The organism is Micromonospora chalcea (assembly GCF_002926165.1).
In the GTDB taxonomy this organism is placed as follows: domain Bacteria; phylum Actinomycetota; class Actinomycetes; order Mycobacteriales; family Micromonosporaceae; genus Micromonospora; species Micromonospora chalcea.
Genome location: NZ_MAGP01000116.1, coordinates 1 through 52883 on the forward strand (window position 1 = coordinate 1; position 52883 = coordinate 52883).

A 52883-nucleotide genomic window follows, 5' to 3' on the forward strand; every position below is an offset into this window, starting at 1 on the left:
GGCGTGACCGACGTACTCGCGGACGTAACCGAGGTGGGCGGGACAGGGGCGGCCGGGCTAGCGTCGAGGTATGCAGAGCAGGCGCAGTCTTACCGCCGCGGCCGCGCGAGCTTCCCGCTCGCCGGTTGCCGCCGCCTGACCTGCCCCACACCCACGCCGGCGACCGGAAACGGTCCGCCGGCGTCGTCGTGTCGACGCCAACGCGCGCGGCGGGCCGTCCGGTCACCCGTACCCGGAAGGCACCCGCCATGACACCCGACGACATCACCCGGACGTTCCTCGACCACTACCACCGGCACGGCCATCAGGATGCGCCGGAGAGTTCACTCATTCCGCCACCCGGCGACCCGGTGCTGTTCACCACGTCCGGCATGCACCCGCTCACGCCGTACCTGCTGGGACGCCCGCACCCGGGCGGGCGGCGACTGGCGAACGTGCAGCGGTGCCTGCGCACCACGGACCTGGACGAGGTGGGCGACGACACGCACCTGACCGTGTTCCAGATGCTCGGCTCGTGGTCGCTCGGCGACTACGACATCGTGACCAGCCTGCGCTGGGGCTTCGACCTGCTCACCGACGGGTTCGGCATCCCGGTGGAGAGGCTGCACGCCACGGTCTTCGGCGGCGGCAACGGTGAAGGGCCGGACGACACCGCGCGGGACACCTGGACCGGGCTCGGCGTGCCGGTGGAGGCGCTGGGCGAGGACAACTGGTGGTCCAACGGTCCGACCGGCCCCTGCGGACCGGACTCGGAGATCTTCGTGTGGACCGGGGACGGCCCGCCCATCGGCACACCCAGCACCGACGAGCGCTGGGTGGAGGTGTGGAACCACGTGCAGATGCGCTACCACAGGCACCCCGACGGCCGGCTCACGCCGCTGCCGCACTCCAGCATCGACACCGGCATGGGCCTGGAACGGCTGGAGATGGTGTTGCGCGGCGACCGGTCCGTGTTCACCGGCGACGGGCTGCGCCGGTGGGTGGACGAGGTAGGCAACTGGGGCCTGCGCGGCACGGACCTGCGCGTGGTCTCCGACCACCTGCGGTCCGCGGTGGTCATGCTCGGTGACGGGGTACGCCCCGGCAACACCGGCCGCGGGTACGTGCTGCGGCGGCTGCTGCGCCGCGCGCTCACCGTGCTGTGGCGCGACGACCCGGCGCGCACCCTCGACGACCTGCCGCCCGAGCTGTACGCGGACACGCTGCGCCGCTTCCGTCAGCTGCCCGATCCGGGCACGCCGCCCGGCGAGCGACCGGTCGACGTCGGCTCGCTGCACGCCACGCTGGTGGACGAGGAGCGCCGCTTCCGCGGGCTGCTGCGACGCGGACGGCCGCTCGTGGACCGGGTACGGGAGCGCGGCCCGCTGACCGAGCGCGACTACCACTGGCTGCACGACACCCACGGGCTGCCCCGCGACCTGGTCGACGGCCTGCTCGCCGAGACGAGCTGAGCAGCGGCCGGGGGAGCGGGCCGGGCGGGCACCAGCCGGGGAGCAGCAGCCGGCTCAGCGGTGGCCGCCCGGCCGGGCCGGTGCCAGACTCGGAGGCGGACGCCACGCGAGGGAAGCGGACGCCGCCGTGAGGAGAGGGCAGCCGATGACCGAGGTACTGCCGGACGAGGAGACGGTGCCGCTGCTCGGCGCCGAGGTGCGCATCGCCGACGCGGCGGGGCTGCTCGCCGCCGCCGTCGACGGGCCGGTGGAGCTGATGGTCGACGGCGACTTCCCGGCCCCGGTGCGGGAGGCGCTCTGCACCGTGCGCGCCGACACCGCGGACGGGCAGCCGGCGCACCGCTTCGAGGCGTACCTGCGGGTGGAGAGCACCCCGGCGGGCCTGCTCGCCCTCGGTCTGGCCGGGCCGGTCGGCGTGCTGCTCGCCGAGCGGCTGGCCGCCCGCGGCGGCGACGGCCCGGCCGCCGCGGTGGGCCGGATGGCCGCGGAGGCCGGACGGCGGATCTGGCCGCGACCGGTCGCCACGCTCGCCGCGCCGCCCGGCGACGAGGCCGGCCGGGAGGTGCTGCGCGCGGCCCGGGAAGCCGGGCTGCGGCCCCGCGTCGACCAGGACAACGGCACGGTACGCATCCACGCCGACGTACCAAGCGCCGACGTGGGTCCGGCGCACCTGACGGCGATGCTCGGCCTGCTGCTCCAGGCCGTACGCGAGCTGTCTGGCGACAGCGACGAGCCGACCGTGCTGCGCGGACGGACGTACGTCGTGGGGCGGCGACCGGTGACGACGGCGGCCGGGCCGCGCAGCGCGACGGTGACCCTCGACCAGGTCGGCGGCCTGTCCGACGTGGTCGCGCAGTTCCGCGAGGTGGCGGTGTCGTTCCGGCACCCGGCGGCGATGGCCCGCTGGGGGGCGCGCCGGCCGCAGGGCATCCTGATGTACGGGCCGCCCGGCACCGGCAAGACCATGCTGGCCCGGGCCCTGGCCAACGAGGTCGGAGCGGACTTCGTGGAGATCCGCACCCCGGAGATCCTGGACAAGTACCTCGGCGGCTCGGAACGCAACATCAAGCGGATCTTCCGGGAGGCACGCCGCTACCGGCGGCCCACCGTGATGCTGTTCGACGAGTTCGACTCGATCATCAGCTACGCCGGCGCCGGCGGCGACGCGGCCAGCCAGGCCGTCAACGCGGTAGCGGGCATCTTCAAGCAGGAGATGAACACGCTGTTCGAGGAGAACCCCGACGTCATCGTGGTGGCGACCACCAACTTCCCGCACCGCGTCGACGCCTCGCTGATCCGCTCCGGCCGATTCGACCTGAAGATCGCCATTCCGGCGCCGGACGAGAACGGACGCGCGGAGATCCTCACCAAGATGGTCCGCGAGCTGATCGACCGGCACGAACGGCCCGGCTTCACAATGTTCGCCGACGACCTCGACCCGGCCGCCCTCGCGGCCGACACGGCCGGGCTGACCGGCGCGGACCTTCGCGAGGCGCTACGCCGGGTGCAACTCGCCAAGGCACTCCGGGAAGCGGCGGAGGGTGCGCCGCCGGCTCCGATCGGCCAGGATGACGTGCGGGAGGCCGTCGCCGGGTTGCGCCGCGGCTGACCGGAAGGAGTCCACGTTGTCCTCGTCCGATCTGCTGCTGTCCCGCCGCGACCTCACGTTCCTGCTGCACGACTGGCTGGACGTGACCCGGCTGACCGAGCGCCCCCGCTACGCCGAGCACACCAGGGAGACCGTCGACGCGGTGCTGGACCTCGCCGCCCAGGTGGTGGCCGAGCGGTTCGCCCCGCACAACCGGGCCGCAGACACCGGCGAGCCCACGTTCGACGGGCAGCGCGTACGGACCATCCCGCAGGTGAAGGCCGCCCTGGAGGCGTTCGCCGAGACCGGGCTGCTCGCCGCCACCATGGACGAGTCGGTCGGCGGGCTGCAACTGCCGCACGTGGTGGCCGCCGCCGCGTTCGCCTGGTTCCAGGCCGCCAACGTGGGCACGTCGGCGTACCCGATGCTCACCCTCGGCAACGCCAACCTGCTGCTCGCCCACGGCAGCGCCGAGCAGATCGCCACCTGGGTACGCCCCATGGTCGAGGGCCGGTTCTTCGGCACCATGTGCCTGTCCGAGCCGCAGGCCGGCAGCTCCCTGACCGACCTCACCACGCGGGCCGAGCCGCAGGACGACGGCACCTACCGGATCGTCGGCACCAAGATGTGGATCTCCGGCGGCGACCACGAACTCGCCGCAAACATCGTCCACCTGGTGCTGGCGCGTATCCCCGGCGCGCCGGCCGGCGTGAAGGGCCTGTCGCTGTTCATCGTGCCGAAGACGCTGCTCGACGACGACGGCAACCTCGGCCCGCGCAACGACGTGGTGCTGGTCGGCCTCAACCACAAGCTCGGCTACCGGGGCACCACCAACACGCTGCTCAACTTCGGCGAGGGCGTGCACCGGCCGTACGGGCGGGCCGGGGCGGTCGGCTACCTGGTGGGGCAGCCGCACCAGGGGCTCGCGGTGATGTTCCACATGATGAACGAGGCGCGCATCGGCATCGGCGCCGGCGCCACCGCGCTCGGCTACACCGCGTACCTGAAGTCCGTCGCGTACGCCCGGCAGCGCCCGCAGGGCCGCCCGGTCGCCGACAAGGACCCCACCACGCCGCAGGTGCCGATCGTGGCCCACAGCGACGTACGCCGGATGCTGCTGGCCCAGAAGAGCTACGTCGAGGGCGCGCTCGCGCTGGTGCTCTACTGCGGACGGCTGCTGGACGAGCAGAAGACCGCGCCGGCCGAGGCCGACCGTGAAAGGGCGCAACTGCTGCTGGACCTGCTCACCCCGATCACCAAGAGCTGGCCGGCGCAGTGGTGCCTGGCCGCCAACGACCTGGCCATCCAGGTGCACGGCGGGTACGGCTACACCCGCGACTACGACGTCGAGCAGCACTGGCGCGACAACCGGCTCAACGCCATCCACGAGGGCACCCACGGCATCCAGGCCCTCGATCTGCTCGGCCGCAAGGTCACCATGCGCGACGGCGCCGCGCTGGAACTCCTGCTGGAGACGATCCGCGGCACGATCAGCCGGGCGTGGAAGGCCGACGGGTTCGCCTCCGAGCTGGCCGGGCAGCTCGCCGCCGCGGTCGACCGGATCGCCGTGGTGACGCGGCGGTTGTGGGCACCGGGCGACCCGGAGCTGGCGCTGGCGAACGCCTCGGTGTACCTGGAGGCGGTCGGGCACGTGGTGATTGCGTGGATGTGGCTGGAGCAGGTGCTGGTGGTGGAGGCGCTGGGTTCGCCGGACGGGGCCGAGGGGGAGTTCCTGGCAGGGAAGAGGCAGGCGGCGCGGTACTTCTACAGGTGGGAGTTGCCGAAGGTGGCGGCGCAGTTCGAGCTGTTGGAAGGGCTGGACCGGACCACGCTGGACATGCGCGAGAGCTGGTTCTGAGCGGGAGACACGCCCTTCGTGGTCACCCACATCACCGGCTCACGTCACTCCGCAGGGTGCTCGCTGGCAGCCGCGAAGCGTTCGAGTTGGAAGCCGACCAGGTCCGCGCCCTGGCCGAGGAATGCCCCGCCCATCGCGCTCGCATCCCAGGCGCGCACTGTTGCGCCGAGATCGGCATGGTCAGAACTTGCCGCCACCCCGACTGACGCGGGACGTACGTCGAACTTGATGCCGAATACTCACGGTAGTGCCGCGGTCCGGCGGCGGCAGGCCACGGCAAGCAACTTGCGGCAGATTAGTAAGCTGCTGGAGCCTACTGCAGTTCCCGAGTCGCAAATCTCCCTATGCTCGAGTTTTCATTCTGTGTACTTACTGGTCACTGCGTCTTTTTCTGCACGCAATGGAGGGCGGGCGGGCAGATTGGATGCCTGCCACATGCAGTGCTGCAATTATCTTATTCACCAAGAATGAACCAGTCGCTTGGGTCGACGCTGGAACGACCATCCAAGTACGTTTCGGCATCAAACGAGGTTAAGAATGCTTCGTCGAAATCAAGCTGCCCTATGGGGTATTGTGGACACCAGGAAAGAGTGAAATGGAAGCTGCCGCTGACGTCTGCTTCGCCTTGGAGATCCTCTAACTCGTCGCCAAGGTCAGACGTGCGAGTGACCGTGCCCGTGACCCGCGCATCGAACTTGCCATCGAACTCAAGCTCTACGGTCGCGGGAGGTGACGCGAAAAATTTGACAGATTCGATCACTATGATTGGCCAGTCAACCTCAAGAGAGCCGACGTCCGGTGCCCCAGCGCCCTCATCGTGGCCCCGAAGTGCATGCCCGGAAGAGTCTTCGACGCGGAGCAAAAGATCACCAAGAGGTGCTGAGAGGGCTTTTTCCAAATCGGCGCCAACCATGCCTTCAATAATTTTTACCGCAGCCCTTCCTTCCTCATTCAACTTAAGTTCAATTGCATGACTTCGCCCTCTCGACTCGACTTCCACACCGCGGATCACATAGAAGTCAGCCTTGTCGGCGCCGAGTTCTGACAGTCTTTGCACTACAGCAGGGGCCGCCTCCTCGAAGGTTGTTCGGTTTCGAGGGTCGCTCAAGTCGGCCTCAGCGGCAAGTAGGAGTGCAGTGCCAATGTCCGACGATTTCCCGAAGGAGCGCACGCGGCTAGAGACTTTTCCTTCGAGCCTTCTTGCCTTCTTGATATGACTTACTATGACGGGGATTTGTGTCAGATCTTGATCGCCCTTGTCCTTGTTGCATTCTCCGCAGATTGGCGCGAGGTTATATAGTGCATCGACATCATATTCTTCGGTGAGTGCAAACGCCTCATTAAGGCGCTTGCGCTCATAAGTTGTAGAGGTCCTTGGGAGGATGTGGTCGATCTCTAGGGCGGAGTAATCCTTGAACCTGCGACACCAGTAGCATCTTGACTCCCACACTTGGCGAAGGACGTGCCTGAGGAGTCGATTATTTCCACCTTGTACGTACCGTACGTCCGTTTTGGCCACATGACCCGCCTTATACTCGCCCGGTTTTGGGCGACCCGGTAGCCACTTGCTGCAGTAAGTAGCAAAGGTCGGCCTTGCCGTGAAGCAGCAGCAACGCCGGCCTAGTCGCCCGGGGTACCCTCGTGGGGTTCGTAGATGTTTGCGGCGCCACTATCGGCAGCGGCAGGGGTCGAGTCCGTGGCGGGGAGATCCTGCTCACGGCTCAAGAGTCGCTGCGGAACAAGCTTCCGCGGATCGAGTCTTCTGAGATCGACACCGGCCGACACGGCGGCTGCGCCTGCGGCCATGCCAATCGCGATGCCGATCGCCAGGCCTCTCTGCAGGCCCTTTTTTTCACCGAGAGCTCGGCCGATTTGTTCGCCGAGAGCGAGGCCCTCTCCCACGCCTGTGTGGTGGCCTGCACCCCATGCCGCGTTGCCCATGCCTGTGCCCTTCTGTGGTGCCTGCGAGTATGAAGAAAGCCTAGCCGCGGGCCGCCAGCGGCTCCTCAGTCGTTGCGGGCTGGCTTGTCGCGAGTTCCGCGCCAGGGCCGGGCAAGCGGGGTCCTTAAACGCACTCTCATCGGCAGCTGCGGAAGCCGGAGAGGGCCGGGCGGTAGCCGACGTCTATGTGAGGCTGGGTGGAGTTAGCCACGCCACCGGGGCGCCGTCGAGGGCGGCGTCGGCGAGGCGGTGGGCGGATGCTGTCTTTAGCGCCGCCCGGGAGCTGTCGATCCAGCGCTGAACGTCCGCGACTCCCTGGTGCCGGTATTCGACCGCTTGGACGAGGCACTCCAACTTGTCCGCGTCGCGGGCCACGATGGCTTCCAGAGTTTCGCCGGCCTCGTACTCTGCAACGGCAGCGTTGATCACGTCGGCAACTGCGGGTGGGCAGCCGGCGACCTGGTCGGCGGTGACGGCGGTGTTGGGCGCGGCGGTGAGGTAGCGCTTGGCGATGTGCGGGATGTCGGTGATCCGGGTTTCCTGCGTGTCGTGCAGGACGCACAACATCGAGACGCGAGCCGGGTCGGCGCCCTCCATGGCCGCGAGCATCATGCCGATGAGCGCCGTGCGGAACGAGTGCTCGGCGATCGACTCGGGGTGCTTCACGCCGGCGAACCACCAGCCGGTACGGGCGGCGCGTTTGAGCACGCCGGCCTCAAAGATGAAGCTCATGGCTCCTGCGGCGTCCTGGTCCTCGCTCATCTGCCCGTCCCTGTACCGGTGACTCCGTCAGCACGGAGGCTGTAGAGGATAGACGTTAGTTCTTGTCGTGACTGCGTGGATACCTGGTCGCTGTCGAGCAGCGCGGCGCACCGGTCGGCCAGTGCCTGCCCGGTGGCGAGGTCATCGTGGGTGAGACCGCGCCTCGCCATGAGTAGAGCCCAGAGGTTGTGCACGTTGAGGTCGACGAACGGGTGGCCGATGGTGAGGCGGTCAACCAGGTGCCGGAACAGTACGACTCCTCGCCAGTCGCCGAGAGCAGTGGGCATGAACGAGTCGTCGCGATGCCGGTACGGAATCTCACCGACCCAGTAGGCGGAGTAGTTGAGGGCGGCCCGCTCGCAGGCATCGTCCGGGTGGGCGCGGGTGATGAAGTCTCTCAGCGGCTCGGGGTCTCCCTGGTTCGCGAGGGAAGTCACCATCGACCGGATGTCGGGCCACAGCGGTGACCAGGTGTGGAAGCGGGTGATCTGGCGAGTTGTCCGGGTGGTGCCTTCGGCGATCCATGACGCGGACGCGCCTGTGGGATCCATGCCGGCAAGGAAGCAGGCTTGCCGGTGCAGCAGGACATCCGGGTCGCGTTCGAAGGCGGAGCGTTCAGCGAGCACGCGCAGGCGTACGAAGAAGGCCCGTCTCTCGTCGGCGGACAGGAGCGGGGCGGTCGCCACGGGGCCGCGTCGGCGGGTTGTGGGGAGGCTTCTGATGAAGGTCGGCGTCTGTCCGAGAACGCTCCAGAGGATCAGGTCGGTCAGACGGTGCGTCAGCACCGACCAGCCGAGAGGTTGTTCGGCGATGGGGGATCGGCCGGCGTCGTCCCGGAGGAGCGCCGCAAGGATGAGGTCTGCCTCGGCGGCATCGTCGAGAGCGGCCAGCAGCTTCGTGTTCGCTCCGAGCCGTCCGAGCCGCTGGCGAATCGCAACGGCCTGACCGAATGGCACGGCGGTGAACGGTCTGCGCCCCGACTCCCAGCTCTGAACGGTCACCCGGTCCACGTCCAGATGCGCGGCGAGTTGTTCTTGGGTGAGCGGCACGGATTCCCGAACGAGCTTCAGGAGATAGCCCGTCACCTCGCCTCGATGCGGCGTGGAACTGCGGTGACCTGCCAACTGACATCCCTACGTTGACCGGTGGTCGACGTTTCGCCGGACGCGGACCGCGAGGTGGCGTTCCTGGTCGGCTCACTCGTACCGCTGGTGAGTCCAGTGATCGACGCCGTGATCGTAGCGTCGCAGTTACCGAACGTTCCAGATCCGGTCCGCGATTCGTGGCCGGTCGAATTCCGCTGCCCTGCGGAGGAAACGGCGATGCGGGAGAGGACACCACCGTGGAGACGAGTCACCTACGACCAGTACGTGATCGCTGCTGCTTTGACGCTCGCACGTCGGCATCGCCCCAAATGGTCGTGGCGGAAGTGGCGGTGGGTGTGCCGCTGTGGTGCGGAGCTGCCGTGCCGGAACCGTCACCGCGTACCGATCAATCGCGGTCACTGGCCGCCGCAGGAGGACCAGTGAGGACTGCGGAACAGGCGATCTTGGCGGTGCATGTACGGGGTCTGGACGGGATGTGCGTGGGTTGCCGGCTGTGGTGGGCGCGGCTGACTCCGTACCCCTGTTGGCAGGTCGCGTGGGCGACGAGCCGGCAGGCGCGCGCGAGCGTCGCCCGCTTCCTGGGGGTGCGCGGGTGAGCACCCACGGGCCGGTGCTGCCGGTCTGGACGTGCGGCGGGTGCGGTGCGCCGTGGCCGTGCGCGACGCGGCGGCGGGAGCTGCTTGCGGAGTACGAGGGCGCGCCGGTGTCGCTGGCGGTGTACCTGGGGGCGCAGCTGGTGCGGGCCACGGCGGATCTGAGCTGGGCGCCGGCCGGGACGTTGCACCGGCGGTTCCTGGGGTGGCTGCGGTGAGCGTGCTGCGGGCCGGCGACGAGAAGTTCCACTACAGCGACGGGTCGCACCGGTGGACGGCGCCGGATCCGGAGTACGACCAGGAGGCGTGGGAGGAGCAGGTCCGCCAGCACAAGCTGGGGCACCTGCGCAACGAGCGTCCAAGGGTACGCATCCGCCGGATCGGGTGACGGGTGCGAGACTGGGCCGGTGACTCACCCGCTCGCGCGCCGCGTCTACGACACCTGCCACCTCACCGGCCGGTTCCATCTCCGATCTGGGCAGGTCAGCGACGAGTACTTCGACAAGTACCTGTTCGAGGGGAAGCCGGAGCTGCTGCGCGAGGTCGCCGAGGCGATGGTGGCTCTGCTGCCGGAGTGCGACGTGTTGGCGGGGATGGAGATGGGCGGCATTCCGCTCGCCACGGTGATGTCACAGCTGACCGGGCTGCCGACGGTCTTCGTGCGCAAGCAGGCCAAGGAGTACGGGACCGCGAAACTGGCCGAGGGCGGTCGCGTGAGCGGTCTGCGGGTCGTGGTGGTCGAGGACGTCGTGACCACCGGAGGCGCGCTCCTGACCTCGTGCGGACAACTACGGTCCGTCGGTGCCCAGGTCGAGACGGTGGTCTGCGCCATCGACCGCGAGCAGGGTGGCCGGGAGAACCTGGCGGCCGAGGGGCTGCACCTCCGCGCCGCCCTCACCCGTCGTGATCTGGAGGCATCGCTGACGGCGTGAAGCTAGGGCTGCTCCGGGCCGCTGCTGGCGTTGTACGAGTTCTTGGCGGCGACCACTGCGGCCTGGATGTGCTCGGGGTCGACGCCGTGGACGTTGAGCGGTGGGTGCAGGCGCCGGACGAGTTCGGCTTCGATGACCGTCGGCTCGGGGTCTTCCGCCCAGGTCAGGCGCAGGTGCGTGTGCATCCACGCGGTCAGCCGGGTCTCGTCTGCGGGGACCAGGACGACGCGGTCGGTCCAGGTCGTGCGGTAGCCCTCGGACACGAGAAGCCCGGCCAGCGTGCGGCGCAGCGTCGAGCTGCCCGACCGTCGTAGATGGTTGCGCAGGATCCGGCCCCGCAGGCTGGTGGCCCGGCCCAGATAGAGCATCCGCCATGACGGATCGGTGTCGTTCGGCGGTCCGGGGAGGTCGGGGAGGACCGAAGGAGCAGCCCACCAGGCGTAGACGCCGCCGCCACGGGCGAGCCGCTTGACGGCGACGTCGAGCGCGACCGGCGGGCCGGTCAGCAACCGCAGGGCCTCGTCGGTCGGGACGTCGGCGGATCGCCGTTCGGGGAAGGTCACCGGGACCATCCTAGGCGCTCGACCGGTCGAGATCGGGTGGGGATGCGCTCCGCACCTGGACACCGGCAGGGTGATCAGCAGGCGACTTTCACGACCTGCTCAGCCGGCGGTGCCGAGGGACCGAGCGCCCGCCCGATCTGCGGCACAGGAGTGCGCTGCCGGCCTGTGCGTGCGAGCGCGACGGTGCGCTGCGTCACGCAGCCGATGCTAGGTTCGCCCGCATGACGGTGCAGATCACGGCCGGGGAGTTCCACGCGGCCGACGGTGTCGAGGACTGGCGCTGCCTCTACCACGTGGTCTCGGCGTATTTCCGCACCGGCTCGCTAACCAAGGGCATAGCGTTCGTCGATGAGATCGGCCGGCTCGCCGGTGGCGCGGAGCAGCAGTACGTCAACGTCGATCTGCGTCATGTCGGCGTCACGGTGTCCCTGTCGTCGCGCGACGTCGCGCTGGCCCGGCGGATCTCGGCTGCCGCCAGGGATCTGGACATCCCCGCCGACCCGACCGCCGTGCAGCTCGTCAACGTCACCCTCGACGCGCTGGTCGGCGCGGACGTGCTGCCGTTCTGGCGGGCGCTGCTGGGTTACCGCCAGATCGACGACGACTATCTGGCCGACCCGGCGCGTCGGGGTCCGGGCTTCGGGCTGCAGCCGATGGACGCCGGGCGCCCACAACGCAACCGCATGCACCTCGATGTCGCCGTCCCACATGATCAGGCCGAGGCCCGAATCGCCGCCGCGTTGGCTGCGGGTGGCCGGCTGGTCTCCGATGCGCACGCACCGAAGTGGTGGGTATTGGCGGACATCGAGGGCAATGAAGCGTGCGTCGCCACCTGGGTCGGCCGATAGTGGTGGCCCTCTCGAAGGCTGGACCATCGGCCACACTGACGGCATGACGACGGTCGTGCCGATGAGCCCCGCCCATCCGGCGTTCGATCAGGTAGCTGCTCTGTTCGACGACTACCGGGTGCACTACGGCCAACCGTCGGCCCCGGAGACAACCCGCTCCTGGCTGCAGGACCAGATCGCACAACACCGGATCTCCGCCGCTGCCGCCATCCGAGCTGATCACGTCCGCGGCTTCATCACGGTCACGGTCACGCCGGCATCGCTCAGGCTGGGCACCTCGTGGTCGATCCGCGACCTCTACGTGGCCCCGCACCATCGCCGTAGCGGCATCGCGAAGGCCCTGCTCCAGCACGTCATCCGCAACGCCCGTGCCGCCGGCGCGCATCGCGTGTCGCTCCAAACCGAGACCGACAACATCCCCGCCCTGGCGCTCTACACCGAGATCGGCTTCAAGCCCGTCACCGGCCTGGAACTACTCAACCTCACCTTCGACCCCACCCTCCAAGATCCGGGAGACAGGGCCTAGACGTCGCGCCGTGGCCTTGCGCGACGCGGCGGCGGGAGCTGCTTGCGGAGTACGAGGGTGCGCCGGCCCTTTCCGCCTGGTAGAGGGTCGGTGGTGCGTGGGAAGCTCCCGTCATGCGTATCGCCGAGCACATTGCCGCGCTGGATGAGGAAGGCGCCCGACTGGCAGAGGCGGCGGACCGGGCGGGCCTGGACGCACCCGTGCCGACCTGCCCTGGCTGGCAGGTCCGTGATCTGCTGCGCCATGTCAGTGGTGTCCATCGCTGGGCCACGGGCCACGTCATCACGGGGCGCCGTCAGCCTTACTCCACTCGCGAAGAGGCGGAGTTCTTCGCCGCAGTCGAGGACGACGAGCTGCTGGACTGGTTTCGGGAGGGCCACCGCGCACTCGTGGACACGCTGGCAGCGGCCGACGAGAGCGTTGAATGCTGGACGTTTCTGCCCGCGCCCTCGCCGTTGGCGTTCTGGGCACGTCGCCAGGCTCACGAAACCGCGGTACACCGTGCCGATGCCGAGTCGGCTGTCTCAACGGTTCCCTCCTGGGCCCCCTCCTTCGCCGCTGACGGCATCGACGAACTGCTCAATGGCTTCTTCGGGCGGCCCGGTGGGCTTCTGGTGGCCGATCCACCCGTCAGCATGGCTCTTGTGCCGACTGATATCGACGCGGGATGGACGCTCTCCATCGAGCCGGCCGGGCGCCGCCTGGTAGCCGGTGAGATGCCGGCCCAGTTGACCGTCGTGGGACCTGCGTCCGAGCTCTACCTTCTGCTGTGGAACCGGAGTGGGCCTGAGCGCCTCGAACTACGCGGGGACGCGGCCGTCTTGGATCTCTGGCGGGCAAAGGCCACGATCACCTGGAAGTGACGCCGTCATCCCGGCGAGGTCAGCCCGGTGCCGCCCACCGTGGTCCCATCCGCTCGTCGACAGACCCGGACGGGTGAGACAGGCGGGGAAGCGGCAGGCGGCGCGGTACAGCCCCCACATCACCGGCTCACGTCATTCCGCAGGCACGATACGGAGGTTCAGCAACATGTCCTCGAAGGCCTCGGGTCCGAATCGTGCCGCCACGATGTGCACCGGTGAACACGCCATGTCCAGCGTCACGTCGCCCACGGGACGCCTCTCGACGCCGGTCACCACCAGAGTCGTCTCTCGCACTGTCACGTCCTCGATCGTGACGTCATAGCCGAGCACAGGACGGTCCCCGACCGAGAGAATGACGACCGTCTCCTTCGCGAGGTCTACCGGCGGCGGCGGTGGGACAGGCTGCCGTCCGGCATTGATCGATGCCCAGTGCTGCGCCCACGATCCCGATCGACGAATCAGGAACAGGCCGTAACCTCGTGAGGTGTCGGCCTTGGCCTGCCCGTGGTACAGCGTGCGAAAGGTCCCGGCACGTCCGGACGATCTGCTCACCCGCTGACCCTACTGGCGCTGACCCTCGGAACAGCTTCCGTCTACGTCCGGCGGCTCGGGCGCGAAAGTATTCGGACGGTTGGTGCGGCACGTCGGCGGCATGAGTACACCCTCGGTCTTGAGCCGGGCTCCCGGCCGTCAGGTAACTCTGTCGCCGTGTCGTGTCGGGCCTGGGGACAATGCTCACCGGACAGCGATACGACGAGGGTCGAAGCATGTTGCTGGAGTGGGTCGACGGTTGGGCGGACACGAATGGCCGGTGATGGTCAGCACCGTTCACCTCGGGCGCCATCGGTACCGGGTCATGCGGCCGGCACGACCGCCGGGGTTCGCCGGTCTGTACGAGGGCCCTCTTGGAGCCCAGTTCTGCCTCGACAAGGAAACAGCGACGCTGTTCGCTCTGGCGTGGGGACTGGCTGCCCGGTCGCCGCACACGATGGTCTATCTTCCCCTTCGTCGCGCGACACGTCCCCACCATCACAGTTGGGGGCGCCCGCTCGACCTGGTGTTGCTGCATCACCGCCTCGCGTTCCCGCCGTCGCGGTGGAAGCAGGTCCGTTCCCGGTTGGGGACCGGCCGGCCACACACCGTGGTGCTACCCGCTCAGGCGTGGCCGGCGCGGTTGACCGCCGATCACCGGCGAGTCCGGTATCGAGAGTTCCGCGATCATCTGCGGTGGGACATCGCTGCCGACACGTTGCTCACCGGCAGCCGTGAAGCGTTCGAGTTGGAAGCCGACCAGGTCCGCGCCTTGGCCGAGGAGTGCCCCGCCCATCGCGCTCGCATGCCAGGCACGCCGGTGATGCCGGGGGTCCGGCAGTGGCCGGCCACGGCACGCAACTCGCGGCAGATCCGTATGGCGGCCCGCTTGGCAGCCCGGGGAAGGGGGGCTCGTGCTGGGAACGCCAATGCGTGTGCCGGTGGATCTACTCCTGCAGGTACCGCTGCTACGCACCGTCTGACGTCTTTACGAGCGCTGTGTCGGCTCGGCGTGGTGATCGAGCTGCCGTGAGTACTCCGGGACGATGGTGTTCGTACCGAACGACGGACGTGTGCCGGACATGCTCACCGAGCAGCCAGCATCCGTGCGTGAGCGACTGTTTCGAAGCGAGCTGAAGGTCGTCCGGGGCATCGCGGATGCCATCGACCTGTCCGAAGTGATCAGGCCGCCTTCCGGGTCGAACGGGTCGGATCTCTTGACTCTCGACCCGGTCGAGGGCCGACCCTTCCCGAGTGACGTATGAGGAGCACGACCAAAGATCAGTCCCGCTCGCGATCGACCTGGAGATGCTGCGGCCGGTGCTGCGCGCCGGCTGGGGAGCGGACACCTGCGACCCGCACGACCTGGAGGATTGGCACGCCGGCAACCCAGCCCGTGGGCAGTGCGGGGTGACCGCGCTGATCATTCAGGACCTGCTCGGCGGAGAGCTGATCCTCGGCGAGGTCCACGCCGGAGATACCAAGGTCGGCCACCACTACTGGAACCGGCTGGCCGACGGCCGCGAGGTGGACCTGACTGCCGACCAGTTCCAGCCGTCGGAAGTCGTTGTCGGCGGTCAGGTTCAGCAACGCCCGCCGGGCCCACCCGTCCGGTGCCGCAGGCAGTACGAGATCCTGCGGGACCGGGTCTTCGTCGCCCTCTACGGTGCCGCACCCCGTTTGCTCGTTCCGGACGGGATGCGAGGCTGACCGCGTGGCTTACCGAACGCCCGCCCTCCGGTGACGCCCGCATGAGCCTGGTGTCGGCGTTCGTACCGATCTGGATCCTCACCGCTGTCGGTTACGCGGCCTGTCGCTGGGGCCTGCTGGGCGAGTCGGCGGCGTCGGTGCTCGGCCGGTTCGTGTTCCAGCTCGCGATGCCGGCCGCCCTGTTCCTGGCACTGGCCCGGATGCCGCTGTCCGGGTTCGCGGGCCGCTCGCTGCTCGCCTTCGGGGTGAGCACCGTCGCCGTGGTCGGGTTCGGGTGGGCCGGCGCGAGCCGGCTGTTCGGTCGCGAGCCCGGCGAGCGGCCGATCTGGGGCATGGCCGCCGGGTACGTGAACTCGGCGAACCTCGGCATCCCGATCGCGACGCAGGTTCTCGGCGACGTGTCGTTCCTGGCGGTGGTGGTGCTGCTGCAGGTGCTGGTGGTGGCACCCGTGATCGTGGTCGTGCTGGACCGGCGCAGCGACCCGGCCGGGCGGGTCCGGGTGCGCCGGGTCGCCTCGCTGCCCGTACGCAATCCGGTGATCCTGGCGTCGCTGCTCGGTGTCGCGTGCTCCGCGGCCGGTCTGCGTCTGCCGGCGCCGGCCGCCGCGTCGCTGACGCTGCTTGCGGGCGCCGCGGCGCCCGCCGCCCTGGTCGCGCTCGGCGCGTCGCTGCACCCCGCGGCGCCGTCGCGGGCGGAACCGACCGGGCCCGGAGAGCTGGCCGCGATCAGCGCGCTCAAGCTTGTCGCACAACCTGTCATCGCGTACGCGGCCGGCCTGGCCCTGCACCTGTCCGCGCCGCAGTTGCTCGCCGTGGTGGTGGTCGCGGGCCTGCCGACGGCGCAGAACACGTTCATCTTCGCCCAGGAGTACGGCGTCGGCGAGGCGGTCGCCAACCGGGCGGTGGTGGTGACGACGACGCTGTCGCTGGCCACGCTGGCTGCGGCGGCGGCGCTGCTCGGGTAGCTACCGCTCGGCGGGGAACCGCCTCCACTGCCCCTCGGAGACGACCTCGACCGTGCCGTCGACCACTGTGATCGCCGTCTGGTCGTCGATCGCGTACGCCGGACCGGCGACCTCGGCCGCCCACTTCTCGGCGTTCGCCATGGTGTTGTCCGGTTCGAGGCCCAGGTGCGGGAAGATCGAGAAGTCGACGAGCCCCAGCGTGCGGTCGTCAGGCGCGGACTGCCATTCGACGAAGTCCGTCCCGACACGCGGGGTCAGCACCATGCTCCCCGCGCTCAACCCCACCCAGACGGTGTCAGGCAGCGACGGCAGCAGGTCCGCCAGCCCGGACTGCCGCATCCAGTGGCACAGGTACGTCGCGTCGCCGCCGTGCACCAGGATGACGTCCGTCTCGCGGACCCAAGGGACCCACCGCTCCTGGCCGATGCTCGGTAGCGCGGTCAGCTCCAGGACGCCCAGCGACTTCCAACCGAGGCCGGTCATCGGTAGCGGCGTCTGGCCGGTGATGAAGCGCCAGGCCGAGGCCGGCCCGCCCATCGGGTAGGCGGCCGTGGGGATGCAGAGCGCGTTGGACTCGGCGACCGGCTTGCCCAGCAGGCCGACCAGCGCATCGTGGATGCTCGGGTTCTGGACGCCCGCGGATGTGAGAAGAAGCTTCACGCCTACCTCCGGTGGCAGCGGTTGGGTGCACGGGAGTACAGACCGGGCACCGTATCGAAACTCATCGCCGCACGTCGCGTCACTCGCGGATCTCCATCGCCGCGACCAGGCCGTCGTCGAGGCGGTAGACGTGTGTGACGGTGTGGTCGGCGAGCTTCGTTCCGGCCTTGTCGTGGACGACCTGATGAACGGTGACGGCGATGCGGCCGTCGGCCTCCGTGCGGAACGCCGTCGGCGTGACGACAGGTTCGAGCTGGTCCCACTGCCGGCGCCAGTAGGCACCCACCTGGTCCCGGCCGCGAAGGACGCCTCCCTCCCAGCCGTTGGGCCACGAGACGTCCGGCGTGATGGCGGCCAGCAGCGTGGGGATGTCACGCCTGTTGAAGGCCGCGTAGAGGTTCGTGAGCAGGGCCTGGGAGGTAGGGCGTCTCGGCGAATCCACGGAGCCAGCATGGCCGGTGGGTGAGACCTCGCGCAGACGTCTTAGCGGTCAGCAGAACGCGAGCAGACCCGGACGGTAGGGACGCAGCCCCACGGCGCGCCACGACCGTCCCGTTGTGATCTCCGCCCACCTGCCGGCGCGTGCCCACATCTGCTCCTCGAAGGCGCTGCGGCCGGCCGTCTCGCGCCATGTGCTCACCGTCTGGTGCGGATGCGTCGTACCTCGACGTAGCGGCGGATCTTCTCCGCGGTCCCGCAGTCGTCCATGCTGCACCAACGACGGCTGCGGTTCTTGCTCTCGTCGATGAACAGGAAGCGGCAGCCCGCGCATCGCTTGATCCGATCGAGCGCACCCGTGGTGAGAAGCTGGACCGCAGCATGGACCACCGGCCGTAAGGGCCGGGCAAGCGTGTGGTCGTCCCGCCAGGACCATGCGAATGTCTTCCCGCGCATGAGCTGTGCGTGGGCGAGCGCGTCGGCTTCGTCGTCGCGCAGCCGGGTCAGCGCCGCTGCGCCCGGGTCCTCGCCGGCGGCCAGTGGCCGGAACACCTCGTCCAGGTAGTCACGGGTGCGAAGTGCCTGCGCGAAGACGGTGTGGGCGCTGTCCGGACTGCCGCGGGACAGCCGGCGCAACGCCGCCGCCTGCGTTTCGGTGAGGGTGCCCGCGTACACGCTCCAGGCGATCAGCTCGGCGTAGCCGGTGAGCACGTCGTCGTCCGGAGGCCCGACGGGTGGGCCGGCGCGGGTGTTGAGGAAGTCCAGCGCGAGGTCGCCGCCGACCAGGCGCATCCGCGTAACCCTTGCTGTTTCCATCAAAACCGACTTTACCAGTTGCCCCGTGACGAGGAGCCTTCCTAGAGTGTTTCCGTCATAGCCGGTTTAGGGGGTAACAATGGGCCAGGCGCACGCACACCGGCGGGCAGTGGGCGCGCTGATCGGCCTCGCCGGCGGAACGTTCCTCTACACCGCAGCCGAGGCGCTGCCGATCGGGCTGCTGTTGCCGATGGCCGTGGACCTGGCCGTTCCGCCGTCCCAAGTGGGCATGCTCGTCACCGTGTACGGCGCGGTGGTGATGGTCGCCTCGGTCCCGTTGACGGCGCTGGTGCGCAGAGTTCCTCGCCGACGGCTGCTGTCGGCGCTCCTGGCCGGCTTCGTCGTCAGCAACGCGATCACGGTGTTCGCGAGTACGTTCACCATGCTGATGGCAGCCAGGGTCGCCACCGCGGCCACTCATGCGTTGTTCTGGGCGGTCGTCGTGCCGACCGCGGCTGAGCTGTTCCGGCCCGGACTGCACGGACGGGTGGTCGCGATCGTGTTCGCCGGCGGCAACGTCGCCCTCGTCCTGGGCGTGCCCGCGGGCACCTGGCTGGGTGAACGTGCCGGCTGGCGGGCATCGTTCCTGGCGGTGGCCGGGCTCGGTGTGCTCGTCTTCGCCGTGGTGGCCTGGTTGCTGCCGTCGACGGGGCCGGCACAGGGACACGCCGGCCGGGGCAGAACCCCCGACTCCCGCCGGTTCTGGCTCCTGGTCGTCGTGGCCGTCCTGTCGACCGCCGGCGCCATCGCCGGCTACACCTACATCGCCCTGTTCGTCACCGAGGTCACCGGACTGCCCGCCGCGTCGATGGCGACCATCCTGCTGGCGCGCGGCGTCGCCAGCGTCTTCGGCATCCTCGCTGCCGGACCGATGGTCGACCGCAGCCCGTGGTCCGCCCTGGTCGCGACGGTTGCACTGCAGTGTGTGGCGCTGCTCGGCCTGTACGCGTTCGGCCACCACCCGGCGGTTGCCGTCGTCCTGATCGCAATCGCCGGACTGGGGTTCGCCGCGTTCACCGCGGCGCTCGGCGGCCTCGTCCTTCAGGTGGCGCCCGGCCGCTCCGATCTCGCCGCCGCGACGCTGTCCGCCGCCGTCAACGTCGGCATCACCGGCGGCGCCTTTTTCGGGGCCCTCGTACTGGAAAGCCACGGTGCCGCCGGCACGACGTTGATCGGCGCCCTGCTCGGCGCTGTCGCCCTCGCGCTCGCCCTCGGCGAACGACTCATTCCGCCGCCGCACAGCAAGGGCGGCGCGGCCTTTCGTGAATCGATCCCGGCGGGGCGTCGGCGGTGACGGCGGGGCGTCCGCGATGCTGTGGGCGTGGAGTACGTGTCCAGAGTGCCGCGACCGCCGCTGGACGAGCTGATCGACGACCTCTACTACCTGGCGGGCGCGCCCCCGTACCCCCGGCTGACGCTGCCGCCGATGCCGGCGGCGCTGCTCATCGTCAACCTCGGCGCGCCGTTCCGCGTCCGCGGCGGCACCGACGTCGAGACCACCGGGTACGCCGACGGCTGCGTGATCACCACGCCCACCCGCGCGTTCGAGTTCGGCTACCCGCGCCCGACCCGGTCCGTCGGCGTACACGTCAAGCCGTGGGGCCTGGCGCCGTTCCTGCCGATGCCCGCGGCCGAGCTGTGCGACCGGCCGGTGACGCTGGAGCAGGTCTGGGGCCGGCCCGCCGTGGCCGAGCTGCGCGACCGGCTGGCCGCGGCCGACGGGCCGCACAAGATGCTGGCGCTGCTGGAGGAGGAGCTGAGGCGACGGCTGTCCGAGAGCACCGGACTGGGGCTGGTCCGGCACACGAGCGGCGTCATCGCGGCGACCAGCGGCGCGGTGCCGATCGGCGACCTGAGGACGGCAGCCGGCGTGAGCAGCACCCATCTGACGCAGCGGTTCAAGGAACTCGTCGGCGTCACACCGAAGCGGCTGGCCCGCACCTACCGCTTCGCCGCCGCAGTGTTCGCGATCGACCCCGCCCGGCCGGTCGACTGGGGCGAGCTGGCAAGCGACGCGGGCTACTTCGACCAGGCCCACTTCGGCCACGAGTTCCGGGCGTTCACCGGGCTCACGCCGACCCGGTACGTCGAGGTCCGGCGGCGGTTCCTGCGCGAACACCCCGGCCACGTGATCGACGGCTGGTCGCTGCCGGCCGATTGATTTCCTACAAGAACGGCGGCCCGCGACCCGCTAACTTGGGGGCCACCCAAGGAAGGGGAGAACCGGCGTGGGCACTGTGGTCCTGTACAGCTCGGTGTCGGTGGACGGCTTCGTCGCGGACGACAACGACCAGCCCGGGCCGCTGTTCGACTGGTTGACCAGCGGGGACGTCCCGCTGGACGACAGCGGCGCGTTGCGGGTGTCGCAGACGTCCCACGACTACGTCCGGCCGTACTGGGATCAGATCGGGGTGACCGTCGTCGGCCGGCACGTGTTCGACCTGACCGACGGCTGGGACGGGACGCCGCCGAGCGGGATCGACCACGTGGTCGTCGTGACGCACCGCCCGCCGCCCGAGGGTTGGAACCCCGAGGCACCGTTCCACTTCGTCGACGGCGTCGAGGCGGCCGTGGCCAGGGCGCAGGAACTCGCGGGGGAGCGCATCGTCGAGGTCGCGGCCGGTGACGTCGGAGGCCAGGCGCTCGCCGCGGGCCTGGTCGACGAGGTACGCATGGACGTCGTACCCGTGGTGTTCGGCTCCGGCAAGCGCTTCTTCGGGTCGGTCGACGCGCAGCACCTGCTGGAGGATCCCGACGTGGTGCTTCCGGGCGAGCGGGTGCTTCACCTGCGGTACCGGGTGCGCCGCTGACCGATCCGGCCGGCCGTCCGGATACGAAAAGGGCTGTGGGTACCGCGCGTCGAGCCAGGATGATGTCGCCGTGGACCGTCCGCCCCCGATACCGGATCCATCCGACGGCACCATCCGCCGCTATGTCATCGCCGCATCGGAGCGGGGGAGCCCTCGGTACCTGGACCTCCTTCACGGTGGCTTCGGCCGGCCGGGCGGGCAAGAGGACGCCTCAGTCGTGCGGGCTCTACGCCATGATGCTCGACGTGTCAGCGACGAGGAACTGGTCTTCCTGCTTCAACCTGACTGCCTACCTCGACCGCTACCTGCCCCGACTCGACCTCCGCTACGACCAGGATTGGGCGCTCGGCGCCCTGCGGTGCGTCGACCTGCGACTCGGGACGAGTCACGCCGACCGGGTACCTCGAACCCGGCGGCCAGTGGGAACGCTGGGCCGGCTCCGCACCCCAGCCTCCGGACGCCGACACCTACCGAGCACTGATCGCCGATCTGTGCGGCCTGTGAGGACTTGGGGCTGCGACGGCAGGGGCGGCGCCATCAGAGTCGTGCGAGTCGGCGCCCCGCTCGGTTCAGCGGGGTCCGACGGTAGTGCGCCGACCACAGGCCGTTCCACTCGTCCAGCGCGTCGCCCGCCGCGACGAGGGTTGCCTGATGACGGGCAAGTGCCTGGTGGCGTGTGCCCGGGTCGCTCGCTACGAGGTCGAAAGCCAGGAGTAGTCACCCCTCGGTAGCTCTCGTCACCGGTGGTGGCCGTGGCAGCCGCACCTCGACGCGGAGCCCGCCTCCGGGGCGGGGGAGCAGGGTGAGTGTTCCGTCGTGGGCGTGGGCGATGCTCCTGACGATCGCCAGACCGAGCCCGACACCCGCGTGGCCGGTCCGGGCGCGCTCGCTGCCCCGCTGGAACGGCTCGGCGAGCGTGGCGACCACGTGGGCGGCGAGCGGCGCGCCGGTGTTCTCGACGGTGAGCACCAATGCCTCGGGGTGAGCCGTGGTCGTGACCCGGACGGCACCCCGGTCGGGCAGGTTGTGGACGATCGCGTTGTGCACGAGGTTCGTGGTCATCTGCAGCAGCAGAGCGCGTGAGCCGATGGTCGGGCTGATGTCACCGGAGGCCTCGACGGTGAGGCCGCGTTCCTCGGCGAGCGGGAGGAGCGTCTCGGCGGCTTCTTCCGCGACGAGGGACAGATCGACGCGTTCGCGGGTGAACGATCGCTGGTCGGCGCGGCTGAGCAGGAGCAACGCCTCGGTGAGATGGATCGCCCGGGTATTGACGGCGTGGAGGCGGTCGAGGAGTTCGCCGGTGTCGCGGTCGGGGTCGTTGCGGGCCACGTCGAGAAGCGTCCGCGTGATCGACAGCGGGGTCCGCAGCTCGTGGGAGGCGTTTGCGGCGAACCTCTCCTGTTCGGCGACGTGCACTTCGAGCCGCGCGAGCATCGTGTCGAAGGCGTCGGCGAGTTCCCGGAACTCGTCCCGCCGCCCAGGAAGCCGGATCCGGTGGGAGAGGGAACCGCCGGCGGCCAGGCGGGTGGCGTCGGTGATGCGCGTCAGCGGGGCGAGCATCCGGCCGGCCAGGATCCACCCGCCCAGCAGGGCGATCACCAGTAGGAGAGCCCACACGACGGCGGCCCGCGGCGCGAAGGCGCGCAGGAGGTCGGACCGGTTGGGGATGAACGGACCCGGGGGAGAGCCGCGCCGAGGGACGGTCAGCACGGTGTCGGGCACGTAGCGGAGCAGGAACACCCACACGACCGCGAGGAGCAGGGTCACCGCGAGCATGAGGAACCCGGCGTAGCTGAGTGTGAGTTTGAGGCGGACGCTCAAACCGGGCCGCCTACCGACTGTCCTCCCCCTCGGATGCGGTGCCGATGCGGTAGCCGCTGCCGATCGCGGTGGAGATGATCGACGGTTCGCCCAGCCGCTTGCGCAGCGCCGAGACCGTCAGGCGTACGGCGTTCGTGAACGGGTCGGCGTTCACGTCCCACGCCCGTTCCAGCAGCTCCTCGGCGCTGACGACACCGCCCTCGGCGGCGACGAGGATCTCGAGCACGGCGAACTGCTTGCGGGTCAGCGCGACGTAGCGGCCGTCGCGGTGGACCTCGCGGCGGAACGGATCCAGCCGCAGGCCGGCGATCTCGCGTACGGGCGGCCTGCTGTGCGCGCGCCGGCGGTCGAGCGCTCGCAGCCGGAGCACGAGTTCCCGCAGGTCGAAGGGCTTGGTGAGGTAGTCGTCGGCGCCGAGGCCGAAGCCGGAGGCCTTGTCGTCGAGCCGGGCGGCGGCGGTGAGCATGAGGATCGGCATGCCGCTGCCGGAGGCGACGATGCTCGCGGCGATGTCGTCCCCGGACGGGCCGGGAATGTCGCGGTCGAGGACGGCGATGTCGTAGGCGTTGACGCTCAGCATCTCCAGCGCGGTGTCGCCGGCGCCGGCGATGTCGGCCGCGATCGCCTCCAGGCGCAGGCCGTCGCGGATGGCATCCGCCAGATACGGCTCGTCCTCCACGATCAGCACCCGCACACGCTCGATGCTACGAGCCGGCCCATGTGGTTTGCGTATGCAGAAGGGCATACGCCGCCGCAACACTCCTCCGCCTTCACTGGACCCACCGGACCAGGAAAGGACTGTGATCATGGACGTGGACTCCGTACGTGGTGGTGTCGACCGGCGGCGGCTGCTGGGGTGGGGTGGGCTGGCGACCGCCGGGCTCGCGGCCGGCGCGCCGTTGCTGGGTGCCGGATCGGCCCACGCCGCCCCTGGTTCGGCCGGCCCCGGCGGGCCCCAGGCGCCCGGGCACGGCCGGATTCCGCGGGACACCCGGCCCGGCGGCGCCTACGACCGGTTCGTGGCGGAACTGGCCGCGCAGGACAGGTTCTCCGGCGTGGTGCTGCCGTCCTACCAGGGTCGGACGGTGTTGTCCCGCAGCTACGGCATGGCCGACCGGGCCAGGGGCATCCGCAACCACGAGGACATCGCGTTCAACCTCTCCTCGGCGAGCCAGCCGTTCCTGTCGGTGGCGATCCTCCAGCTGGTGCAGCAGGGCCGGATCGCGCTGTCGGACACGGTGGGCACCCACCTGGAGGGCCTGGCTACCGGCATCGCCGAGCAGGTCACCATCCACCACCTGCTCACCGGCACCTCCGGCGTGGACGCGCCGATGCCCGACTGGCGTCGTGTCTTCCACAGCCGCGACGAGGTGTACGAGTACGGCGAGCAGTGGGCCCGGCAGGCAACCCTGGTGGGAGTGCCCGGCGCGGGATCCAACGGCCATCTACCCGGTGGAGGTGTGAGCCTCGCCATCGCCGCGCAGATCGTGGAGGCCGTCTCCGGCATGACGTTCTGGGACTACGTGCACGAGCACGTCTTCGGCCGCGCCCGCATGACCCGCTCGGCGTTCTACACGAGGGAGCAGTGGCTCACCGACAGGCGCATCGCGCATCCGTACATGCGTCAGGCCGACGGCAGCCGGGTCGACGCTGTCCGCAACCTGGACAAGGGCAGCGTGAGCCCGCCCATCCGGGGCCGGAATCCGGGCCGCGGCTTCATCGGTTACGCCTCGGGCGACGGCTTCGCCACCGCGCCGGACCTGGTCCGGTTCGCGCACGCGCTACGCGACGGCACGCTGCTCGACCGGCCGTACGCCGACCTGTTCGCCGGGGCCAGACTTCCCGGCCCCGAACCGACGTCCTTCGAGGCGTACACGATGCCGGTTTCGATCATCGGCGGGCAGTGGGTGATCGGACGCGGCGGCGGGGCCGGCGGCGTCGGTGCGAACTGGACCATCTACCCGGACACCGGGTGGGTCGGTGTCGTCCTGAGCAACTACGACGACATGCCGCTGCTGGAGATCTGCCTGCGCGAGGTCGAGGCCGTCACGGGCCAGCACATCGATCCGCCCGGCGGCGGCTGAGGCGCGCCCGTCGGCGTCGGAGCGGCTGTTCACGCTGGCCCCGGGGCAGGCCGACCACCGCGTGCACCTGTACGGGTAGGCGTCAGCTGTCGAACCAGACGACGAGTCGTACGTTGTCCTCGCCGTGCCGTTCGGCCAGCTCGCGCATGCCTTCCAGCACCGCGCGCAGCGCCGGGTCACGCTGCAGCGCATCGCTGTTGGACAGGCGCTCCACCCGCCACATCACGTTTCCCGAGCGCCATTCGGTGCCCTCCGGGTAACTGCTGCCCCGGTGATCCGCGTGCTCGCCGGCTACCTCGCGCCAGGCTCGCCCGTGCCGGGTGGCCTTGCTCCGGTAGCGCGGTCCTTCGGCGGTCAGGTCGTACACGTGGATCCGGTCGTCCACCCGGGGCGATGGCGCGCTCCAGTCGATGCGTGCCACCTCCGCCCACGACACCCAGGTGGGGTCGTGATGGCGTTCGGTGAAGTGACGAGCGCGCAGGCTCGCGCTGACGTCGTCCGGCAGGCCACGGCCGGGTGCGACCGGCTCGAACCCGGCGAAGTTGCGCACACCGAACAGCAAGCCGAAGGCGTCGTAGTTGGTGGAGACCTCCCGCAGGCTGATGTCGGCCAGCTCCCACGGCGAACCCGTACCGTGCGGCCGGATCTCCACCCCACCCCAGATGTCGGTACTCACGTCGCTCCACCCCCGCAGCCGAGACGCTTCGGTGTCCGCCACGACCATCGCACCCGGCGGCAAGGCGCCGCAGCCCGGACCTGACTGCTGCGGGGCGGCGCGGTGGCTAGGCTGTGCCGGTGCGGAAGGCGGGGTCCCGGGGTGACCGTCATGGTTGACGCGGACGACGTGCGTCGGGTGGCGTTGTCGCTGCCCGACGTGGTCGAGATCGACAGTGACGGCTTCGACTTCCGGGTCGCCGGCAAGGGGTTCGTCTGGTCCTATCCGGAGCGCACGCCCGGGAAGCCGCGGCGCATCCGCACCGACATCGCTGTGCTGTACGTGGGCGACGAGGCGGAGAAACAGGCCCTGCTCCTCGGCGAGCCCGACCTCTTCTTCACCACCCCCGCGTACGACGGGTTGCCCCTGGTCATGCTGCGGCTGGCGCGCGTCGGCGTCGAGCGTCTGACGGAATTGGTCACCGACGCGTGGCGGATGCGTGCCCCCGGCTCGCTCACCGGTGAACCCGGCGCGTGACCCCGCACGCTATCCGTCGAGGATCTGTTCCCGGAGGATGTCCGCGTGCCCGCAGTGCTGGGCGAGCTCGCGCAGGACGTGGAGATACACCCACCGCAGCGGAAGGGGGCCCCGTCGGTGCCCGGTGAGCATGTCGTCCAGACCTCGCGTGGAGGTCGCCCGGCGTGACGCGTCCCGAGCGTCGCGGTAGGCCTGCCGGACCCCGGCGATCGTGTCGCCGTCGTCGAGGAGGAACGAGTCCTCCGACCGCTCCGGGATGCCGATCTCGGCGCGAGACCGACCCGTGACGGCTTCGTCGAACCAGACCTTCTCGACGAAGGTGGCGTGCTTCACCAGACCCAGCAGCGTGGTGCGGGAGGCCACCAACGATCGGCGCGCCTGTTCCTCGGTCAGTCCGTCCAGGCAGCGGTCGAGCGCGTCGCGGTGTTCGTCGAGAAACGCCTCGAACTGGGCCTGGACCGGCTGCGCGACGACTTCGGCGGAGAAGGTGGGCGGGAAGGACGGCATGGACGCAGCATTCCAGATCGGCGGCCGGATGAGCGCGGGGTGTATCAGGCGGGTCGCTGACGAACCGCGACGATCTCGGCGTGGTGAGCGACCGCCCAGTCGGCCAGCGCGGAAAGCGGCTCCAGAAGGCTGACACCGAGTGGCGTCAGCCGGTACTCGACGCCCGGCGGCACCGTCGGAAACACCTCACGCTCGACCAGGCCGTCGCTTTCCAGCGCACGCAGTGTCCGGCTGAGCATGCGCGGGCTGATGCCCTCCACGGCGCGGTGCAACTCGTTGAACCGGTGCGGATGCCGGCCGAGCAGGGTGACCAGCAACAGCGTCCACTTGTCGCTCACCCGCCGCAGCAGGTCAGTGACCGGACAGCGGTCGTACTCGCCGGCCGGAACCGGCACCGGCAGCCGATGATCGAGCAGCGAGGCACTCACATCGGTGTCACCTGTGGACATGAAAGTGCCTTCTTTCGCCTCCGCCGGCCTGCTGCCCAGGATGGGGCAGGTCGATGAGCACACGATAAGGGGGCGACGTGGGCGTCGTGGTGGTCAGTGGCGGCACGAACGGAATGGGGCGTGCGTTCGCCCTGGGGCGGGCCGAACGTGGCGACCGTGTCCTGGTGCTCGGCCGCAGCCGTGCACGTGGCGAAGCGATGGCCGGCGGCCTGATCGCCTTCCTTCCCGTCGACCTGTCCAGCACGGCCGAGACGCGGCAGGTCATCGAGCACATCCTCGGCGAGCACCAGGTCGTGGACGCGTTGACGCTGTTCGCCAATGCGGTGACGCCGCGTCGCATCGAGACGGTGGAGGGACTGGAGCGTACGTTCGCGCTCTACTACGTCAGCCGCTACCTGCTCAGTTTCGGTCTGCGTCCGGCCCTGGACCGGGCGGTCGCGCCGGTGATCGTGAACGTCGCCGGTGTCGGGGTCACGAGAGGCGAGGTGCGCTGGGCCGATCCGCAGATGAGGGAGGGCTACTCGGCCGTCGCCGCCCAGTTGCAGGCCGGGCGGGCCAACGACCTGCTCGGCGTGGGCTTCGCCCAGCGGTCCGGTAGCCGCGCCCGATACGTGCTCTACCATCCCGGGTTCACCAGGAGCGGTGACCGTAGCGCGCTCCCGCTCGTGGTACGGGGGCTGCTCGCGGTGGCGGCGGCGGTCGCCGCCCGGTCCGTCGCGGACGCGGTGGCGCCGATTCACCGGTTCCTGGACGCGCCGCCGACCGCGCCGGTGACCGCCGTCGACCGGGGGAAGCAACTTCCGCCCGGTTTCCCGACCCTCGACCCTCATGACGCCGAGCGGTTGATGGACCTCACGGAGAGGCTGCTGTGGTGAGGCGCCGCGCCGACGCTACGGCCGGAAGTAGTCGGACATCATGCTGCTGACCCACTCCGGCTGCCGGACGTTCGTGGGGACGAACTCCACCAGCACCGGCTTCAGGTCGATGACCGGCGTGCCGGACACCGCGTCGAGGCCCACCACCGTCAGTTCCCGGCCGTGGACCGACTCGATGCGGCAGCACGTCACGCCGATCCGGTTCGGCCGGCGGGGACCACGGCCGGCGAACACGCCCATCGGCGGCAGGTCGGCCCGGCCCCGGTAGGGGCGGGGTTCGCGGTGGTCGCCGCCGTCCGGGAACCGGTCGAAGACGAACACGACCTCCACGTGCGAGAACTCCTCCAGGCCCTGCAGGCACGCCTCGCCGAAGCGCTCGTCGACGACGATCGTGCTGCGGACGGCGCCCCAGTTGTCGCTGTGCTGGATGTCCGTCCGGTCGTTGCGGACCGTACCGATGGGGGTGATCTCGAAGCTGGGCATGCCCGGAGAGTAGTTCCGCGCGGCTCGTCACGGGGGCCCACGAGCCGGACCACCGGCGCTAGGCTCATGATCATGGACGTTCTCCGATACGCGGCGTTCACCGCCGACCCGGCCGGCGGCAACCCGGCCGGTGTCGTGCTCGACGCCACCGGGGTGGATGACGCGGAGATGCAGCAGGTGGCGGCGCAGGTAGGCTACTCCGAGACGGCGTTCCTCCTGCCCGGCGAGGGCGGGCGGTTCACGGTGCGCTACTTCAGCCCGAAGGCGGAAGTGCCGTTCTGCGGGCACGCGACGATCGCGTCCGCGGTCGCGTACGCGCAGCGGCACGGCCCCGGCGCGCTGCACCTGGACACCCGCGCCGGACTGGTCGAGGTCGCCACGAGCGCGCAGGCCGACGGCACCACCACCGCCACGCTCACCAGCGTCGCGCCGCGCACCGTACCGCTGGGCGCGGACGACCTGGCGGCGCTGCTCGCCGCGTTGCGCTGGTCGCCGGACGATCTCGACGCGACGCTGCCGCCGCGTGTCGCGTACGCCGGGGCCTGGCATCCGATCGTGGCCGCCGCGACCCGGCAGCGCCTGGCGGACCTGGACTACGACATGGCGGCGCTGAGCGCGCTCATGGCCGAGCGGGACTGGACGACGATCGACCTGGTGCATCGCGAGTCCCCGCTGGTGTTCCACGCGCGCAATCCGTTCCCGCCCGGCGGCGTGGTCGAGGATGCCGCGACCGGCGCGGCGGCCGCCGCGTTCGGCGGTTACCTGCGCGAGATGGGCCTGGTGCGGCCGCCCGCCACAGTCACCGTGCGGCAGGGCGAGGACATGGGCCGCCCGAGCCTGCTCACCGTCGGCATCCCCGCCGATCCCGGCGCCGGGATCGCGGTGACCGGCACCGCCGTGCCCATTCCACCCGCTGAGGCGGCCCGGTGAGGCCGGACCACTACGACGGCTTCGCCGAGCGGTACGCCGCGGAGAACGAGTCCAGCCTGTTCAACGCCTACTACGAGCGGCCCGCGATGCTGGAACTCGCCGGGGACGTGCGGGGCCGCCGGATCCTCGACGCGGGCTGTGGCACCGCCCCGCTGTCCGAGGCGCTCGCCGCGCGCGGGGCCGTCGTGACCGGCTTCGACGGCAGCCCGGCGATGGTCGAGCTGGCCCGCGAGCGGCTCGGCGGGGACGCGACGCTGCTGGTGGCCGACCTGGGCGCGCCGCTGCCGCTCGCCGACGGCGCGTTCGACGACGTGATCGTGTCGCTGGTGCTGCACTACTTGGAGGACTGGACCGCGCCGTTGGCCGAGCTGCGCCGTGTGCTGCGTCCCGGCGGCCGGCTCCTGGTGTCGGTGAACCATCCGATCGGGTACGAGGTGGCGTTCCCGGACGCCGACTACTTCGCCGTCGCGAGCTGGTCAGAGGAGTACGACTTCGACGGGCAGCGCGCCACGCTCACCTACTGGCACCGGCCGCTGCACGCGATGACGGCGGCGTTCACCGACGCGGGTTTCCGGCTCTCGGTGATCAGCGAACCGCCGTTCTCGCCCGACACGCCGCGCGAGCTGCTGCCCCCGGAACTCGACGGCCGTACGGCCTTCCTCTGCTTCATCTTCTTCGTTCTCGAAGCGCACTGAATCCGAGCGGCGCATAACGTCGAGCGGCGTATAACGTCGGATCCGGGTCGGCTCGTTCGTAGGACGGGTGAGAGGCGGCCGGACCGCCGCCCGGACAAGGGAGTCATGGCATGCCGCGGTACCTGATCTCGTTCAACGACGGCGCGATGGACCACATCCCCGCGGAGGAGATCCCCCAGGTGGGCAAGGACGCGCACGCGGTCATCCAGGAGGCCGTGAACGCGGGCGTGTTCGTGTACGGCACCGGGCTCGAACGTCAGCAGGCGAGCATCGTCGGCACGGACGGGGTGGTCACCGACGGGCCGTTCCCGGAGACCAAGGAGGTCATCGGCGGGTTCGTGGTCCTCGACGTGGCCTCACGCGACGAGGCGCTGAAGTGGGCCGCCAAGATCGCCGTCTCGTGCCGCTGCGCCCAGGAGGTCCGGGAGGTCATGCCCGACCCCGAGACGGAGGCGATGCTCCGCGCGGCGGGCCGCTGACCGGTCCGATGTCGACGCGACGACGGTGGGCGGGGCACCCGGACGGAGGCCATGCCTACCATGATCGCTAGCCTCGTGCGGTGAAACGTGAACTCGCCGCGCTCTCCCTGCTGTTCGTCGTCTCCGCGTGTGCGCCCGCGGAACCCACGCCGTCGACGTCCGCCACCCCGTCGTCGTCCGCGTCGGCCTCGGCCGCTCCTCAGGCCGGCTCGACCGCGCCCGCGGACAAGGTCGCGGCCGGTGCGTGCAACATGGTGGCCCGGGTGGTCGAGCAGCAGGACGTCCGCTTCACCTCGAACTCGCCGATCGCCATGCGTGCCCGCAAGGCGGCCGACCCGGGCGTCCGGGACGCCGGCGAACGGCTGGCGGTGGCGGCGAAGGAATCCGGGGACATGTTCGTCCGCAACGACCCGAACGAGGACACCGGCCCGGTCGACGCCCGTATGGCCGAGGCGCAGCGCGGGCTCCTGTCCGCGTGCACGGCGCTGTTCGGGCCGCAGCCGTGGCCGTTCGCCCCGTCGCCGACACCGACCACCTGAGCCGCGGCGCTGATGCCGGCTCATGCCGGGCCGGCGGCCCCGGCGATGGCGAGTGTGTGCTGATATTCGCGCCAGTGGGCCAGCTTGCCGTCCCGGGTCCGCAACACCCCGATGAACGGCGCGGACGCGGTCACCCCGGTCACCGTGTGCGTGCCGACGAGCTCGTACTCGACCACGATCACCTCGGGATCGGCGGTCTCGTGTACGACCACGCCGCGGCACTCGTCGAACCGCACCGGGAACGACGCCCGGCCCGCTCGCGTGTACTCGAGAACGGACTGCTTCCCCTCGGTGCGGGTCGGGTGGCCGGGCGCGGCGAAGGGCGTCTCGATCACCACGTCGTCGGCCAGCGAATCGGCCTCGAAGGTGGGCAGGTTCGCCAGCCACTTGGCGCGCATGCTCTCGAAGATCTGCTGTGGTGTCACGTCGGCCTCCGCGATAATGAGTCGTGACTCGACTTGTATGACAGAATAATGAGTGGAGACTCACTTTGGTAGAGGGTCCGCCCCTGCGCGCCGACGCGCAACGCAACCGGGCACGCATCCTGGACGCCGCCGAGGCGGTCTTCGCCGAGTTCGGCGCCCGCGCCTCCACCGAGGAGGTGGCCCGCCGGGCCGGCGTTGCCATCGGCACGGTCTTCCGTCATTTCCCCACCAAGGAGGACCTGCTCGCCGCGCTCATGAAGCGACTGCTCGCACAGCTCACCGAGGAGGCGGGACGACACGACCTCTTCGGTTTCTTCAGACGCACGGTGGCCCAGGCCGCCGCGAAGAAGACGGCAGTCGAACTGCTCGCCGGATCCGGCGTGGACATCCGGCTCCCGGATGCGGTAGGTCACCTGGAGGAGGCGATGGGCAGGCTGCTGCAACAGGCCCAGGCCGACGGAACCGTCGCCGACTCGGTACGGCTACCCGAGGTGATGGCGCTGCTCACCGGCATGTGCCAGGGCGCGCTGCACGGCGGATGGGACGAGCACCTGCAAGCCCGGACGCTGGCGGTCGTCTTCGCCGGCTTCGAGCGCGGCTGACGGTCCGGGATCACACCGCGATAAACCGGTTGGCCCGCCCGGCGAGCGCTGTTACCTTGCCGGTGGCCGTGCCGGAGAACGAGGGAGGTGGTACCCGTGACCGCAGTATCGACATGGGTGCTCCCCTCGGGGGTCACGGCCGGGCGATAGGTCGTCCGGGAGCGCCGTCGCACTCCCGAAAGGCACGACCATGCGCTTCACGTCCGAACAGCGCCTCGCCGACGGCGTCCGCGAACGCGAGTTCACCCTCGGCGAGATCCCGGGCATCCTGTGGGCGCCCGCCTCCACGTCGGCGCCGGCCCCGCTGATCCTGCTCGGCCACCCCGGCGGACTGCGCCGGATGTATCCCCGCCTGGCGGCCCGGGCGCAGGGCTGCGTCGAACAGGGCTTCGCCGCCGCCACCATCGAACTGCCCGGCGGTGGCGACCGGCCCGCGTCCGCCGCCGCCGAGCAGGCCCGCGCCGACCTGCGCCGGGCACTGGCAGCCGGCGAGCGGGTCGCCGACGAGGTGGTCGACCGGCTCGTCCTGCCGCTGGTGGAGGAGGCGGTACCGGAGTGCCGGGCCGCGCTGGACGCGCTCCTCGCGCTGCCCGAGGTCGGCGGCCCGGTCGGGTACGCCGGCGGGGTGATCTCGATCGGCGTACGGCTGGCGGTGGTCGCGGCGCGCATCGTGGCCGCGCTCCTGTTCGCCGGAAGCTTCGTGCCGCGCGCCATCATCGAGGAGGCCCGGCGGGTCACCATTCCGCTGCACGTCCTGTTGCAGTGGGACGACGAGGGCAACGACCGGCGGATGGCGCTGGACCTGTTCGACGCCTTCGGCTCGTCGGAGAAGACGCTGCACGCCAACATGGGCGGGCACACCGGCGTGCCGTGGTTCGAGGGGGACGCCGCGAACCGGTTCTTCGCCCGGCACCTGAAGGCGGGCCCGCCGGTGGCGGTCTCGGCGGATCCGGGGAAGGGGACGCCGTCCGGTCCGTAGGGTGATCGCATGGCGCCCGTGACCGGACTGGACCACGTCGTCATCGCCGTGTCCGACTGGCGGGCCGCCACCGACTTCTATCGCGACGTCGTCGGCGCCGAGGTGATCGGCGTCGGCGGCGACCGCGTCGCCTTCCGGATCGGCCCCCACCGGTTGAGCGTGCACGGGCCGGGTCTCGACCTCGGCGGCAACGTGGCCCGGGTTCCCGTCCGTCCGGGCAACAGCGACATCTGTTTCGTCTGGGCCGGGCCGATCGAGGAGGCGGTGGCGCACCTGCGGCGGCACGACGTCGAGGTGGAGACCGGACCGGTCCGGCGGGTCGGCGCCGGTGGCACCGGGACCAGCGTCTACTTCCGCGACCCGGACGGAAGCCTGCTGGAGTTCATCTCCTACCAGGAGAGGCCGTGACCGGTCAGAGCGGTGACACCACCAGCTCGACGTGCCGGGCCTCCGTCGCGTCGTCCACGGCGAACTGCAGCAGCCAGCGGCCCGGCGCCAACTCGATCTCGTCGTTGTCGTCGGCGTCGCCGACGTAGAGCCGCCCGGACGGGACGTCCAGTGTCACCTCGTGCGGGTGCCCCGTGACGCGCTGCGACGTCACCCGGATGTCGAGGGTGACATCTGCCTCTCCCTCGTCCGCCACGGCGGCGGAGGCGACCACGACCGCGACGTGGTGCGTCGTGGCGAACACCGGCGCGTCCCCGGCGTGGAAGTCGATGTCGAAGTCGGTCTCGCAGAGGGCGTCGCTGAGGTAGACGGCACCCCAGTGGTATGGGCGGACCCGGCGTACGCGTCGGTCGTCGGTCACGCGAGCCCGCCGACCGGCGGCGCCCAGGTCGGGCGCGGGATCAGACAGAACGGGTGACCGGCCGGGTCGGCGTACACGTGGTCGCCCGCCAGCCGCCGCGCCCCGAGCGCGAGCACCGCCGTACCCACCGCCTCCTGGTCGTCGACCATCACGTCGAGGTGCATCTGCTGCGGCACCGCCGGATCCGGCCACGTCGGCGCAACCAGGTCGGCGACGCGCTGGAACGCCAGCCCGGACGCCGCCGTACCGGCCGACACCACGGCGAAATCGTCGTCCGCGTACGTGACCGGGTCGCCGAGGACCGCGCTCCAGAAGCGTGCCTCGGCCATCGGGTCCGGGCAGTCGACGATCAGGTGGTGGAGTCTGCCGAGCGGCATCGCGATCACCTCGTCAGCTCTGCCGCAGGTCGTGCTCGGCGAGGGCGGCCTCGACGACGCCCAGCGCCTTCGGTCCCATGCCGTGCAGGCGGGCCAGCTCCGCGCGCGGTACACCGGCGAGCCGGCGCAGCGTGGTGTAGCCGGCCGCGGTCAGCGCCCGCGTGGCCGGCGCGCTGATCTTCGGCAGGCGGTCCAGGGACGACGTCATCGCCCGATGCTAGACCGCCACGGTGCGGCTCGCCTGCCCGTCCTTCGGCCCGTCAGGGACGGAATGGGGGAAAGACCCGACGGGCATCTCGGGGCGTTTCCGTATGGGACTCGGGTGGGACGCCGCTGAAGAATCGACAGGCATCCAAGACACCGGGAGGTGCCGTGTTCCGACGTACCGTGGCCGTCGCTCTGGCCGCGCTCACCGTCCTGGCGGGACTGCCCGGCGCGGCGCGCGCCGGGCTTCCGCCGCAGCGGCTCGTGTGGAGCGAGTGCGCCGACGACCTGCCGGACGTCCCGCCGGATGAACGCGTGCGGTGCGCCCGACTGCGGGTGCCGGTGGACTGGGCCCGGCCGTACGGTCCGACGGTCGACCTCGCCGTGGCACGCCGGTCCGCGCGCCTGCCGGAGCAGCGGGTGGGCACGCTGGTGTTCGGGCCGGGCGGCCCCGGCGACTCGGGAGTGGAACGGATCCGCAAGGGCGACCGGTTCAGCGGCGAGTTGCTGGACCGGTTCGACCTGGTCAGCTTCGACCCGCGTACGGTCGCCCGCACCGCCGCGCCCGTCTGCGCCCCGGATCCGGCGCTGCGCAAGCCGGCCGTCCCGCTGACCGGCCAGGCCGACTTCGACGCCGCGGTGGCCTACAACCAGGCGCTGTGGCGCAGGTGTCGTCCGACCAGCCCGTTGTTCGACCACGCCGACACGCTCAGCACCGTCCGTGACCTCGACGCGTTTCGGCGGGCGCTGGGGGAGCGGCAGCTGTCCTTCCACGGCAGCTCGTACGGCACGCTGCTGGGCCAGCAGTACGCCGAGCGGTATCCCGGCCGCGTGCGGGCCGTCGTGCTGGAGGGCGTGTTCGACCACAGCCTCGACGTGCGCTCCTTCGTGCGGACGCAGGCCGCCGCGTTGCAGGACTCGTTCGACGAGTTCGTGTCCTGGTGCGACAGGTCGCCGGAGTGCGTGCTCCACGCACGCGACGTGCGGGCGGTCTGGGCGCAGGCGCTGGCCCGCGCGGACCGGGGCGAGTACGCCCCCCGTACCGCCTTCGACGTCACCGCTGTGGCGCTCGGCCTGCTCGCCGGTCCGCGTTGGCCGCAACTCGCGGTGATCGTGCGGGACATGGCCGCCGGTACGCCGCCACCGGAGGTGAATCTCCCGGTCTCCGTCGCGGCGTTCTGCGCGGACTGGCCGGCGCAGGTACGCGACTACGCCGCGTACGCCGGCGTGGTCCGGGACGCCCGGGCCGTCGCCCCGGACGTCCGGTACGGCGCCGGCCTGCTGGCCGTGCAGACGTGCCTGGGCTGGCCGTCCCCGGTCCGCAACCCGCCGCACGAGCTGAACGTGCGCACCCGCACGCCGCTGCTGCTGCTCAACGCCCGGCACGATCCCCGGACCGGCTACGCCTGGGCCGTGAACGTCGCCCGGCAACTCGGCCGGCACGGACGCCTGGTCACCTACGAGGGCTGGGGCCACGGCACCTACCAGCGCACCGACTGCACGACCGCGGTGGTGGACCGGTACCTCGTCGACCTGACCGTGCCCGCCCCGGGCACACGATGCCCGGCGAGCTGACCGCTGCGGGACCGCCGGTGCGGCAGGTTGACGCGACCGCCGGACAGGCCGGCGACGCAACACGTACAGCCGATCAGAACCTCGTCAACGGTCGCCGAGCAGTCCGCGTCCGGCCATGAAGGCGCGCAGCGTCCCGGCGTCCTCGGCGGACATCAGCCACCGGGGGATCACCGTGGCCGGCATCCGTCCCACGTACACGATCCAGAAATCCGGGGTCTCGGTGACCCGCTCGACGCCGTCCCAGGCGATGCCGCCGGACTCCGAACCGCTGCGCATCATGATGTTGCGGTCGTCGATGTCGTAGCCGCCCTCGACCGCGTAGCCGCCGGACCGGCGCCGGGCCCGCCAGCGCACCCACGGCGCGTACAGCATCGACAGCACGCCGGCCACGATCAACGCGGTCCACAGCGACGCGAAGCGGCCGCCCCGCTCCGACGCCTGCGAGGCGATCCAGCCGATCACCCCGATCGCGGCGAGGGCCGCGCCGATGTAGCCGAAGCGGCGCAGCCGGGCGGCGGCCAGCGCGGCGGCCACGCGGGCCGGATAGGCGGGGTCGGCCGGTACGGCGAAACGGATCTGCACGCCCGAACGATAGTGCCCCGCCCGCCTGTCCCGGGCCGGACCCGCGCCGGTAGCCGGTCAGATCCGGCGCAGCACCAGCGTCACGAACCCCAGCACGCCGCGGTATCCGCGCAGCCACTGGTCCCGGTGCTCCCGGCCGACGCCGAGCGCGCCGGCGGCATCCGGGTGACCCGGGTTGTCCAGTGCCCACTCGGTCAGCGAACCGGTCCACGACCACTCGTAGTCGTCCCACTCGGCGGCGTCGCTGACGTGCGCGTACACCGGGGTCCAGCCGGCCTGCTCGGCGGCCGCGACCAGACCGGCGAGGTCGGTGTGGTCGTCGGGTTTCGCGCCCAGCGCCGCCAGCGCCTGCGGCGTCGGCGGCACCTGCCAGAATCCCTCGCCCACCATCAGGACGCCGTCGGCGTTCACGTGCCGCCCGGCCAGTTCCAGCGTCTCGCCGAACCCGCCGAACGCGTGCGTCGACCCGACACAGAGCACCAGGTCGTAGTCGCCGTCCGGCACGTACGACCGGGCGTCGCGCTCGTGCAGCGTGAGCCGGTCGGCGAGGCCGCGCACGGCGGCGGCCTCCGTGGCGCGTTCCAGCGCGTACGGGTTGAGGTCCACGCCGTCGGCGTGCCCGTCCGGATAATGGGCGAGGGCCTGCAACGCCCACGCGGCCTCGCCGCAGCCCAGGTCGAGGATCCGGGCCGCCGGCCGGCGACCGGCCCGGCGCAGCAGCCGGTTGACGTTGACGCCGGAGAGCGGCGCCGCGATCGGGTGGTGCGAGTGCGCGATGCTGCTGAGCCGTTGACGGTCCATCGCCGCAGTCAACACGAGCACAGCCGGATTGTCGTGCCGGTCAGGCGCGGCAGATGATCGTCGCGTCGTCGGTGGCGACGCCCCCGGTTGCCTCCGCCGCCCGAACCCGGGCGATGACCTCGGCCGGGCCGGCGGTCTCCAGCAGGCGCAACAGCCCCGGCCAGTCGGTCAGGCCGAACGTGTCCACGAGACGGCTCGCACCGTTGCTGAGCAGCGCCGCGCCGGTCACGTCGTGGGCCGGGCACTCGCCGGTGACCGCCTCAGCCACCACCGTCGGGTCGTCCTTGGCGACCCAGAAGCCGCCGGGGCTGTTGCGGCGGGACCGCAGCTCCACCAGCAGCCGCCGGTACTCGTCGCCGCCCTCCGGCACGTCCGTCAGCCGCTCCTCGAAGGCTCGGGCGATCACCACCTCACGCGGATCGTGGGCGACGACGGGATCACCGGCCGCCCGGCCGACCAGCGCGACCGCGTCACCGAGGACCAGGTGCTCGACAGTCCCGCCGGAGAACCGCAGCATCGCCACCGCGGCGAACGGGCTGATCGGGTGCGCGACGTCGCAGGTGTCGCGGTGCTGGTCGGTGACCCACTCGATGCCCTCGGCCAGCACGTCGCGCAGGCTCCGCTCCTGCGCCAGCGCGCCGAGCAGCGCGCCGCCGAGCCGGGTCGCGTACCAGGCGATGCCGTGGTGGCAGACCTCGTGCGCGCCGGTGATGCCGCCCGCGCCGTCGACCAGGACCAACCCGCACGGTACGGCGCCGGCGAAGTCCTCATTGGCACGGCCGGGATGTCCCGCGTCGGTCGCCATCGCTACCCGCATGCGCCTCATCATGCCCGGGCCGACCGGAACGCGATGTCCCTCGCGGCTGGCTGACCCGCGACGCGCGCGCCGGGGATCCGGGCCCGCATCCACGACGGCGTCGACGACGCCGACTACGTCACCACCCTCAAGGTGCTCCGGCGGATGATCCGCAACACCGGCGGTGCCGTGTAGCGCACCGGCCCGGCTCAGGACGCCCGAAGCCTGCGGATCGCCAGGCGGGCCCCCTGATGGAGCAGCACGCCGGCACCGGTGTTCGCGGCGGCGAGCACGGCCGCGCCGAGCAGCCCCGCGCCGACGTCCGTCACGCCGGTCGCGACCAGCAGGACCGGCCAGCCCAGCGCGGCGGCGACGAGCGACAACCGCCACCAGCGTCCGAGGAGAAGCCCGAGCAGGATCAGCAACGGGATCATCGCGGGCGACCTCCCACCGTCGGCTCGTTCGAGCGTACGCCCGGTCAGACCCGCCGGTCGCCGAGTACCACAGCGCCCACCAACCCCCGGCGCTCGTGCTGTGGGGCCGGCACGACGCCTACTTCGACGTGGACAGGTGCTCGCGTAGCATCGCGCGCTGGACCCGGATGGACGCGCACCTCTTCGACGGCGGCCACCTGCTGCTGGAGACCCACGCGGCCGAGTGCGCCGCGCTCCTGCGCGCGTTCGTCCGGGACCACTCGTGAGCCGGGACGCGGGTCACGGCGTGGCCGGCGGCTTCGCCTTCTGCGGGTGGAACGTCTCGTGGCGGGCCAGCATGGCGACGAACTCACCGATCTTGCGTTCCCGGGTCTCCGCGCGCTTGACCGCGTTCAGCCGGTGGATGAGCGCGAACCTGTTGGCGCTGGTGAGGACGTCGAGCATGGCTTGGGCGGCGGCCTCGGCGGCGACGGCGGCGAGCAGGTCGGCCGGCAGCTCGGCCTCCGACGGAGGAGCGTACGCCGCCGCCCACCGGCCGTCCGCCTTCGCGGCCTCCACCGCCGCGCGGCCGGCGGGTGTCATCCGCCCCTGCTCCTCCAGCCGGGCCACGTGCGCGACGTTGCGCTGCGACCAGGAGCTGCGGGCCCGGCGCGGGGTGAACCGGATCCAGGAGCTCTCGTGGTCACGCTTGCGGGCCTGCCCGTCGATCCAGCCGAAGCACAACGCCTCGTCGACCGCCTGCTGCCAGGTCAGTGTGGTGAGCGTGCCGCCCTTGCGGGTCAGGGCGAGCCAGACGCCGGGCGACGTGTCGTGGTGGGCGGACAACCACGCGCGCAGCGCCTCCGCGTCGGGCACGATCAGCTCGTCCAGCTCGGCGGTTCCCATGGCCGGAAGGCTATGCCACGGGTACGACGTTAAGGCCGGGCGTGCGGCTCAGCCGCCTGCTGCTCGCCGTCGGGCGACGGATCGGCCGCCCGCCGCAGCCGCCGTCCGGCCACCAGCAAAGCCACGCCTGCGCCGGTGAGCCCCGCGCCCATCAGCCCGCCCGCGACCCCCGCCGCCGGATCGCCCTCACGGAACGCGTACGCCACGGCCGCGGTCAGGATCGGCGCACCGAGGGAGATCGCCATCCACCCGCCGAGGATGTCCTCCTTGTCGGCGAAGGCGTTCGTACTGATCAGGAAGATCAGGATCATGGCAGCGGCGAGGCCGACGAGTAACAACGCCGCGAGGATCAGCGCCGGGTCGCGGGGGAGCAGCCCGGCGGCCGCGGCGAGCACGTAGATGATCGCCGCCGCGATGAGGTTCGCGAGCACGTTCGTCATCACGTTCGCAACGAACCTCCGCAGTCCGCCACGCCCGGTGCCGGCCGGCGCCGTCACGACGTCCGCGAATCGTGCGACCGGCGGGCCGCCAGCAACTCGTCCAGGTGCGCCTCGCTCCACGACCGGGCGGCCGCGACCAGCGTCAGCAGGCTTCGCCCCAGCGGCGTCAGCGCGTACTCCACGCGCGGCGGGTTCTCGTCGTAGGCGGTCCGCGTGACCAGGCCGTCGCGTTCCATCGCCCGCAACGTCTCGGCCAGCACCTTCGGCGTGATCGTGCGCAGCGGCGCCCGCAACTCGGTGAACCGGCGCGGCCCGTGCTCCAGGCACAGCACCACCATCGCGGTCCACTTGTCGCCGATCTGCAACGGCATCATCCGCGACGGACAGGCGGGGTGGAACATGTCCGGATCGAGCGGCGTCACCGCCCGAGCGTAACCCGGTACCGTTGCGGTAACCGGCACCCCGCGTCCTACCGTCGCGCCATGACCAGCATCGCCGTCTTCGGCGCGGGCGGCCGGGCCGGCCGCGCCGGCACCGCCGAGGCCCACCGCCGCGGCCACCGCGTCACCGCCGTCGTCCGCGACCCCGCCCGCCATCCCGACCTCACCTCCGCGGTACGCGGCGACGTCACCGACCCGGAGACGGTCACCTCCATCGGGTACGGGCACGACGCCGTCGTCCACGCGGTCAGCCCGGCGTCCGGGCCGGACGCGCTCGCCGCCGCCGGCCTCGATCCGGAGTTCTTCGTCCGGGCAGCCGACGCGCTGCTGCACGGCCTGGCCCGCGCGGACGTGCCCCGGCTCGTGGCGATCGGCCTGTTCGCCACCCTGATCGACGCGCACGGCCGGCCCCTCTACGACGACCCGGCCGTGCTGCCCGCCGAGCTGCGGCCGTTCGCGCTCAGCCACGCCGCCGGCCTGGACCGGCTCCGCGCGGCGGACACCACAGTCGACTGGCTGGTGCTCACCCCACCCGCCGCGCTGGACGTGGCCGGTACCCGCACCGGCCGGTACCGCCTCGGCGGCGAGCGCGCCCCGGCGTCGGCGCCCCTGTCGTACGCCGATCTGGCGGTGGCGGTGGTCGACGAGATCGAGTCGCCGCGCCACCATCGGACGCGGGTCTCCGTGACCGGTGACGCCCCGGCCTAGCCGCCCGCCGCATTGTGCCGCGCCACCAGGTCCGGCAGCTCGTGCAGCGAGTCGATGCGGAACAGGCACCGGTCGGCCACGTCCGGCATGTCGAGGATGTGCCCCCACGGTCCGCGCCGGATCAGGCACGCCGACATGCCGGCGGCCATCGCGGGCGCGGCGTCGTTGTCCGGCCGGTCACCGACGTACAGGATCGCCGCCGCGTCGCCGCCGCTCTCGCGGACCACCCGGTCGAAGAACTCCGGCGCGGGCTTCGACACGCCCCAGGCCGCCGACGTGCCGATCACGTCCACCGGCAGGTCCAGCGTCCGCAGCGTCGCCTCGGCGTGCTCCGGCACGTTGCCGGCCAGGCCGACGCGCAGACCCTGGTCCTTCAGGGCGGTCAGGCACGCCCGCGCGTCCGGGTACAGATCCTCCTCGCCGAAGGACTCCGGGTCACCGGCCGCGATCCGGCGGGCGAGTTCGGCGGTGAGGTCGAAGTCCGGCCGGAACGCCCGGAACACCTCCTGGTAGTCCAGCCCTCGGGCGATCACCGCGCCGAAGACCGCGGAGAACGTGTGCCGGGGTACGCCCAGCCAGTCCGCCCACGTCGCGAACTCGCGCGTCTCGTCGAGGATCGTCCCGCCCACGTCGAAGAAGACCGCCCGGATCATCAGCGGATCGTACTGTCGTTGATCAGCCAGTGGGGGGCGCCCGGGTGGCGCAGACTGCCCGCATGAGCGCCGCCTTCCTCCCCGAACCGCCGCAGAGCCCGGCGGCGAAAGCCGCGTACGAGGACGACCTCTCCTCCGACGGCTACGTCAACAACCTCACCCGCGTCTGGTGCTGGCGACCCGACGTGCTGATGTCGTTCCAGAACACGCGCGCCGAACTGCTGTCCGCGTCCACGCTGTCCGCGCGTGAGGTGGCGGTGCTGGTCGCCGCCACCGCCGCCGTGCGGGGCGACTCGTACTGCTCGCTGGCCTGGGGCGTGCGGCTGGCCGGGATGAGCGACGAGGAGACCGCCGCCGCGGTGCTGCGCGGCGACGAGGCGGCCCTGTCCGAGCGGGAGACGGCGCTGGCCGACTGGTCCCGCCGGGTCGTGACGGACCCGAACGCCACCACCGAGGCCGACACGCAACGCCTGCGCGACGCCGGCCTGAACGACCGGGAGATCTTCGAGGCCACCACGCTGATCGCTTTCCGGCTCGCCTTCTCCACAGTGAACGACGCGCTCGGCGCGCGGCCGGACGCGCAACTGGTGGAGAACGCGCCGGAGCTGGTCCGGGAGGCGGTCACGTTCGGCCGCCCGGCCTGAACGAGCGGGTCCCGGCCCTCGACCGGCCGGCCACGGGGCAGCGAGCCCGAACGCGAGCGGAGATCATCATCTGGTGACCGACACCGCCGCGTACACGTTGGCCGTTCCGCCGTTGTTCGCCGCACTGGCTCCGGCGAACGACGTCCTGATCGCCGGCGCCGGTGGCGGCTTCGACGTCTACGCCGGCCTGCCGCTGGCCCTGGCCCTGTGGCAGGCCGGCAAGCGGGTGCACCTGGCCAGCCTCTCCTTCTCGGAGCTGGAACTGCTCGACCGGCAGGTGTGGGTGGACGAGCACGTCGCGGCGATCCGGCCGGACACCCTCAGCCCCGACTGGTACTTCCCGGAGGGGCACCTGGCCCGCTGGCTGGCGGGCCGGGACCTGCCGTCGACCGTGTACGCCTTCCCGCCGCTGGGCGTGCAGACGCTGCGCGAGGCGTACCGGCACCTGGTCGACCGGCTCGACGTCGACGCGATCGTGCTCGTCGACGGCGGCACCGACATCCTGTTGCGCGGCGACGAGAGCGGCCTGGGCACCCCGGTGGAGGACATCACCAGCCTGGCCGCCGTGGCCGGGCTGGACGTGCCGATCCGGTTGGTGAGCAGCCTCGGTTTCGGCATCGACGCGCACGACGGCGTCAACCACGTCGAGGTGCTGGAGAACCTGGCCGCCCTCGACCGGGAGGGCGGCTACCTCGGCGCGCTGTCCATTCCCGGCTCCAGCCGTGAGGCGGTGCTCTACCGAGAGGCGGTCGCGCAGGCCCAGGCCGCCACCCCGCACCGGCCGAGCATCGTCCAGGGGCAGATCGCCGCCGCCACCGGCGGCGCGTTCGGAGACGTACGGTTCAGTCGGCGCACCGGCGACGGCGACCTGTTCGTCAACCCCCTGATGGCGATCTACTTCTCGGTCGACCTGCCCCGGCTCGCCGCCCGCTGTCTCTACCTTGACCGGATCGAGAACACGATCGGGCGGCGCCAGGTCATCACCCGCATCGAGGCGTTCCGCGACGAGCTGCGGGCCGCCCGCGTGCCCCGGGCGTATCCGCACTGACAATCACGGCTTGTCGTACCGGTGTGGGAGGGTCCGGGCATGACGACGTTCGTGCTCATCCACGGCGGCGGGGGCAGCGCGTGGGACTGGCACCTGCTGGTTCCCGAGCTGGCCGCCCGGGGTCACGACGCGGTGGTGCCGGAGCTGCCGATCGGAGACAGGTCGGCGGGGTTCACCGACTTCCGCCAGGCGGTGATCGACGCCGTCGGCAACCGGGACGACCTCGTAGTGGTCGGGCACTCGTACGGCGCGTTCACCGCACCGCTGGTCGCCGACCGGTTGCCGGTGCGCCTCCTGGTCCTGCTCACCCCGATGATTCCGCGGCCCGGCGAGAAGCCGGGGGACTGGTGGGGCAACACCGGCTACCGCGAGCCGGACGGGCTCAGCGAGGAACAGCAGTTCTACAACGGCGTGCCGGCCGGGATCGTCGCCGAGGCGCCCGCGCACGGCCGGGAGCAGGTCAGCGCGGAGTGGGACGAGCCGTGGCCGCTCGCCGCCTGGCCGGCCGTGCCGACGAGGGTGCTCATCGGCCGCGACGACCGGTTCTTTCCCGCCGACTTCCAGCGCCGGGTGGCCGCCGACCGGCTCGGCGTGGTGCCGGACGAGATCGACGGCGGCCACGCGGTAGCGCTCAGCCGCCCGGGCCCGCTCGCCGACCGGCTGACTGCCTACCTGGTGTCCTGATCCCGCCTCGCCGTGATCCGTCCGGCCCCTCCCGACGACATGCTGATCAGGAGGGGCGAGGCGCCGTGCGGATCCGCGACTGAGGGTTCACGGCGGCTGTCCGGTCTCTCCGAGGCGGTGACGGCCGGATAGCCGCCGGGGTCAGCTGCCGGCCGGCGCGGGTGAGACGGGTAGGGGCCGGCGGCGCCGACGCGCGAGCAGGCCGAGGACGAGATCGACGACGAGGAAGCCGAGCAGGGTGACGCCGAACCAGGGCAGTGCCCAGCCGAGTGCCAGGGTGACCGGTACGCCGAGCAGCAGCGCCCACCACGGGAGCCCGCGGAGGCCACCTCGGGCGGGCGGTGAGCCGAGCGGGGCGCGACGGCCGGCGCGGGTGGGGCGGCGCTGCCACCACATGCGGTAGCCCCAGACGATGACGCAGAGCAGACCGAGAGCGAGCGCCGCGAGCAGGATCTGGTTGATCGGCCCGAACAGGATTCCCATGTGGGCTTGGATGCCGAGGCTGCTGAGCTGCGCGAGCAGCGGCCAGTCGGCGAAGTCGCTGCGGGCGGTGACCGCGCCGGTGGTGGGCTCGACGGCGATTCGATCCTTCGCGACCGGCCAGGCGTTGTCGACCTGGGCGACGGTCCAGGCCAGGCCGGGCTCCGCGGCGGGGCTGATCTCCACCGGTCCCGAGAGTCCGGCGCTGCGCGCGGAGGCCAGCACATTGTCGTAGGACGCCGGATTGTCCGCCGTGCCGGTCGCCGCGCCACCGTGCTGATGCTCACCGCCGCCCGCGGGCGGGGCCACGCCGTCGACGGTGGTGGAGAGTTCCGGAGTGCCGGCGCGCAGGGTGTCCAGGCCGGTGCTGAAGTTCGCGCCGGCGTACCGGGACCAGGTCAAGCCGGTGGCGGAGAGGAACAGCAGGCCGACCGCGAGCCAGACACCGGTGGTGGCGTGCCAGCCCCGGGTACGGCGAACTCCCTTGCGGGCGGTCAGGTCCGGTACGAGCAGGTGTGTCGTCCGGGCGCGGGTGGCGCTGCGGCGGCGCCACCACAGGACTACCCCGCCGAGAACGAGAACCCACAACCAGCTGGCGGCGATCTCGGAGTAGTGCCGCCCGACCTCGCCGAGATGCAGGTTGCGGTGCAGGTCGTCGAGCCAGGTGGTGGCGGGGGTGGAGCCGAACCAGGTGGTGAGCCGCCCGGTCACCTCGCCGGTGTACGGGTCGACATAGACGGTGTGCTGCTTGTCGCCGAGTTCCTCGAGCGAGAACACCACCTGGGTGGTCCGGTCGCCGGTGCCGGGCACCACGGCGGCGATGGTGCCGTCGGGGTGCGCCGCCCGCGCGGCGGTGACCTGTTGGGCGAGGGTCTTCGGCTGGTCACCGACGGTGGCCACGGTCAGCCGGTCGCCGTAGAGGGCCTGGTCCAGCTGCGGGGTGATGGTGTACGCCAGGCCGGTCAGGGCGGCGACCAGCAGGAACGGGGCAACCAGGATGCCGGCGTAGAAATGAAGCCGGGTCAGCAGCGCGGCGAACGGCGTGGGCTGGCGGCCCGGCCGAGCGGCCGGCGCGGCGGTGGAGGTGTCCGGCGCGGGGTCGCCGGACAGTTCGGTGACGGACATCGACTACTCCGATCGAAAATATCGGCTTTTGGTTCGGGGTGGCTCGTGCCCGTCGAGCCGTGGGCTGCCCGGCTGCCGTGTCCCGATCGAGTAGTCGGTCAGGTGTGTCAGGAAGTTCCCTCGTCCGCGTAGATCTTCGGGTTGTCGTCCGGCGCGGTGCCAGGACGCCTCCGCGTGCCGACGGCGGCGAAGGGGCGCCGTGGCGGGCCGACTCGCGCCAGGGTGCCGTCAAGGGATCACCCGGTGCCGGTTGATCAGGGCTGCGACGTCCGCCGCGCCAGGTGGACCGTGACGTCCGCGGTGACCTCGACCGTGCCGGGCAGTACATCCCGGACGCGGCGGAACACCTGCTCACGGACATGTGGCGGCAGTTCGAGGTAGGCCGAGACGGTCGACAGCAGACCGACGAAGTCGTCGGCACTCATCGTGATCCGCCGCGCGATCTCCGACTGGCGTACGTCGGTGAACCACTCGGAGGCGCGCAGCTCCGTGCCGGGCCACTGCATGCCGGCTTCCGGTGGCGTCCCGTCCGGCGACGGGATCTCGTCGTCGGCGATGAACTCGGCTCGGGCCGCGGCCACCCCGTCGCGCAGCGCCGGGTCGGCCAGCCGCAGCGGCCCGCCGAACGAGGCGAACACACCACCGGGCACGAGCAGCCCAGCGACCCGCTCCCACCGGCCCGCCGGGTCGGTCCAGTGCAGCGCCGCCGCCGCGTACACCAGGTCGTGGTGCTCGCCGGCGCGCAACTGCTCGAACGCGGCCTGCCGGACCCGCACCCCGGCCGGGACGTGCCGGCGCAGTTCGGCGAGCATCGCGGAATCCGGGTCGGTGGCGGTGACCGCGATGCCGCGCCGCGCGAACAGCCGGGTGGCCTTGCCGGTCCCGGCGCCGATCTCCAGGGCGGTCCGGACCGGCCGGTCCGCGTACGCCAGCACCAGGTCGGCAAGCTCCTCGGGGTAGCCGGGCCGGAACCGCTCGTACGCCTGCGCCGCCGCTCCGAAGCTCAACGCGCGATCCGGCATGCCGAGCATCCTCCCACGATCAGGCTGCGCCCGTGACGTGCGCGGCGACGGCGTCGGCCACCTGCTCGGGCGGGACGGTGGCGTCGATCAGGTGGGCGTCGGTCACCGACGCGAACGTGTCCAGCGCCCGGGCGACGTGGTCGTGCCGCCAGCCGCGCGCGCCGGACTCGACCTGGTCGGCGTCGATCCGGGCCCGCAACCGGTCCTCGGGGAGCGTGAGCACGACCTCGCGGACGTCGACGCCCGCGGCGCGGATGCCGCCGAGGATCTCCGCGCGGTACGCCGGGACGAGCAGGCTCATCGGCACGATCCAGATGCCCGGGTGGTGCCGGTCCAGGCCGGTGACCGTCTGCACGACGAGGTGACGCCACAGGGGCAGGTCCTGGAAGTCGCCGGTCGGCGGGGTGACGAACGCGGTGAGCATCGAGCCGAGGAACTCCGGGTCGAACAGCCGCGCGTCCGGAAGCGACTCCGTGAGCAGCCGCGCGGTGGTCGTCTTGCCGGCACCGAACGCGCCGTTGAGCCAGACGATCACGCGATCATGATGCCATCACGCGGCGAAGTCGACACCCGCGAGCGGCACACCCCGGTACGCGGCGAGGCGCTCGGCCTCCGCGACCACCGCGTCGCGGGTGCTGCCGGTGAGCCTTCGCCACGGCTGGACGGCGACGGTGAACGACCGGCCGGACTTGCGGGGCCGCCACGTGCCGGCCAGCTCCCCGTCGGCCAGCACGGCGCCAGGGCGGCCCAGCACCGGCCACAACTCCTTGGCGCGGGCCGCGTCCGGCACGAGCGTCGCCCGGTCCTTCGCCTGGAGGAACAGGTCGAACGGGCCGAGCAGGCGGGTCGTCGTGGCGTCCGCCGACGCCAGCGCCGCCTCGTCGGCGGCGAGCAGCCAGCGCGTCTCACCGTCGACGCTCACCTCGACCGCGTCGCCCGGCCAGCGGGCCTTGACCTCCTTGACCGGGGCGTCGAGGTAGTCGGCGACGTGCTTCGGGGTGGCCGGGCCGAGCAGCCGCAGGTAGGCGCGGATGAGCTCGAACCGGTCGCCGGGCGCGGCGGCCGGATGGAACCCGCGGATGCGTTCCAGGACCGGCGGTGACGTGTCGAGGCGCAGCTCCAGCCCGGCGCGTACGGCGGCGAGCCGGAACGGCATCTCGTAGAGGTGGATCGCGTCGCACGGCCGGCAGTGCCGCAGGTAGGGCTCGGGCATCACCTCGGCGAGCCGCCCGGAGACCTCGCCCTTGACCGTCGGCGTGCGGACGATCTCCCGCATCCGGGCGGCCACCTCGTCGAGCGCGGCGACGATGCCGATGCCGGCGGCCTTCAACGGTTTCGCCGCGTCGTAGATGCGCTTGCCCGCGTCGGCGTCGGAGAACGGCTCGACCGCGACGGCCACCGCGCCCACGTCGGCGCGGCGGTAGAGGTGTGGGGCGCCGCGTACGGTCCAGAGCATGACCACGTCGTCACCGGTCAGCGAGGTCACGTCGACCCCGCGCGTCGCCAGCGCCCAGCGGCCGCCGTCGGGGCCGGTGTCCTGCACGCCGATGTCGAGCACGGCGGTGTCGGCGAGCGAGCCCTGCGCCCGGTCGAGCTGCTGGGCGCGCACGCGGAAGGCCAGCACCTGACGTCTGTCGACCATCGCCACAGCGTAGGCGCCGGCACCGACACGTCCGGCCGTCGGTGGAACGCGGTGGGTGTCTCCGGCCCCGTTTGACACCCATGGCGTTCCACTCGCCGTCCGCGGGCCCTGGGGGACTGCGTCAGCGGGCGGCGAGCAGCCGTTCGCGGACCTCGCGGCGCAGGATCTTGCCGATCTGGGAGTACGGCAGCTCGTCGACGATCACGACCCGGCGCGGCACCTTGTAGCCGGCCAGGTGGGTGCGGCACGAGGTCCGGATCGCCTCCGGCGTGGCGGCCACCGCCGGGTCGACCACCACCGCGGCGACGACCTCCTCGCCGTCGGCGGTGGGCAGGCCCACGGCGGCGGCCTCGCGTACGCCGGGGACGCGGCGCAGCGCCTCCTCCACCTCGGACGGGTAGACGTTGAAGCCGCCGGTGATGATCAGCTCCTTGATCCGGTCGACCACCGTGATGAAGCCGTCGGCGTCCATGGTGACGATGTCGCCGGTGCGCATCCAGCCGCCGGGCAGCAGCACCTTCGCCGTCTCCTCCGGCCGGTGCCAGTAGCCGGAGAACACCTGCGGGCCGCGGACCAGCAGCTCACCGGCCTCGCCCGGGGTGCGGTCGCGGCTCGGGTCCTCCGGGTCGACGATACGCACGTCGGTGGAGGGAAACGGCACGCCGACGGTGCCGGGCCGGCGGGTCGGCGCGACCGGGTTGCCGACCGTGATCGGGGACGTCTCGGTCATCCCGTACCCCTCGACCAGCAGGCCGCCGGTCACCTGCTCCCACAGCTCCACGGTGGCCGGTGGCAGCGACATCGCGCCGGAGATCGCGTACCGGATGGAGGTGAGGTCGACGGCGCGTTCGCGGGCGGCGGTGGCGAGCTTCGCGTAGACCGGCGGCACCGCGGGCAGGAACGTCGGCGGGCGGCGGCGGACCGCGTCGAGCACCTGGTCGGCGTCGAAGCGGGGGAACAGCACCAGCGTGGCGCCGATGCTGACGGCGAAGGTGAGGCAGAGCGTCAGCCCGTAGGCGTGGAACAGCGGCAGCACCGCGTACACGGTCTCCTCGCCGTCGCGCAGGCCGGGCACCCAGGCCCGGCCCTGCGCGGCGTTGGCGCGCAGGTTGCGGTGGGTCAGCACCGCGCCCTTGGGCTCGCCGGTGGTGCCGCCGGTGTACTGGAGCAACGCCACGTCGCCGGCCTCCGGCGCGGGATGCCCGGCGGGCAGCGGCCCGGCCGCGGCGACCAGGTCCGACCAGGCCAGGGCGCCGGGCGCGGGGGCGGTCATCGCGGCGCGGGCGGCGCGGACCTTCGGCAGCGGCGCCCGCAGCGCCCACCGCTTGAGCCGCGGCAGCGCCGCGGTCAGGTCGACCGCCACCACGGTACGCACGGCGCCGCGTCCCGCCACCAGCGGCGCGACCTTGTCCCACACGATCGCGACGCCTGCGCCGTGGTCGGTGAGCTGCCGGTCCAGCTCGTCGGCGGTGTAGAGCGGATTGTGCTCGACCACGACCGCGCCGAGCCGCAGCACGGCGTAGAAGGCGACCACGTGCTGCGGGCAGTTCGGCAGCACCAGCGCCACCCGGTCGCCCGGGCCGACGCCGAGGCGGCGCAGCGCCTCGGCGGCGCGGGACACCTGGTCGGCCAGCTCGGTGAACGTGGTGGTGGCGCCGTAGAAGTCGAGCGCGACCCGGGGCCCGAACCGCCCGGCCGCCTCGGTGAGCAGGTCGACGAGCGAGCCGTCCGGCTCGGCGATCTCGGCCGGTACCCCCGGCGCGTAGCTACGGGTCCAGGGTCGCTGGGCGGTCGCGTCCATCGCCGTTACTCCTCGTCGCGCGGATGACGACCCCAGCCTAACGTGACCGGGCGGTAACCTACGCTAACGTAGGTTGCCGGGTAGGTCACACCTGCGCAGGTCAGTGCCGGCGTGTCGAATGCTGGTGCACCACCCGCCGGCCCTTCACGATGCCGACGATGATCACCGCGGCGAGCGCGATCACGCCGATGATGACGAGCCAGCGGACCGCCTCCAGCAGCAGCCCGAGCAGGATGATCACACCGGCGACCACGCCGACCACCCAGAGCAACGCACGCATGTCCCAGCCTCCCGTCGTACGGTCGGCCGCCCGCTTTCCCACTGGCCCTACGGCCATGCGTGGCCCGGTGGATCAGTGCCGGGCCACGTACACGGTGTTCGCCGCCTCCCGGCCCTGCAACGGGTTCGGGAACCGGACGACGTGCGCCACCGAGGTCGGGAACACAGCGGTGAGAGTGCGCTGGAACTCCGGGTCCGGCGGGTCGTTCGACCAGAGCGCGAAGACCCCGTCCGGGTGCAGCAGCGCGGCCAGCCGGCGCAGCCCGTCGACCGTGTAGAACGCGGCGTGGCTCGGGTGCAGCACCTGACGGGGGGAGTGGTCCACGTCCAGCAGCACCGCGTGGAAGCGGCGGCCCGGCTCGTCCGGGTCGAAACCGCCGTCGGCGACCGCGGCGAAGAAATCCGCCCGGACGAACCGGGTACGCGGATCGGTGGCCAGCCCGGCGGTGAACGGCAGCAGGTCCCGGCGGTGCCAGTCGATCACGTCCTCGATCGCCTCGACCACGAGCAGCGAACGCACCCGGGGATCCTCCAGCGCGGTCCGTGCCGTGTAGCCGAGGCCGAGCCCGCCGACCACCACGTCCAGCTCCGTGCCGGTCAGCGCGGCCAGTCCGAGCCGGGCCAGCTCGATCTCCGCCACCGGGAAGGCGCTGGACATGAGGTACTCGTCATCGAGCTTCACCTCGTACACCTCGGCGCCCAGCGCCGGGTCGCGCCGCCGCCGCAGGCTGATCTCGCCGATCGGCGTCTCCCGCCAGGCCAGTTCCTCGAAGCGCGCGCCCACCCGGTGTCCTCTCCGCCGATCCGTCCCCGGATGCTACCGGCCGGTGCCGGCCCGGCCCGGCGAAACCACGGCGCGTGGCGCTCAGTCGGCGGGGCGGGTGGCCACCACGACCGTGTCCAGCGCGTCCACGGCGCCGCCGTCGCTCGTCGGGACCGGCCGGCGGGTGGTCTCGGCGCGCTGGACCCGCAGCCCGGCCAGCCCGTCGACCACCGCCTCGGGCGTGAGCAGCACGGCGGGGTCCTGCGGGCCGCCGGTGCCACCGGTGAGGTTGGCCAGGTCGTGCCCGACCACCACGAGCGTGCCGCCGGGGCGCAGCGCGGACTTCGCCGCGGCGAGCACGCCGGCGAACTCGGCGGCGGGCAGGTGCAGGTAGCTGATCAGCACCAGGTCGTAACTGTTCGGCACCGGCCGGTACGCGGTCACGTCCGCTACCCGCCAGTCGACGGTCACGCCCCGCGCGGCGGCCATCTGCCGCCCCCGCTCGACGGCCACGGTGGAGAAGTCCACCGCGTTGACCCGCCAGCCCTGACCGGCCAGCCAGACCGCGTTGCGTCCCTCGCCGGCCGCGATGTCCAGCGCCGACCCGGGAGTCAGCCCGGCGACCGACTCGACCACGAAACGGTTGGGCTCAGCGCTCCACACCAGCCCGGGCGTGTCGGCGTACCGGCTGTCCCAGGCGCTGCTGTCCACTGTGTCCCCTTCCTCGGCGGCCCCACACCGCCATGGTGACCGTACCGGCCACGGCAACCGCTCCCACGGCGAGTCCCCAGACCGGCGGCAGCTGCTGGGCGAGCACGAACACGCCCATCACCACGACGAACCAGCCGAACCCGCGGCGCAGCAGATCGGCCGGGATCCGCCCGGCGAGCCGGCCACCGAGCAGGCTGACCCAGCCCGCGGCGACCGTGACCGCGCCGGCCAGCCCCCAGTGGATCTGCACGCCGGACAGGTAGCCGGCCAGGCCGGCGAACGACTTCATCGCGATGACGACGAGCGAGGTGCCGACCGCCACCGGCATCGGCAACCCACCCAGCAGGGCCAGAGCCGGTACGACCAGGAAGCCGCCGCCCGCGCCGACCAGACCGGTGACCAGGCCGACGACCACGCCGTCCCCGACCACCCGCAGCATCGGCAGCTCGTGCGGCTTCGACCGGCCCTCGGCGGCCCGGCGGCCCCGGAGCATCGCGACCGCGGTGGCCAGCATCATCAGCGCGAACCCGGTGAGCAGGACGCTCGCCGGGACGAACTCGGCCAGCCGGCCGCCCGCGTACGCGCCGGTCATGCCGGCCACGCCGAAGATGAGCCCGGTGCGCCAGCGGACCCGGTTCGCGCGGGCGTGCGGCAGCACGCCCACCGCGCTGGTCACGCCGACGACGAGCAGCGAGGTGGCGATGGCCTCCTTCGCGGGCAGGTCGGCGACGTAGACCAGCAGCGGCACGGCGAGGATCGAACCGCCGCCGCCGAGCAGACCCAGCGTCACGCCGATCAGCACCGCGCCGGCCAGCGTCAGCGCGAGGGTGGTCACCTGCGGCTCCCGTCGCGCAGCTGCCCCACGATCGTGTCCAGGTCGCAGCTCGCGCCCCGGTTGTACGGCAGCTTGCTCAGCAGCATGCCCATGGCGCAGGTGTTTGTGAGCGCGGCGAACGTGAG

70 protein-coding genes and 1 pseudogene (1 of these 71 running past the window's edge) are annotated in these 52883 nt (G+C 71.6%); 34 read left to right on the forward strand and 37 right to left on the reverse strand.

Features of this window, described 5'->3' with window-relative positions; translation table 11 throughout:
* Positions 1–248: 248 nt before the first annotated feature.
* The 3 genes from BAW75_RS16745 to BAW75_RS16755 all read left to right on the forward strand — a co-directional run bounded on the left by BAW75_RS16745 (position 249) and on the right by BAW75_RS16755 (position 4897).
* Complete coding sequence (locus tag BAW75_RS16745; protein WP_104114177.1) at positions 249–1451, forward strand: alanine--tRNA ligase-related protein; 1203 nt, start codon at positions 249–251, stop codon at positions 1449–1451.
* Positions 1452–1596: 145 nt separating this feature from the next.
* Positions 1597–3060 (forward strand): ATP-binding protein, encoded by a 1464-nt coding sequence (locus tag BAW75_RS16750; RefSeq protein WP_104114178.1) that lies wholly within the window; start codon positions 1597–1599, stop codon positions 3058–3060.
* A 16-nt stretch (positions 3061–3076) separates the two neighbouring features.
* Positions 3077–4897: an acyl-CoA dehydrogenase gene (locus BAW75_RS16755; RefSeq protein WP_104114225.1), complete on the forward strand. Its 1821-nt coding sequence runs from the start codon at positions 3077–3079 to the stop codon at positions 4895–4897.
* Between the two features lie 454 nt (positions 4898–5351).
* Here BAW75_RS16755 and BAW75_RS32065 read toward each other — a convergent pair whose 3' ends face one another.
* The 3 genes from BAW75_RS32065 to BAW75_RS16765 all read right to left on the reverse strand — a co-directional run bounded on the left by BAW75_RS32065 (position 5352) and on the right by BAW75_RS16765 (position 8685).
* The gene (locus BAW75_RS32065) at positions 5352–6416 is read right to left on the reverse strand and encodes a hypothetical protein (protein WP_167435578.1); all 1065 of its coding nucleotides are present in this window, start codon (positions 6414–6416) and stop codon (positions 5352–5354) included.
* A 605-nt stretch (positions 6417–7021) separates the two neighbouring features.
* Positions 7022–7600 (reverse strand): HD domain-containing protein, encoded by a 579-nt coding sequence (locus BAW75_RS16760; RefSeq protein WP_104114179.1) that lies wholly within the window; start codon positions 7598–7600, stop codon positions 7022–7024.
* Entirely contained in the window at positions 7597–8685 is a 1089-nt protein-coding gene (locus BAW75_RS16765; RefSeq protein ID WP_373887993.1) for a helix-turn-helix domain-containing protein, read from the reverse strand. The genes BAW75_RS16760 and BAW75_RS16765 overlap by 4 nt, the downstream gene beginning before the upstream one ends.
* Before the next feature lie 257 nt (positions 8686–8942).
* Between BAW75_RS16765 and BAW75_RS32950 the strand changes: the two genes are divergently transcribed.
* From BAW75_RS32950 to pyrE, 4 genes are read left to right on the forward strand one after another with little or no spacing between them, the layout of a single operon-like run.
* Positions 8943–9302, forward strand: coding sequence for a hypothetical protein (locus BAW75_RS32950; protein ID WP_104114180.1), 360 nt, complete (start codon positions 8943–8945; stop codon positions 9300–9302).
* Positions 9299–9517, forward strand: coding sequence for a hypothetical protein (locus tag BAW75_RS16775; RefSeq protein WP_013477111.1), 219 nt, complete (start codon positions 9299–9301; stop codon positions 9515–9517). Before BAW75_RS32950 ends, BAW75_RS16775 begins: the two co-directional genes overlap by 4 nt.
* Positions 9514–9687, forward strand: coding sequence for a hypothetical protein (locus BAW75_RS32350; protein WP_167435579.1), 174 nt, complete (start codon positions 9514–9516; stop codon positions 9685–9687). Before BAW75_RS16775 ends, BAW75_RS32350 begins: the two co-directional genes overlap by 4 nt.
* 19 nt (positions 9688–9706) lie before the next feature.
* A complete protein-coding gene (gene pyrE, locus BAW75_RS16780) occupies positions 9707–10231 on the forward strand; it encodes an orotate phosphoribosyltransferase (protein ID WP_104114181.1) in 525 nt (174 codons plus the stop codon).
* A 2-nt stretch (positions 10232–10233) separates the two neighbouring features.
* On the opposite strand, the gene BAW75_RS16785 is transcribed toward pyrE, so the two are convergent.
* On the reverse strand, positions 10234–10803 hold the full coding sequence (locus tag BAW75_RS16785) for a GIY-YIG nuclease family protein (RefSeq protein ID WP_104114182.1): 570 nt from the start codon (positions 10801–10803) through the stop codon (positions 10234–10236).
* A 65-nt stretch (positions 10804–10868) separates the two neighbouring features.
* Complete coding sequence (locus tag BAW75_RS33215; RefSeq protein WP_275937803.1) at positions 10869–10991, reverse strand: hypothetical protein; 123 nt, start codon at positions 10989–10991, stop codon at positions 10869–10871.
* Between the two features lie 24 nt (positions 10992–11015).
* Between BAW75_RS33215 and BAW75_RS16790 the strand changes: the two genes are divergently transcribed.
* The 3 genes from BAW75_RS16790 (at position 11016) to BAW75_RS16800 (ending at position 13031) form a co-directional block, all read left to right on the forward strand.
* A complete protein-coding gene (locus tag BAW75_RS16790; protein WP_104114183.1) occupies positions 11016–11642 on the forward strand; it encodes a VOC family protein in 627 nt (208 codons plus the stop codon).
* A 43-nt stretch (positions 11643–11685) separates the two neighbouring features.
* Positions 11686–12168, forward strand: a complete 483-nt coding sequence (locus BAW75_RS16795) for a GNAT family N-acetyltransferase (protein ID WP_167435580.1) — start codon at positions 11686–11688, stop codon at positions 12166–12168.
* 113 nt (positions 12169–12281) lie between these two features.
* Positions 12282–13031 carry a maleylpyruvate isomerase family mycothiol-dependent enzyme gene (locus BAW75_RS16800; protein ID WP_104114185.1) on the forward strand — a complete coding sequence of 250 codons (750 nt, stop codon included), beginning with the start codon at positions 12282–12284 and terminating at the stop codon, positions 13029–13031.
* A gap of 132 nt (positions 13032–13163) precedes the next feature.
* Here the strand turns inward: BAW75_RS16800 and BAW75_RS32070 are convergent, their stop codons facing one another.
* Positions 13164–13583 (reverse strand): protease complex subunit PrcB family protein, encoded by a 420-nt coding sequence (locus BAW75_RS32070; protein WP_146074850.1) that lies wholly within the window; start codon positions 13581–13583, stop codon positions 13164–13166.
* Between the two features lie 1025 nt (positions 13584–14608).
* Here BAW75_RS32070 and BAW75_RS16810 point away from each other — a divergent pair.
* The 3 genes from BAW75_RS16810 to BAW75_RS16820 are packed head-to-tail and all read left to right on the forward strand — an operon-like array spanning position 14609 to position 16237.
* On the forward strand, positions 14609–14827 hold the full coding sequence (locus tag BAW75_RS16810) for a hypothetical protein (RefSeq protein ID WP_124778946.1): 219 nt from the start codon (positions 14609–14611) through the stop codon (positions 14825–14827).
* Positions 14817–15272, forward strand: coding sequence for a YunG family protein (locus tag BAW75_RS16815; RefSeq protein WP_233607806.1), 456 nt, complete (start codon positions 14817–14819; stop codon positions 15270–15272). The genes BAW75_RS16810 and BAW75_RS16815 overlap by 11 nt, the downstream gene beginning before the upstream one ends.
* 41 nt (positions 15273–15313) lie before the next feature.
* A complete protein-coding gene (locus BAW75_RS16820; RefSeq protein ID WP_104114187.1) occupies positions 15314–16237 on the forward strand; it encodes an AEC family transporter in 924 nt (307 codons plus the stop codon).
* Here BAW75_RS16820 and BAW75_RS16825 read toward each other — a convergent pair whose 3' ends face one another.
* The 3 genes from BAW75_RS16825 to BAW75_RS16835 form a co-directional block, all read right to left on the reverse strand.
* Complete coding sequence (locus tag BAW75_RS16825) at positions 16238–16897, reverse strand: Type 1 glutamine amidotransferase-like domain-containing protein (protein WP_104114188.1); 660 nt, start codon at positions 16895–16897, stop codon at positions 16238–16240.
* Between the two features lie 79 nt (positions 16898–16976).
* Positions 16977–17339: a nuclear transport factor 2 family protein gene (locus BAW75_RS16830; RefSeq protein WP_104114189.1), complete on the reverse strand. Its 363-nt coding sequence runs from the start codon at positions 17337–17339 to the stop codon at positions 16977–16979.
* Positions 17340–17533: 194 nt separating this feature from the next.
* Positions 17534–18127, reverse strand: coding sequence for a CGNR zinc finger domain-containing protein (locus BAW75_RS16835; protein WP_167435581.1), 594 nt, complete (start codon positions 18125–18127; stop codon positions 17534–17536).
* A 133-nt stretch (positions 18128–18260) separates the two neighbouring features.
* Here BAW75_RS16835 and BAW75_RS16840 point away from each other — a divergent pair, with 133 nt between their 5' ends.
* The 5 genes and pseudogenes from BAW75_RS16840 to BAW75_RS33490 all read left to right on the forward strand — a co-directional run bounded on the left by BAW75_RS16840 (position 18261) and on the right by BAW75_RS33490 (position 21692).
* Entirely contained in the window at positions 18261–19445 is a 1185-nt protein-coding gene (locus tag BAW75_RS16840; RefSeq protein ID WP_167435582.1) for an MFS transporter, read from the forward strand.
* Positions 19446–19472: 27 nt separating this feature from the next.
* Positions 19473–20312 carry an AraC family transcriptional regulator gene (locus tag BAW75_RS16845; protein WP_244206154.1) on the forward strand — a complete coding sequence of 280 codons (840 nt, stop codon included), beginning with the start codon at positions 19473–19475 and terminating at the stop codon, positions 20310–20312.
* 67 nt (positions 20313–20379) lie between these two features.
* Positions 20380–20961: a dihydrofolate reductase family protein gene (locus BAW75_RS16850; RefSeq protein ID WP_104114192.1), complete on the forward strand. Its 582-nt coding sequence runs from the start codon at positions 20380–20382 to the stop codon at positions 20959–20961.
* 70 nt (positions 20962–21031) lie between these two features.
* A pseudogene (locus BAW75_RS33485) lies at positions 21032–21229 on the forward strand (DUF6000 family protein); the annotation flags it as partial.
* Positions 21198–21692, forward strand: coding sequence for a DUF6000 family protein (locus BAW75_RS33490; RefSeq protein WP_396797540.1), 495 nt, complete (start codon positions 21198–21200; stop codon positions 21690–21692). The pseudogene BAW75_RS33485 and the gene BAW75_RS33490, both read left to right, overlap by 32 nt.
* On the opposite strand, the gene BAW75_RS16855 is transcribed toward BAW75_RS33490, so the two are convergent.
* Positions 21679–22782 (reverse strand): sensor histidine kinase, encoded by a 1104-nt coding sequence (locus BAW75_RS16855; protein ID WP_244206155.1) that lies wholly within the window; start codon positions 22780–22782, stop codon positions 21679–21681. The genes BAW75_RS33490 and BAW75_RS16855 overlap by 14 nt on opposite strands.
* A 10-nt stretch (positions 22783–22792) precedes the next feature.
* Positions 22793–23476 carry a response regulator transcription factor gene (locus tag BAW75_RS16860; RefSeq protein ID WP_208635262.1) on the reverse strand — a complete coding sequence of 228 codons (684 nt, stop codon included), beginning with the start codon at positions 23474–23476 and terminating at the stop codon, positions 22793–22795.
* Between the two features lie 112 nt (positions 23477–23588).
* Between BAW75_RS16860 and BAW75_RS16865 the strand changes: the two genes are divergently transcribed.
* On the forward strand, positions 23589–24866 hold the full coding sequence (locus BAW75_RS16865) for a serine hydrolase domain-containing protein (protein WP_104114228.1): 1278 nt from the start codon (positions 23589–23591) through the stop codon (positions 24864–24866).
* 82 nt (positions 24867–24948) lie between these two features.
* On the opposite strand, the gene BAW75_RS16870 is transcribed toward BAW75_RS16865, so the two are convergent.
* Positions 24949–25542 carry a hypothetical protein gene (locus BAW75_RS16870; RefSeq protein WP_146074851.1) on the reverse strand — a complete coding sequence of 198 codons (594 nt, stop codon included), beginning with the start codon at positions 25540–25542 and terminating at the stop codon, positions 24949–24951.
* Between the two features lie 150 nt (positions 25543–25692).
* Here BAW75_RS16870 and BAW75_RS16875 point away from each other — a divergent pair, with 150 nt between their 5' ends.
* Positions 25693–26058, forward strand: coding sequence for an MmcQ/YjbR family DNA-binding protein (locus BAW75_RS16875; RefSeq protein ID WP_176722920.1), 366 nt, complete (start codon positions 25693–25695; stop codon positions 26056–26058).
* Positions 26059–26067: 9 nt separating this feature from the next.
* On the opposite strand, the gene BAW75_RS16880 is transcribed toward BAW75_RS16875, so the two are convergent.
* Positions 26068–26565: a DinB family protein gene (locus tag BAW75_RS16880; protein ID WP_104114195.1), complete on the reverse strand. Its 498-nt coding sequence runs from the start codon at positions 26563–26565 to the stop codon at positions 26068–26070.
* A 44-nt stretch (positions 26566–26609) separates the two neighbouring features.
* Positions 26610–27014 (reverse strand): winged helix-turn-helix transcriptional regulator, encoded by a 405-nt coding sequence (locus tag BAW75_RS16885; RefSeq protein WP_104114196.1) that lies wholly within the window; start codon positions 27012–27014, stop codon positions 26610–26612.
* 77 nt (positions 27015–27091) lie between these two features.
* Here BAW75_RS16885 and BAW75_RS16890 point away from each other — a divergent pair, with 77 nt between their 5' ends.
* Positions 27092–27889, forward strand: coding sequence for an SDR family NAD(P)-dependent oxidoreductase (locus BAW75_RS16890; protein ID WP_244206156.1), 798 nt, complete (start codon positions 27092–27094; stop codon positions 27887–27889).
* A gap of 15 nt (positions 27890–27904) precedes the next feature.
* On the opposite strand, the gene BAW75_RS16895 is transcribed toward BAW75_RS16890, so the two are convergent.
* On the reverse strand, positions 27905–28372 hold the full coding sequence (locus BAW75_RS16895; protein ID WP_064446222.1) for an SAM-dependent methyltransferase: 468 nt from the start codon (positions 28370–28372) through the stop codon (positions 27905–27907).
* A 72-nt stretch (positions 28373–28444) separates the two neighbouring features.
* Between BAW75_RS16895 and BAW75_RS16900 the strand changes: the two genes are divergently transcribed.
* The 4 genes from BAW75_RS16900 to BAW75_RS32355 all read left to right on the forward strand — a co-directional run bounded on the left by BAW75_RS16900 (position 28445) and on the right by BAW75_RS32355 (position 31015).
* A complete protein-coding gene (locus BAW75_RS16900) occupies positions 28445–29302 on the forward strand; it encodes a PhzF family phenazine biosynthesis protein (protein ID WP_104114230.1) in 858 nt (285 codons plus the stop codon).
* Positions 29299–29997, forward strand: coding sequence for a class I SAM-dependent methyltransferase (locus tag BAW75_RS16905; RefSeq protein ID WP_043324689.1), 699 nt, complete (start codon positions 29299–29301; stop codon positions 29995–29997). Before BAW75_RS16900 ends, BAW75_RS16905 begins: the two co-directional genes overlap by 4 nt.
* Positions 29998–30107: 110 nt before the next feature.
* Entirely contained in the window at positions 30108–30476 is a 369-nt protein-coding gene (locus BAW75_RS16910; protein WP_069090174.1) for a YciI family protein, read from the forward strand.
* 80 nt (positions 30477–30556) lie between these two features.
* Positions 30557–31015, forward strand: a complete 459-nt coding sequence (locus tag BAW75_RS32355) for a hypothetical protein (RefSeq protein WP_104114197.1) — start codon at positions 30557–30559, stop codon at positions 31013–31015.
* A gap of 20 nt (positions 31016–31035) precedes the next feature.
* On the opposite strand, the gene BAW75_RS16920 is transcribed toward BAW75_RS32355, so the two are convergent.
* Positions 31036–31440, reverse strand: coding sequence for a nuclear transport factor 2 family protein (locus BAW75_RS16920; protein WP_104114198.1), 405 nt, complete (start codon positions 31438–31440; stop codon positions 31036–31038).
* Between the two features lie 65 nt (positions 31441–31505).
* On the opposite strand from BAW75_RS16920, the gene BAW75_RS16925 reads away from it, so the two are divergent.
* From BAW75_RS16925 to BAW75_RS16935, 3 genes are all read left to right on the forward strand, one after another.
* Positions 31506–32042, forward strand: coding sequence for a TetR/AcrR family transcriptional regulator (locus BAW75_RS16925; protein WP_104114199.1), 537 nt, complete (start codon positions 31506–31508; stop codon positions 32040–32042).
* 190 nt (positions 32043–32232) lie between these two features.
* Positions 32233–33021, forward strand: coding sequence for an alpha/beta hydrolase (locus tag BAW75_RS16930; protein WP_104114200.1), 789 nt, complete (start codon positions 32233–32235; stop codon positions 33019–33021).
* 9 nt (positions 33022–33030) lie between these two features.
* On the forward strand, positions 33031–33429 hold the full coding sequence (locus BAW75_RS16935; protein WP_104114201.1) for a VOC family protein: 399 nt from the start codon (positions 33031–33033) through the stop codon (positions 33427–33429).
* A 4-nt stretch (positions 33430–33433) separates the two neighbouring features.
* Here BAW75_RS16935 and BAW75_RS16940 read toward each other — a convergent pair whose 3' ends face one another.
* The 3 genes from BAW75_RS16940 to BAW75_RS16950 are packed head-to-tail and all read right to left on the reverse strand — an operon-like array spanning position 33434 to position 34414.
* Positions 33434–33829 carry a hypothetical protein gene (locus BAW75_RS16940; RefSeq protein WP_104114202.1) on the reverse strand — a complete coding sequence of 132 codons (396 nt, stop codon included), beginning with the start codon at positions 33827–33829 and terminating at the stop codon, positions 33434–33436.
* Positions 33826–34206, reverse strand: a complete 381-nt coding sequence (locus BAW75_RS16945) for a VOC family protein (protein ID WP_208635263.1) — start codon at positions 34204–34206, stop codon at positions 33826–33828. The genes BAW75_RS16940 and BAW75_RS16945 overlap by 4 nt, the downstream gene beginning before the upstream one ends.
* A gap of 13 nt (positions 34207–34219) precedes the next feature.
* Complete coding sequence (locus BAW75_RS16950; RefSeq protein ID WP_104114204.1) at positions 34220–34414, reverse strand: helix-hairpin-helix domain-containing protein; 195 nt, start codon at positions 34412–34414, stop codon at positions 34220–34222.
* A gap of 164 nt (positions 34415–34578) precedes the next feature.
* On the opposite strand from BAW75_RS16950, the gene BAW75_RS16955 reads away from it, so the two are divergent.
* Positions 34579–35985, forward strand: coding sequence for an alpha/beta hydrolase (locus BAW75_RS16955; RefSeq protein ID WP_104114205.1), 1407 nt, complete (start codon positions 34579–34581; stop codon positions 35983–35985).
* Between the two features lie 84 nt (positions 35986–36069).
* On the opposite strand, the gene BAW75_RS16960 is transcribed toward BAW75_RS16955, so the two are convergent.
* The 4 genes from BAW75_RS16960 to BAW75_RS16980 all read right to left on the reverse strand — a co-directional run bounded on the left by BAW75_RS16960 (position 36070) and on the right by BAW75_RS16980 (position 38598).
* Positions 36070–36567, reverse strand: coding sequence for a YcxB family protein (locus BAW75_RS16960; RefSeq protein WP_043324678.1), 498 nt, complete (start codon positions 36565–36567; stop codon positions 36070–36072).
* Between the two features lie 57 nt (positions 36568–36624).
* A complete protein-coding gene (locus BAW75_RS16965) occupies positions 36625–37389 on the reverse strand; it encodes an SAM-dependent methyltransferase (RefSeq protein WP_244206157.1) in 765 nt (254 codons plus the stop codon).
* A gap of 19 nt (positions 37390–37408) precedes the next feature.
* Complete coding sequence (locus BAW75_RS16970) at positions 37409–38185, reverse strand: hypothetical protein (protein ID WP_244206158.1); 777 nt, start codon at positions 38183–38185, stop codon at positions 37409–37411.
* 188 nt (positions 38186–38373) lie between these two features.
* The gene (locus tag BAW75_RS16980; protein WP_064446210.1) at positions 38374–38598 is read right to left on the reverse strand and encodes a hypothetical protein; all 225 of its coding nucleotides are present in this window, start codon (positions 38596–38598) and stop codon (positions 38374–38376) included.
* 95 nt (positions 38599–38693) lie between these two features.
* On the opposite strand from BAW75_RS16980, the gene BAW75_RS16985 reads away from it, so the two are divergent.
* Positions 38694–38864, forward strand: a complete 171-nt coding sequence (locus tag BAW75_RS16985; RefSeq protein ID WP_233514745.1) for a hypothetical protein — start codon at positions 38694–38696, stop codon at positions 38862–38864.
* Positions 38865–38877: 13 nt separating this feature from the next.
* Here BAW75_RS16985 and BAW75_RS16990 read toward each other — a convergent pair whose 3' ends face one another.
* Genes BAW75_RS16990 through BAW75_RS17000 form a run of 3 tightly spaced genes read right to left on the reverse strand, consistent with a single transcriptional unit; the run spans position 38878 to position 40345 of the window.
* The gene (locus tag BAW75_RS16990; RefSeq protein ID WP_104114208.1) at positions 38878–39483 is read right to left on the reverse strand and encodes a YdeI/OmpD-associated family protein; all 606 of its coding nucleotides are present in this window, start codon (positions 39481–39483) and stop codon (positions 38878–38880) included.
* 29 nt (positions 39484–39512) lie between these two features.
* Positions 39513–39923 (reverse strand): hypothetical protein, encoded by a 411-nt coding sequence (locus BAW75_RS16995; RefSeq protein ID WP_043330213.1) that lies wholly within the window; start codon positions 39921–39923, stop codon positions 39513–39515.
* A 53-nt stretch (positions 39924–39976) separates the two neighbouring features.
* The gene (locus BAW75_RS17000; protein WP_223201100.1) at positions 39977–40345 is read right to left on the reverse strand and encodes a winged helix-turn-helix transcriptional regulator; all 369 of its coding nucleotides are present in this window, start codon (positions 40343–40345) and stop codon (positions 39977–39979) included.
* A gap of 60 nt (positions 40346–40405) precedes the next feature.
* On the opposite strand from BAW75_RS17000, the gene BAW75_RS17005 reads away from it, so the two are divergent.
* A complete protein-coding gene (locus tag BAW75_RS17005; protein ID WP_104114209.1) occupies positions 40406–41071 on the forward strand; it encodes an NAD(P)-dependent oxidoreductase in 666 nt (221 codons plus the stop codon).
* Here BAW75_RS17005 and BAW75_RS17010 read toward each other — a convergent pair.
* On the reverse strand, positions 41068–41724 hold the full coding sequence (locus tag BAW75_RS17010; protein WP_104114210.1) for an HAD family hydrolase: 657 nt from the start codon (positions 41722–41724) through the stop codon (positions 41068–41070). The two genes, BAW75_RS17005 and BAW75_RS17010, sit on opposite strands and share 4 nt — an antisense overlap.
* A 62-nt stretch (positions 41725–41786) precedes the next feature.
* Between BAW75_RS17010 and BAW75_RS17015 the strand changes: the two genes are divergently transcribed.
* The 3 genes from BAW75_RS17015 to BAW75_RS17025 all read left to right on the forward strand — a co-directional run bounded on the left by BAW75_RS17015 (position 41787) and on the right by BAW75_RS17025 (position 44100).
* Positions 41787–42368, forward strand: a complete 582-nt coding sequence (locus tag BAW75_RS17015) for a carboxymuconolactone decarboxylase family protein (protein WP_244206159.1) — start codon at positions 41787–41789, stop codon at positions 42366–42368.
* 73 nt (positions 42369–42441) lie between these two features.
* Positions 42442–43416, forward strand: a complete 975-nt coding sequence (locus BAW75_RS17020) for a DUF1152 domain-containing protein (protein WP_104114211.1) — start codon at positions 42442–42444, stop codon at positions 43414–43416.
* Between the two features lie 39 nt (positions 43417–43455).
* Positions 43456–44100: an alpha/beta fold hydrolase gene (locus BAW75_RS17025; RefSeq protein WP_104114212.1), complete on the forward strand. Its 645-nt coding sequence runs from the start codon at positions 43456–43458 to the stop codon at positions 44098–44100.
* Between the two features lie 141 nt (positions 44101–44241).
* On the opposite strand, the gene BAW75_RS17030 is transcribed toward BAW75_RS17025, so the two are convergent.
* The 10 genes from BAW75_RS17030 to BAW75_RS17075 form a co-directional block, all read right to left on the reverse strand.
* On the reverse strand, positions 44242–45705 hold the full coding sequence (locus tag BAW75_RS17030) for a PepSY-associated TM helix domain-containing protein (protein ID WP_104114213.1): 1464 nt from the start codon (positions 45703–45705) through the stop codon (positions 44242–44244).
* Positions 45706–45959: 254 nt separating this feature from the next.
* Complete coding sequence (locus tag BAW75_RS17035) at positions 45960–46727, reverse strand: class I SAM-dependent methyltransferase (protein ID WP_104114232.1); 768 nt, start codon at positions 46725–46727, stop codon at positions 45960–45962.
* Between the two features lie 19 nt (positions 46728–46746).
* Positions 46747–47262 carry a P-loop nucleotide/nucleoside kinase family protein gene (locus BAW75_RS17040; protein ID WP_064446203.1) on the reverse strand — a complete coding sequence of 172 codons (516 nt, stop codon included), beginning with the start codon at positions 47260–47262 and terminating at the stop codon, positions 46747–46749.
* A 15-nt stretch (positions 47263–47277) separates the two neighbouring features.
* Positions 47278–48369: a winged helix DNA-binding domain-containing protein gene (locus BAW75_RS17045; protein WP_104114233.1), complete on the reverse strand. Its 1092-nt coding sequence runs from the start codon at positions 48367–48369 to the stop codon at positions 47278–47280.
* A gap of 121 nt (positions 48370–48490) precedes the next feature.
* Positions 48491–50170: a long-chain-fatty-acid--CoA ligase gene (locus tag BAW75_RS17050; protein ID WP_104114214.1), complete on the reverse strand. Its 1680-nt coding sequence runs from the start codon at positions 50168–50170 to the stop codon at positions 48491–48493.
* Between the two features lie 100 nt (positions 50171–50270).
* Positions 50271–50450, reverse strand: a complete 180-nt coding sequence (locus tag BAW75_RS17055) for a hypothetical protein (protein WP_043324665.1) — start codon at positions 50448–50450, stop codon at positions 50271–50273.
* A 72-nt stretch (positions 50451–50522) separates the two neighbouring features.
* A complete protein-coding gene (locus BAW75_RS17060) occupies positions 50523–51233 on the reverse strand; it encodes a polyamine aminopropyltransferase (protein WP_043324664.1) in 711 nt (236 codons plus the stop codon).
* 81 nt (positions 51234–51314) lie between these two features.
* Positions 51315–51923, reverse strand: a complete 609-nt coding sequence (locus tag BAW75_RS17065) for a class I SAM-dependent methyltransferase (protein ID WP_104114215.1) — start codon at positions 51921–51923, stop codon at positions 51315–51317.
* Entirely contained in the window at positions 51862–52758 is an 897-nt protein-coding gene (locus tag BAW75_RS17070; protein ID WP_104114216.1) for a sulfite exporter TauE/SafE family protein, read from the reverse strand. The genes BAW75_RS17065 and BAW75_RS17070 overlap by 62 nt, the downstream gene beginning before the upstream one ends.
* Positions 52755–52883, reverse strand: the final stretch of a protein-coding gene (locus BAW75_RS17075) for a rhodanese-like domain-containing protein (RefSeq protein WP_064446201.1). It continues 456 nt past the right edge of the window; only the last 129 of its 585 coding nucleotides appear in the window; the start codon falls outside the window, past its right edge; it ends in the stop codon at positions 52755–52757. The genes BAW75_RS17070 and BAW75_RS17075 overlap by 4 nt, the downstream gene beginning before the upstream one ends.

Coding starts and splice junctions, on each gene's coding strand:
- BAW75_RS16760 (WP_104114179.1), bottom strand. CDS start 7,600: ATGAGCGAGGACCAGGACGCCGCAGGAGCCATGAGCTTCATCTTTGAG.
- BAW75_RS16930 (WP_104114200.1), top strand. CDS start 32,233: ATGCGCTTCACGTCCGAACAGCGCCTCGCCGACGGCGTCCGCGAACGC.
- BAW75_RS16745 (WP_104114177.1), top strand. CDS start 249: ATGACACCCGACGACATCACCCGGACGTTCCTCGACCACTACCACCGG.
- BAW75_RS16800 (WP_104114185.1), top strand. CDS start 12,282: ATGCGTATCGCCGAGCACATTGCCGCGCTGGATGAGGAAGGCGCCCGA.
- BAW75_RS16790 (WP_104114183.1), top strand. CDS start 11,016: ATGACGGTGCAGATCACGGCCGGGGAGTTCCACGCGGCCGACGGTGTC.
- BAW75_RS17055 (WP_043324665.1), bottom strand. CDS start 50,450: ATGCGTGCGTTGCTCTGGGTGGTCGGCGTGGTCGCCGGTGTGATCATC.
- BAW75_RS17050 (WP_104114214.1), bottom strand. CDS start 50,170: ATGGACGCGACCGCCCAGCGACCCTGGACCCGTAGCTACGCGCCGGGG.
- BAW75_RS16895 (WP_064446222.1), bottom strand. CDS start 28,372: ATGCCCAGCTTCGAGATCACCCCCATCGGTACGGTCCGCAACGACCGG.
- BAW75_RS16995 (WP_043330213.1), bottom strand. CDS start 39,923: ATGACGAACGTGCTCGCGAACCTCATCGCGGCGGCGATCATCTACGTG.
- BAW75_RS16910 (WP_069090174.1), top strand. CDS start 30,108: ATGCCGCGGTACCTGATCTCGTTCAACGACGGCGCGATGGACCACATC.
- BAW75_RS16875 (WP_176722920.1), top strand. CDS start 25,693: ATGGTTGACGCGGACGACGTGCGTCGGGTGGCGTTGTCGCTGCCCGAC.
- BAW75_RS16820 (WP_104114187.1), top strand. CDS start 15,314: ATGAGCCTGGTGTCGGCGTTCGTACCGATCTGGATCCTCACCGCTGTC.
- BAW75_RS16990 (WP_104114208.1), bottom strand. CDS start 39,483: ATGGGAACCGCCGAGCTGGACGAGCTGATCGTGCCCGACGCGGAGGCG.
- BAW75_RS16865 (WP_104114228.1), top strand. CDS start 23,589: ATGGACGTGGACTCCGTACGTGGTGGTGTCGACCGGCGGCGGCTGCTG.
- BAW75_RS16880 (WP_104114195.1), bottom strand. CDS start 26,565: ATGCCGTCCTTCCCGCCCACCTTCTCCGCCGAAGTCGTCGCGCAGCCG.
- BAW75_RS17015 (WP_244206159.1), top strand. CDS start 41,787: ATGAGCGCCGCCTTCCTCCCCGAACCGCCGCAGAGCCCGGCGGCGAAA.
- BAW75_RS17005 (WP_104114209.1), top strand. CDS start 40,406: ATGACCAGCATCGCCGTCTTCGGCGCGGGCGGCCGGGCCGGCCGCGCC.
- BAW75_RS16935 (WP_104114201.1), top strand. CDS start 33,031: ATGGCGCCCGTGACCGGACTGGACCACGTCGTCATCGCCGTGTCCGAC.
- BAW75_RS16750 (WP_104114178.1), top strand. CDS start 1,597: ATGACCGAGGTACTGCCGGACGAGGAGACGGTGCCGCTGCTCGGCGCC.
- BAW75_RS17045 (WP_104114233.1), bottom strand. CDS start 48,369: ATGGTCGACAGACGTCAGGTGCTGGCCTTCCGCGTGCGCGCCCAGCAG.
- BAW75_RS17030 (WP_104114213.1), bottom strand. CDS start 45,705: ATGTCCGTCACCGAACTGTCCGGCGACCCCGCGCCGGACACCTCCACC.
- BAW75_RS17035 (WP_104114232.1), bottom strand. CDS start 46,727: ATGCCGGATCGCGCGTTGAGCTTCGGAGCGGCGGCGCAGGCGTACGAG.
- BAW75_RS16950 (WP_104114204.1), bottom strand. CDS start 34,414: ATGACGTCGTCCCTGGACCGCCTGCCGAAGATCAGCGCGCCGGCCACG.
- BAW75_RS33490 (WP_396797540.1), top strand. CDS start 21,198: ATGCTCGACGTGTCAGCGACGAGGAACTGGTCTTCCTGCTTCAACCTG.
- BAW75_RS16970 (WP_244206158.1), bottom strand. CDS start 38,185: ATGCGGGTAGCGATGGCGACCGACGCGGGACATCCCGGCCGTGCCAAT.
- BAW75_RS16835 (WP_167435581.1), bottom strand. CDS start 18,127: ATGCGCCTGGTCGGCGGCGACCTCGCGCTGGACTTCCTCAACACCCGC.
- BAW75_RS16885 (WP_104114196.1), bottom strand. CDS start 27,014: ATGTCCACAGGTGACACCGATGTGAGTGCCTCGCTGCTCGATCATCGG.
- BAW75_RS16945 (WP_208635263.1), bottom strand. CDS start 34,206: ATGCCGCTCGGCAGACTCCACCACCTGATCGTCGACTGCCCGGACCCG.
- BAW75_RS16785 (WP_104114182.1), bottom strand. CDS start 10,803: ATGGTCCCGGTGACCTTCCCCGAACGGCGATCCGCCGACGTCCCGACC.
- BAW75_RS16900 (WP_104114230.1), top strand. CDS start 28,445: ATGGACGTTCTCCGATACGCGGCGTTCACCGCCGACCCGGCCGGCGGC.
- BAW75_RS17025 (WP_104114212.1), top strand. CDS start 43,456: ATGACGACGTTCGTGCTCATCCACGGCGGCGGGGGCAGCGCGTGGGAC.
- BAW75_RS17010 (WP_104114210.1), bottom strand. CDS start 41,724: ATGATCCGGGCGGTCTTCTTCGACGTGGGCGGGACGATCCTCGACGAG.
- BAW75_RS16980 (WP_064446210.1), bottom strand. CDS start 38,598: ATGATCCCGTTGCTGATCCTGCTCGGGCTTCTCCTCGGACGCTGGTGG.
- BAW75_RS16810 (WP_124778946.1), top strand. CDS start 14,609: ATGGTGTTCGTACCGAACGACGGACGTGTGCCGGACATGCTCACCGAG.
- BAW75_RS16795 (WP_167435580.1), top strand. CDS start 11,686: ATGACGACGGTCGTGCCGATGAGCCCCGCCCATCCGGCGTTCGATCAG.